The sequence below is a fragment of the Staphylococcus schleiferi genome (assembly GCF_025558325.1).
GTDB lineage: Bacteria > Bacillota > Bacilli > Staphylococcales > Staphylococcaceae > Staphylococcus > Staphylococcus schleiferi.
In genome coordinates this window covers 2,479,872-2,520,325 of sequence record NZ_CP094712.1, presented here as the reverse complement: position 1 = coordinate 2,520,325, position 40,454 = coordinate 2,479,872, and the positions used below count along the sequence as shown (strand labels likewise).

Annotated in this window: 40 protein-coding genes, 6 pseudogenes and 1 other annotated feature; of the genes and pseudogenes, 27 read left to right on the top strand and 19 right to left on the bottom strand. The window is 35.6% G+C overall.

Features of this window, described 5'->3' with window-relative positions:
- Positions 1-536: 536 nt before the first annotated feature.
- The 10 genes and pseudogenes from rpmH to MUA40_RS12000 all read left to right on the top strand — a co-directional run.
- Positions 537-674, top strand: coding sequence for a 50S ribosomal protein L34 (gene rpmH, locus MUA40_RS12045; RefSeq protein WP_000240855.1), 138 nt, complete (start codon positions 537-539; stop codon positions 672-674).
- 83 nt (positions 675-757) lie between these two features.
- Complete coding sequence (gene rnpA, locus MUA40_RS12040) at positions 758-1,105, top strand: ribonuclease P protein component (protein ID WP_016425726.1); 348 nt, start codon at positions 758-760, stop codon at positions 1,103-1,105.
- A 263-nt stretch (positions 1,106-1,368) separates the two neighbouring features.
- Complete coding sequence (gene mnmE / locus MUA40_RS12035; protein WP_262569641.1) at positions 1,369-2,751, top strand: tRNA uridine-5-carboxymethylaminomethyl(34) synthesis GTPase MnmE; 1,383 nt, start codon at positions 1,369-1,371, stop codon at positions 2,749-2,751.
- Positions 2,752-2,769: 18 nt separating this feature from the next.
- The gene (gene mnmG / locus MUA40_RS12030) at positions 2,770-4,644 is read left to right on the top strand and encodes a tRNA uridine-5-carboxymethylaminomethyl(34) synthesis enzyme MnmG (protein ID WP_262569639.1); all 1,875 of its coding nucleotides are present in this window, start codon (positions 2,770-2,772) and stop codon (positions 4,642-4,644) included.
- Entirely contained in the window at positions 4,645-5,364 is a 720-nt protein-coding gene (rsmG, locus tag MUA40_RS12025) for a 16S rRNA (guanine(527)-N(7))-methyltransferase RsmG (RefSeq protein WP_016425723.1), read from the top strand.
- Positions 5,365-5,403: 39 nt separating this feature from the next.
- Complete coding sequence (locus tag MUA40_RS12020; RefSeq protein ID WP_016425722.1) at positions 5,404-6,252, top strand: ParB/RepB/Spo0J family partition protein; 849 nt, start codon at positions 5,404-5,406, stop codon at positions 6,250-6,252.
- Positions 6,253-6,445: 193 nt separating this feature from the next.
- Positions 6,446-6,766, top strand: coding sequence for a hypothetical protein (locus MUA40_RS12015; RefSeq protein WP_016425721.1), 321 nt, complete (start codon positions 6,446-6,448; stop codon positions 6,764-6,766).
- Between the two features lie 581 nt (positions 6,767-7,347).
- The gene (locus MUA40_RS12010) at positions 7,348-7,905 is read left to right on the top strand and encodes a hypothetical protein (RefSeq protein ID WP_126496331.1); all 558 of its coding nucleotides are present in this window, start codon (positions 7,348-7,350) and stop codon (positions 7,903-7,905) included.
- 541 nt (positions 7,906-8,446) lie between these two features.
- Positions 8,447-8,548, top strand: a pseudogene (locus MUA40_RS12005) (protein rep); the annotation flags it as partial.
- A gap of 86 nt (positions 8,549-8,634) precedes the next feature.
- Positions 8,635-8,744: pseudogene (locus MUA40_RS12000) on the top strand (IS6 family transposase); the annotation flags it as partial.
- Between the two features lie 70 nt (positions 8,745-8,814).
- Here MUA40_RS12000 and MUA40_RS11995 read toward each other — a convergent pair.
- On the bottom strand, positions 8,815-9,018 hold the full coding sequence (locus MUA40_RS11995; protein WP_016425719.1) for a hypothetical protein: 204 nt from the start codon (positions 9,016-9,018) through the stop codon (positions 8,815-8,817).
- A 1,016-nt stretch (positions 9,019-10,034) separates the two neighbouring features.
- On the opposite strand from MUA40_RS11995, the gene MUA40_RS11990 reads away from it, so the two are divergent.
- The 3 genes and pseudogenes from MUA40_RS11990 to MUA40_RS11980 form a co-directional block, all read left to right on the top strand.
- On the top strand, positions 10,035-10,661 hold the full coding sequence (locus tag MUA40_RS11990) for a hypothetical protein (RefSeq protein WP_262569638.1): 627 nt from the start codon (positions 10,035-10,037) through the stop codon (positions 10,659-10,661).
- A 410-nt stretch (positions 10,662-11,071) separates the two neighbouring features.
- Positions 11,072-11,320, top strand: a pseudogene (locus tag MUA40_RS11985) (protein rep); the annotation flags it as partial.
- A 58-nt stretch (positions 11,321-11,378) separates the two neighbouring features.
- Positions 11,379-11,687: pseudogene (locus MUA40_RS11980) on the top strand (IS6 family transposase); the annotation flags it as partial.
- A gap of 171 nt (positions 11,688-11,858) precedes the next feature.
- On the opposite strand, the gene mhqD reads toward MUA40_RS11980, so the two are convergent.
- From mhqD to MUA40_RS11955, 5 genes and pseudogenes are all read right to left on the bottom strand, one after another.
- On the bottom strand, positions 11,859-12,446 hold the full coding sequence (gene mhqD / locus MUA40_RS11975; RefSeq protein WP_016425716.1) for a methylhydroquinone degradation carboxylesterase MhqD: 588 nt from the start codon (positions 12,444-12,446) through the stop codon (positions 11,859-11,861).
- Between the two features lie 20 nt (positions 12,447-12,466).
- Positions 12,467-13,081 carry a flavin reductase family protein gene (locus MUA40_RS11970; protein WP_016425715.1) on the bottom strand — a complete coding sequence of 205 codons (615 nt, stop codon included), beginning with the start codon at positions 13,079-13,081 and terminating at the stop codon, positions 12,467-12,469.
- 31 nt (positions 13,082-13,112) lie between these two features.
- Positions 13,113-14,069, bottom strand: a complete 957-nt coding sequence (locus MUA40_RS11965; RefSeq protein ID WP_262569636.1) for a VOC family protein — start codon at positions 14,067-14,069, stop codon at positions 13,113-13,115.
- Positions 14,070-14,147: 78 nt separating this feature from the next.
- On the bottom strand, positions 14,148-14,579 hold the full coding sequence (locus MUA40_RS11960) for a MarR family winged helix-turn-helix transcriptional regulator (RefSeq protein WP_262569635.1): 432 nt from the start codon (positions 14,577-14,579) through the stop codon (positions 14,148-14,150).
- 335 nt (positions 14,580-14,914) lie between these two features.
- A pseudogene (locus MUA40_RS11955) lies at positions 14,915-15,429 on the bottom strand (YceI family protein).
- Between the two features lie 532 nt (positions 15,430-15,961).
- On the opposite strand from MUA40_RS11955, the gene ureE reads away from it, so the two are divergent.
- From ureE to MUA40_RS11935, 4 genes and pseudogenes are all read left to right on the top strand, one after another.
- A complete protein-coding gene (gene ureE / locus MUA40_RS11950) occupies positions 15,962-16,417 on the top strand; it encodes an urease accessory protein UreE (RefSeq protein ID WP_016425710.1) in 456 nt (151 codons plus the stop codon).
- Positions 16,410-17,099, top strand: coding sequence for an urease accessory protein UreF (locus MUA40_RS11945; RefSeq protein WP_016425709.1), 690 nt, complete (start codon positions 16,410-16,412; stop codon positions 17,097-17,099). The genes ureE and MUA40_RS11945 overlap by 8 nt, the downstream gene beginning before the upstream one ends.
- A gap of 11 nt (positions 17,100-17,110) precedes the next feature.
- The gene (ureG, locus tag MUA40_RS11940) at positions 17,111-17,722 is read left to right on the top strand and encodes an urease accessory protein UreG (protein WP_126496324.1); all 612 of its coding nucleotides are present in this window, start codon (positions 17,111-17,113) and stop codon (positions 17,720-17,722) included.
- Positions 17,722-18,555 (top strand): annotated as a pseudogene (locus MUA40_RS11935) (urease accessory protein UreD). The gene ureG and the pseudogene MUA40_RS11935 overlap by 1 nt, the downstream one beginning before the upstream one ends.
- Positions 18,556-18,600: 45 nt before the next feature.
- Here MUA40_RS11935 and MUA40_RS11930 read toward each other — a convergent pair.
- The 6 genes from MUA40_RS11930 to MUA40_RS11905 form a co-directional block, all read right to left on the bottom strand.
- Entirely contained in the window at positions 18,601-18,867 is a 267-nt protein-coding gene (locus MUA40_RS11930; RefSeq protein WP_016425706.1) for a hypothetical protein, read from the bottom strand.
- A gap of 341 nt (positions 18,868-19,208) precedes the next feature.
- The gene (locus MUA40_RS11925) at positions 19,209-19,955 is read right to left on the bottom strand and encodes a cyclase family protein (RefSeq protein WP_016425705.1); all 747 of its coding nucleotides are present in this window, start codon (positions 19,953-19,955) and stop codon (positions 19,209-19,211) included.
- A 26-nt stretch (positions 19,956-19,981) separates the two neighbouring features.
- Positions 19,982-22,237, bottom strand: coding sequence for a 5-methyltetrahydropteroyltriglutamate--homocysteine S-methyltransferase (metE, locus tag MUA40_RS11920; RefSeq protein ID WP_126496447.1), 2,256 nt, complete (start codon positions 22,235-22,237; stop codon positions 19,982-19,984).
- The gene (locus tag MUA40_RS11915; RefSeq protein ID WP_016425703.1) at positions 22,231-24,072 is read right to left on the bottom strand and encodes a bifunctional homocysteine S-methyltransferase/methylenetetrahydrofolate reductase; all 1,842 of its coding nucleotides are present in this window, start codon (positions 24,070-24,072) and stop codon (positions 22,231-22,233) included. Before MUA40_RS11915 ends, metE begins: the two co-directional genes overlap by 7 nt.
- Positions 24,026-25,201 carry a cystathionine beta-lyase MetC gene (gene metC, locus MUA40_RS11910; protein ID WP_262569632.1) on the bottom strand — a complete coding sequence of 392 codons (1,176 nt, stop codon included), beginning with the start codon at positions 25,199-25,201 and terminating at the stop codon, positions 24,026-24,028. The genes MUA40_RS11915 and metC overlap by 47 nt, the downstream gene beginning before the upstream one ends.
- Positions 25,179-26,300 carry a PLP-dependent transferase gene (locus MUA40_RS11905; protein WP_016425701.1) on the bottom strand — a complete coding sequence of 374 codons (1,122 nt, stop codon included), beginning with the start codon at positions 26,298-26,300 and terminating at the stop codon, positions 25,179-25,181. The genes metC and MUA40_RS11905 overlap by 23 nt, the downstream gene beginning before the upstream one ends.
- Before the next feature lie 65 nt (positions 26,301-26,365).
- Positions 26,366-26,683, bottom strand: a binding site (T-box leader).
- Positions 26,684-26,863: 180 nt separating this feature from the next.
- Here MUA40_RS11905 and MUA40_RS11900 point away from each other — a divergent pair.
- The 6 genes from MUA40_RS11900 to MUA40_RS11875 all read left to right on the top strand — a co-directional run bounded on the left by MUA40_RS11900 (position 26,864) and on the right by MUA40_RS11875 (position 31,044).
- Positions 26,864-27,694, top strand: coding sequence for a ParB/RepB/Spo0J family partition protein (locus MUA40_RS11900; RefSeq protein WP_016425700.1), 831 nt, complete (start codon positions 26,864-26,866; stop codon positions 27,692-27,694).
- 67 nt (positions 27,695-27,761) lie between these two features.
- Complete coding sequence (locus tag MUA40_RS11895; RefSeq protein ID WP_016425699.1) at positions 27,762-28,655, top strand: mechanosensitive ion channel family protein; 894 nt, start codon at positions 27,762-27,764, stop codon at positions 28,653-28,655.
- 12 nt (positions 28,656-28,667) lie between these two features.
- Positions 28,668-28,880, top strand: coding sequence for a DUF951 domain-containing protein (locus MUA40_RS11890; protein WP_016425698.1), 213 nt, complete (start codon positions 28,668-28,670; stop codon positions 28,878-28,880).
- Positions 28,880-29,977, top strand: coding sequence for a redox-regulated ATPase YchF (gene ychF / locus MUA40_RS11885; RefSeq protein ID WP_262569629.1), 1,098 nt, complete (start codon positions 28,880-28,882; stop codon positions 29,975-29,977). The genes MUA40_RS11890 and ychF overlap by 1 nt, the downstream gene beginning before the upstream one ends.
- A 409-nt stretch (positions 29,978-30,386) precedes the next feature.
- A complete protein-coding gene (locus MUA40_RS11880) occupies positions 30,387-30,806 on the top strand; it encodes a trypsin-like serine protease (RefSeq protein WP_016425696.1) in 420 nt (139 codons plus the stop codon).
- A complete protein-coding gene (locus MUA40_RS11875; RefSeq protein WP_228446429.1) occupies positions 30,775-31,044 on the top strand; it encodes a trypsin-like serine peptidase in 270 nt (89 codons plus the stop codon). Before MUA40_RS11880 ends, MUA40_RS11875 begins: the two co-directional genes overlap by 32 nt.
- A 371-nt stretch (positions 31,045-31,415) precedes the next feature.
- On the opposite strand, the gene MUA40_RS11870 is transcribed toward MUA40_RS11875, so the two are convergent.
- Positions 31,416-31,694: a hypothetical protein gene (locus MUA40_RS11870; RefSeq protein WP_016425694.1), complete on the bottom strand. Its 279-nt coding sequence runs from the start codon at positions 31,692-31,694 to the stop codon at positions 31,416-31,418.
- 110 nt (positions 31,695-31,804) lie between these two features.
- Positions 31,805-33,073, bottom strand: coding sequence for a B domain-containing protein (locus MUA40_RS11865; protein ID WP_167732736.1), 1,269 nt, complete (start codon positions 33,071-33,073; stop codon positions 31,805-31,807).
- A 344-nt stretch (positions 33,074-33,417) separates the two neighbouring features.
- Here MUA40_RS11865 and rpsF point away from each other — a divergent pair, with 344 nt between their 5' ends.
- Genes rpsF through rpsR form a run of 3 tightly spaced genes read left to right on the top strand, consistent with a single transcriptional unit; the run spans position 33,418 to position 34,531 of the window.
- Positions 33,418-33,714, top strand: coding sequence for a 30S ribosomal protein S6 (gene rpsF, locus MUA40_RS11860; protein ID WP_016425692.1), 297 nt, complete (start codon positions 33,418-33,420; stop codon positions 33,712-33,714).
- 24 nt (positions 33,715-33,738) lie between these two features.
- Positions 33,739-34,239 carry a single-stranded DNA-binding protein gene (ssb, locus tag MUA40_RS11855; protein WP_016425691.1) on the top strand — a complete coding sequence of 167 codons (501 nt, stop codon included), beginning with the start codon at positions 33,739-33,741 and terminating at the stop codon, positions 34,237-34,239.
- Between the two features lie 49 nt (positions 34,240-34,288).
- Positions 34,289-34,531, top strand: a complete 243-nt coding sequence (rpsR, locus tag MUA40_RS11850) for a 30S ribosomal protein S18 (RefSeq protein ID WP_014614919.1) — start codon at positions 34,289-34,291, stop codon at positions 34,529-34,531.
- Between the two features lie 250 nt (positions 34,532-34,781).
- Here rpsR and sph read toward each other — a convergent pair whose 3' ends face one another.
- Complete coding sequence (gene sph / locus MUA40_RS11845; protein WP_262569626.1) at positions 34,782-35,771, bottom strand: sphingomyelin phosphodiesterase; 990 nt, start codon at positions 35,769-35,771, stop codon at positions 34,782-34,784.
- Between the two features lie 367 nt (positions 35,772-36,138).
- On the opposite strand from sph, the gene add reads away from it, so the two are divergent.
- Entirely contained in the window at positions 36,139-37,122 is a 984-nt protein-coding gene (gene add, locus MUA40_RS11840; RefSeq protein ID WP_262569624.1) for an adenosine deaminase, read from the top strand.
- Positions 37,123-37,251: 129 nt separating this feature from the next.
- On the opposite strand, the gene gmpC is transcribed toward add, so the two are convergent.
- The 4 genes from gmpC to MUA40_RS11820 all read right to left on the bottom strand — a co-directional run bounded on the left by gmpC (position 37,252) and on the right by MUA40_RS11820 (position 40,333).
- Positions 37,252-38,091 carry a dipeptide ABC transporter glycylmethionine-binding lipoprotein gene (gene gmpC, locus MUA40_RS11835; RefSeq protein ID WP_016425688.1) on the bottom strand — a complete coding sequence of 280 codons (840 nt, stop codon included), beginning with the start codon at positions 38,089-38,091 and terminating at the stop codon, positions 37,252-37,254.
- A gap of 16 nt (positions 38,092-38,107) precedes the next feature.
- Positions 38,108-38,767, bottom strand: coding sequence for a methionine ABC transporter permease (locus MUA40_RS11830; protein ID WP_167732733.1), 660 nt, complete (start codon positions 38,765-38,767; stop codon positions 38,108-38,110).
- Positions 38,761-39,786, bottom strand: a complete 1,026-nt coding sequence (locus MUA40_RS11825; protein WP_155976576.1) for a methionine ABC transporter ATP-binding protein — start codon at positions 39,784-39,786, stop codon at positions 38,761-38,763. The genes MUA40_RS11830 and MUA40_RS11825 overlap by 7 nt, the downstream gene beginning before the upstream one ends.
- Before the next feature lie 169 nt (positions 39,787-39,955).
- Positions 39,956-40,333, bottom strand: coding sequence for an iron chaperone (locus MUA40_RS11820; RefSeq protein ID WP_016425685.1), 378 nt, complete (start codon positions 40,331-40,333; stop codon positions 39,956-39,958).
- Between the last annotated feature and the right edge of the window lie 121 nt (positions 40,334-40,454).

Below are 40,454 nucleotides of genomic sequence, written 5' to 3'. Positions count from 1 at the left end.
TTTTTAACTCCATCTTCCTAAGTAAAAATTTTGTTATACACAATATCCCCATAATTTAATAAAGATAATCACAGGGTGTTAATAATTATCCACAAGTTAATCACAAACTGTGGATGAACAACATAAAACGTTACATTATTCACAACTCTTTTAAGCTATATACATAATATAAAACCTATGTACTATAAGGGTTTAAACCACTTATCCACATAATTATACTTTTTCACAACCATTACTGTCAAACGGCTGTGAATATGTTGTTATCTTTTTGTGTAACTTGTGAATAATAAATTGTTATCCACAGTTTATTTATTTTGCCCTGTGTATAAGTGGACAACTTTTTTAGGTCTGTTGTATCTAATTATGAAAAAACACACTTGATTTACTGTTGTGATTTTGTTATATTTTAGTAGTTGCTTGAAATGTAGACATTTCATTTTATTTAAGAACATCAATTTGAACACATAAAAATGAAATTAACTTATCTATAATGATGAATATTAGATAATTGAATGATTGAGATGGAGGTGTTTTGCATGGTAAAACGTACTTATCAACCAAATAAACGTAAACATAGTAAAGTTCATGGTTTCAGAAAACGCATGAGCACTAAAAACGGCCGTAAAGTATTGGCACGTCGTCGTCGTAAAGGTCGTAAAGTTTTATCAGCATAAGATCACTGACTCATTCAGTGATCTTTTTTTTGCGAACAAGCCTGTTTGCCTTAGGTATTCAGAAGAAAGACGAGTGATATTTAATGGAAAAAGCATACCGTATTAAAAAAAATGCTGATTTTCAGTCCATCTATCGTAAAGGTAAATCTGTAGCGAATCGCCAGTTTGTTGTTTATACGTATGAACAACAACAAGCCACACACTTTAGGCTCGGTATTAGCGTATCTAAAAAATTGGGTAATGCTGTGACACGCAACCGTATTAAAAGAAGTATTCGAGAATGCTTCAAAGTGCATAAAACAGATTTGTTACCAGTCGATATGATTGTGATTGCACGATTTCCTGCCAAAGAGATGTCTACACAAGAAATTCAGAAAAGTTTAGAGCATGTACTCAAAATTGCAAAGGTCTTTAACAAGCGAATAAAGTAATTTTTAGACTTCGGTTTGTATGACTTCAGACAAACCGAAGTCTAACTTATAATGTGAGAACCCTTGGTATAAAGGCTTTTCTAGTAGGCTAAGTCTTGACGTCATAAGTTGAGGCATCATGCTTTTCTATTTGTGTAAAGGATGCGCAATAGGTTTTACACGTAGGATACAATAAAGAATTGAGAACATGAGATTCGCAATTTTGAATGAAACATTTTACAATATTATAATGGTATATTTTGACAAAAGGAGGTACGTCAATTGTGGAACAATTAGACACGATTACAAGTATATCAACACCAATGGGCGAGGGCGCGATAGGAATTGTACGTTTATCTGGTTTAGATGCGGTTGAAATTGCAGATAAGCTTTATAAAGGAAGAAAACAATTAAAAGATGTACCTACGCATACAATTAACTATGGGCATATCATTGATCCTAAAACGCAAGAAGTAGTTGAAGAAGTGATGGTTTCGGTATTACGAGCACCACGTACATTTACACGTGAAGACATTGTAGAGATTAACTGTCATGGTGGCATTTTGACAATTAATCGTGTGTTAGAATTAACAATGACTTATGGTGCGAGAATGGCAGAGCCTGGTGAATATACAAAGCGTGCCTTCTTAAATGGAAGAATTGACTTATCACAAGCTGAAGCAGTAATGGATTTTATACGTTCTAAAACTGACCGTGCTTCGAAAGTCGCAATGAACCAAATTGAAGGGCGATTAAGTGATTTGATTAAAAAACAACGTCAATCCATTTTGGAAGTTCTAGCTCAAGTAGAGGTTAACATTGATTATCCAGAATATGATGACGTAGAAGAAGCTACTTCAGAGTTACTGTTAGAACGCGCGCAAGAAATCAAAAATGAGATTCAAAAATTATTAGATACAGGTGTTCAAGGTAAAATTATGCGTGAAGGTTTATCAACTGTCATTGTAGGTAAGCCTAATGTGGGTAAATCATCCATGTTAAATAACTTGATTCAAGATAATAAAGCGATTGTGACAGAAGTTGCTGGAACAACGCGCGACGTATTGGAAGAATACGTCAATGTAAGAGGCGTACCGCTCAGACTTGTAGATACAGCAGGTATTCGCGAAACAGAAGATATCGTTGAACGAATAGGGGTAGAGCGTTCTCGTAAAGCATTGAGTGAAGCAGATCTTATTTTATTTGTATTAAATAATAATGAGCCTTTAACAGAAGAAGATCGAAAGCTCTATGAAGTTGTAAAAACGAGCGATGCAATTGTGATTATTAATAAGACAGACTTGACGCCACGATTAGACCGTGACGAAGTGAAAGCGATGGTGGGTTCAATGCCTGTTATTGAAACGTCAATGCTCGAACAACAAGGGATTGATGAGCTTGAAATTCAAATACGCGATCTGTTTTTTGGTGGAGAGGTTCAAAGTCAAGATATGACTTATGTTTCAAACTCACGCCATATTTCATTACTCAAACAGGCGAAGAAGACGATTCAAGATGCGATAGATGCAGCTGAAATGGGGATTCCTATGGATATGATTCAAATCGATTTAACACGGACATGGGAACTTTTAGGTGAAATCATTGGTGAATCTGCAAGTGAAGAATTGATTGATCAATTATTTAGTCAATTCTGTATCGGAAAATAATAAATGGAGGTTAATAAAATGGTGAAATCATTTGATGTTATTGTCGTAGGGGCTGGACATTCTGGTATTGAAGCCGGTCTTGCATCTGCGAGACGTGGTGCGCATACACTCATGTTGACAATTAATTTAGACAATATTGCCTTTATGCCATGTAATCCGTCAGTGGGTGGACCGGCAAAAGGAATTGTTGTACGTGAAATTGACGCTTTAGGTGGCCAAATGGCGAAAACAATTGATAAAACGCATATTCAAATGCGTATGCTTAATACAGGAAAAGGGCCTGCAGTACGTGCGTTACGCGCGCAAGCCGATAAAGTCATGTATCAACAAGAAATGAAACGTGTACTTGAAGATGAAGACAATCTAGAAGTGATGCAAGGCATGGTGGATGAACTTATCATCGAAGAGGGCGTTGTTAAAGGTGTGCGTACTAATATTGGTACTGAATACCGTGCTAAAGCCGTTATTTTAACAACAGGTACTTTCTTACGTGGTGAGATTATTCTTGGTAATTTGAAATATTCTAGTGGTCCAAACCATCAATTACCTTCGATTACGCTTGCAGATCACTTAAGAGAACTTGGCTTTGATGTTGTTCGTTTTAAAACGGGTACACCACCACGTGTGAATGCGAAAACGATAGATTATAGTAAAACTGAAATTCAACCAGGTGATGACGTCGGTCGTGCTTTCAGTTATGAAACAACGGAATATATTTTAGACCAACTTCCTTGTTGGCTTACTTATACAAATGGTGAAACGCACAAAGTCATCGATGACAATCTTCATTTATCTGCAATGTATTCCGGAATGATTAAAGGTACAGGTCCACGTTATTGTCCATCAATTGAAGATAAATTTGTTCGTTTTAATGATAAACCGAGACATCAATTGTTCCTTGAACCTGAAGGCCGTCATACAAATGAAGTATACGTTCAAGGTTTATCAACAAGTATGCCTGAAGCCGTCCAACGTCAAATGCTTGCGACTATTCCTGGTTTAGAAAAGGCAGATATGATGCGCGCAGGTTATGCGATTGAATATGATGCATTAGTACCGACACAACTTTGGCCAACTTTGGAAACTAAAATGATTAAAAACCTCTACACAGCAGGTCAGATTAATGGGACGTCAGGTTATGAAGAAGCGGCTGGTCAAGGTTTAATGGCAGGTATTAATGCAGCAGCCCGCGTATTAGGTCAAGAAGAAACCATTTTACAACGTTCAGATGCTTATATCGGTGTTTTAATTGACGACTTAGTGACAAAAGGTACAAATGAGCCGTATCGATTACTCACTTCTCGTGCAGAGTATCGTTTATTACTACGTCATGATAATGCAGATTTACGTCTTACAGATATTGGCCATCAAATTGGTTTAATCTCAGAAGAGCGTTATGCACGTTTCAATGAAAAGCGTCAGCAAATTAGTGATGAAATGACACGATTGTCTCAAATCCGCATTAGGCCAAGTGAACGCGTACAACAAATCATTGAGCGAGAAGGGGGCTCACGCCTTAAAGATGGAATTCTAGCCAATGAATTGTTACGTCGACCTGAAATGACTTATGCAACAATAATTGAAATTTTAGAAGAGACACATCAATTACCATCAGATGTTGAAGAACAAGTCGAAATTCAAACAAAATATGAAGGTTATATCAATAAATCATTACAACAAGTAGATAAAGTGAAAAGAATGGAACAAAAGAAAATTCCAGAAGATCTCGATTACAGTAAAATCGATAGCTTAGCGACTGAAGCACGTGAAAAATTGGCTCAGGTTAAACCACTTAACATCGCGCAAGCCTCACGTATTTCAGGTGTTAACCCAGCAGATATTTCAATATTGTTAGTCTACTTAGAACAAGGTAAAATTCAAAGGGTGAAATAAATGAGTGTAGAATGGTTAGCAACACAATTAGGTGCACACGGATTGACAGTATCTGATAAACAGAAGCAACAATTTGAAAAATATTATGAAATGCTTGTAGAATGGAATGAGAAAATTAACTTAACGAGTATTACAGAGGAACATGAAGTGTATCTTAAGCATTTTTATGATTCTGTAACACCTAGTTTTTACCATGATTTTAACCAACCGTTAAGTTTGTGTGATGTGGGTGCGGGTGCAGGATTTCCAAGTATTCCTTTAAAAATTATGTTTCCAGAAATTCACGTTACAATTGTTGACTCGTTAAATAAGCGGATTCAATTTTTAAATCAATTGGCAGATGCGTTAGAGCTTGAAGGTGTCCGATTTGTACATGATCGCGCTGAAACGTTTGGGAAGCAGGAAGACTACCGGGCGTCTTTTGACATCGTAACAGCACGTGCTGTTGCGAGAATGTCGGTATTAAGTGAATTGTGTATACCACTCGTGAAAAAGCAAGGTCTCTTTTTAGCTTTAAAATCATCAAAAGGACAAGAAGAACTTGATGAAGCACGCTTTGCTATAGGTGTCTTAGGTGGCAAAATTCGCCAAATCGATACATTTACGCTTCCAGAAGATGCAGGTGAGCGTCAAATTATTACAATTGAAAAGCGGAGTCAAACACCTAAGAAATACCCAAGAAAACCCGGAACACCCAATAAAACACCACTTGTAGAATAACAAAAATGTATTTTGGAATATTAAGGGGAGCGAATAAAAATGAAGAAACCCTTTTCTAAGTTGTTTGGATTAAAAAATAAAGACGACTTACTAGATGCCAGTGAAGCGGAAAATCAAGGTGTCGAATCGATTAAAATTGAGCGAATTGTTCCGAACCGTTATCAACCACGCCAAAAGTTTGATACTGCACGGATTGAAGAATTAGCTGAATCTATAAGCGCTCATGGTTTGTTACAACCTATTGTAGTAAGACCGATTGAAGAAAATATGTACGAAATCATTGCAGGTGAACGTCGTTTTCGTGCGTTACAAATGAATCAAATGACTGAGGCAGAGGTTTTAATCCGTCATTTAGATGATGAAGAAACAGCTGTCGTAGCATTGATAGAAAATATTCAACGTGAAAATTTATCAGCGATTGAAGAAGCAGAGGCTTATAAAAAACTGTTGGCGTTTGAAGGTATTACTCAAGCTGAACTCGCTAAAAGTGTCGGAAAAAGTCAAAGTTTCATTGCGAATAAATTGCGCCTATTGAAATTAACGCCTGTCGTGTTAGAAGCAGTACGGGAACATCGAATTACTGAGCGTCATGCGCGAGCGCTAGTAGGACAAACACCTGAACGACAAGAAGAAATGTTGCATATCATTTTAACAGAGCAATTAAACGTCAAACAAACAGAAGATCGGTTGAAAATGCCTGTTGAAAAAGATATTGAAGGAGAGAAAGTCGTTGCGACCCCTCCTGAATTTATCCAAGATGTTTCAGCCGCACGTGATATTATTGCGGATAGCTTGTTGGAAGTCAGTGCGAATGGTATCAAATACGAACAACGTGAAAAAGAACATGATGATTACGTTGAAATTCAAATTCGTCTTTATCGAAAATAACCATTTTTAATGTATGAAACCATTTTATTTTAAATAGCAAAACCTTTATAGACTGTGTAAGTGATAAATCGTCACTTATGCAGTTTTTTTACGCTTAAGGTTGTATAAAAATTTCGGTCTATAGCGCTATGATTTTTCTTTTAATACTTTATATATTTATACATATCCTCAAAGTAATTAAAGGAGAAATGATATGAAAAACAAGAAACGCATCATAGGCATATTTGCTTTTTTATTAGTAGGTATTTCAATTTATTTGATGACGAGCTTTGACATGCTTAACAGAACAGAAGTTTATTATGGAAAGTTCGTTCAAAACAATCAAACTACCAACCTTTATTCACATGACAATCAATATCAAATGAAGCTGAATAAAAAACGAGATAAACTCCAAGAAGGCAATTGGGTTAAGGTTACATTGACTGATCAAAAAGGCGTCATTGTGGATGTAAAAGCTATAGATAAAACACAAATTCCAAAAAGTGTATTACGAAAAATAGAGAGAAGTCAGTAAGAAAAAGGGAAGGGTGTTTTTTACATAATAATTAAGAATCACGTATCAAAACTAAACTTTGAGAGAAGAAGATCTTGATGTCTTGTTCTCTCAAAGTTTTACGGCGAAAGAGCATTCTAAAATAACAAAATATAGTAACCTCTTAGTTTTTGATTATTACAGAGTCAGTGAAGTTCACAATTTATTAAGCATTAATGAAAAGGTTATGTTGCTTTTCTTTAAGTGATTTGAAATCAAGTATTAGTTCTTTATTACAATGACTTTTACACTTTTAAAAATAGTCCATAAAAAGTGACAATAATTAAATTGAATTTTTAGGTTCTGTTGCAAAGTTAAGTTTATAGTATAATTTAAATGAAAAGGGCTCTTCTGTATGAACTATTTCAGATATAAACAATTCAATAAGGATATTATTACTATAAGCGTTGGCTACTACTTAATTATTATTACCTTTATTAATTTCTTGTAGCACAGAGGCTCGTTGTCAATAAAGCAATTGGAATAAAGCAAAAATATGATATGTTATATATTGGGATGTTTATTAAGGGATTGTTTAAATTCTGAAATAAAGAATTTTTACAATGTATAATATTAATACTTCAAAAATTATAAAAGCTTCTCTTGCATTTGTCATTGCTTCTGGTATTGTATTTAGCCCTATTGGCATTGATAATGATTCTGAAGCTTCTGAAGCAAATTCATCTATGGTTTCTAAAAAATGTGCTGGAACAATTTCGAAAATTAATGATAACGTGGCTAGAATTGATTTGAATAAAGGGATTACATACAATGTTGATGAAAATGGTATAGCTACGATAAAAGATACTCGTTCTGGAAAAACTGAGCAATTACCTGTAACAGCAAAAGACAAAAATGGTGAAAACGCGACTTTAGTTTATTTTGAAGAGGATGGTAAGTTGGGCGTTCAAGTTGTTAAGCAGCAGCAAGAAAGAGGAGCTGCTAAATGTGTAATCGGAACTGTGGGAGGAGCTATTGGTGGTGCGACAACTGGTGGCTTAGGAGGAGCTGCTGTTGGTACTGTTACACTTCCTATTGTTGGAACTGTTAGTGGTGGTGTTGTAGGAGCCATCGGTGGCGGTATTGGCGGTGCTTCTGGCGGATATGTAGCTGGCTGTTAAAAGGTGGGATAACTATGTATGATAGAAAGATCTTCAACTGGCCAATATTTTTTATTGTGATTTTGAGTTATATATTTATGCTATCTTTGTTTTTGTGGGTTTCTAATATAAGTCATTTAAAAGTCTTTTTATTGACTATTCCTTTTCTTTTAATGACTTGCGTTTATATAATACTGTTTATAAAAAATAGATAGCTAGTGTTTGCACGTGTTTATGTATGTCATAAGCACGTGTATTTGTTTGTATTTAAAACGAGTTGAAAACGAGTTTCTTCTTGTCTTGATACTATATAGAAATAACTCGATTTTAATACTATATAGAAATAACTCGATTTTACTTTTCGTCGCTATACCCTTGATAACAAAGGGTTTGCGGGCTGATTTAAGCGTGAAAGAAATTTTTGACATAAAAACCCCCAGTAGTAAGATATAAGTTGACTAGACTAAATCAAATACTGGAGTTTTTTATGCTTTTATATAACCAAACTGTAAGAATGTTGGTGTTTTTCTGTGCATACTAATCATACAAAATATAATTTTGAAAATCAAAATTATGTCCGGTTTGTAATTGGAGGCGTGCCATGAAGAATAGTTATCAAGCACAGCGTGTGATTGAAGAAGTAATTAAAAAAAACAAAAGCGCAATGGTTTTTAGGTTCTGTTGCAAGGTTAAGTTTATAGTATAATTTAAATAAAAAGGGCTCTTCTGTATGAACTATTTCAGATATAAACAATCAAGGGTATTGAATGTATTTATGGACTATATAAAAAGAACTGTAGGTCTCTTCAGATTTACGGATTTTCGCATGCCACAAAATTAGTTATATGTTAGCAAGTTAAGCAAATGCTGACATGATAAAAAAGGAAATTAGATATTTTTTTCTAATTTTACAACAAAACCGCTTAAAAGCTAGCGTTTTTTTATGTCTGGATTATCTGCAAAATAAAAATCATAAAGTTTAAGAAATTCATAGTCAGTATCTGGGATATTATGGTCTTTCATAAGTTTAATAACTTCTTGAATTCGTTGGTCATTAGGGATATTACATAACTCAGAAATTTCTTTTGATGTTTTATCAAGTATAGAAAAAGTGAATACAAAGTTTATCGTCATAAAAACATCTCTTATTTGGCTCACATTTGCGTTTTAAGAAATAAATATGCTTATACAGATATAAATACTATATATTTTTAAAGTTTGCTCTATATACCCCCTTAAAATGCAAAATAAGGTTATTGGATTATCACACGCAAATTTTGGTTTTAGCACGATACCATTTTGGGTATGCAAGTGCGCCCTTGGACAATGAGAAATAAAAAATCTTAATTAAACAGAGTTTAACTAAGATAGTCACGAATTTTAGTGTGTTTAAAAATCCGTATTATTTCAGATGTTTGGAATTAAGGTATTGAATATGGTGTGAATGAAAGTAAAGGATAATAATTACTTATTCAGTGCATGATTAGGTTTTTATTCAAGGTATAGTTACTTACATAATTTAAGCGCGTATTTATGCCGAGAAAATTTATTGATCAATGAGAAGAACCCTTAACTAAACTTGTAGACGAATGTCGGCATAGCGTGAGCTATTAAGCCGACCATTCGACAAGTTTTGGGTTTGTTAAGGGTTCAGAGGCTCAACGTCAATAAAGCAATTGAAATAAAGTATTTATATATAGGGACTAATTGTTTTTTGAAGAAATTCCGTATATGACGAGATAAATAATGGCGATTGTTATAAAACTTATAAGTCCTAAAAATATTGAGAATCCGCTGGTTGAAAAAGGAGTGAAATAATCTGAGGAATGATAAACGTTCATAAAGGTGTGGACACTTCCAAAAGAAATAATAATTCCAATTACTCTATTTACCAGTATAGACACACTTTTTTTAAATTTTTTTTTGAATATGTACAAGCTGATAATTGCAGAAACAACCAAGTAAGGAATATATCCGAGTAGGGAATTATATGCATAGTCAATATAGATTGCTATAAATTCTATTGGTATGAATGGGGTTAATAAATACAAGAGTTTAAATTTCATTTTCATAACGCCTTTCATTAATATTTTATCATTTTATTTTTATGACTATTAACGTAATATTAATATAAAAGAAAGGAGTTTGCTATGAAAAAAGTAATTATTCTTTTTTTAACTTTAATATTTACAACTTCTTTTGTTTTATTGTATTTTTCTGAGTCTACATATGCCAATGAGATTGAAGGTGATAATTATCAAAGTTTACAACAAGATGGTATTTTAGATAATACTGTTAGTGAAGATCAATGGAATCAATTTTTACAAGAAAGCGAATCAGGTAAACAATCTTTAGAGAATGATTCAGAGATAGTTTCTTATTCATCAGGCTTTCGTTTAAAAGCGGGAGATGTATTAATTTCTAATGCAACAAGTTCTAAAGGATTGACTGGACATGCAGCTATTGCTATAAGTAGTAATCAAGTTTTGCATATACATAGTGCGGGACATCATCCAGCTGTACATAGTTTTTCTTGGTTTAAAAAAAGATATTCTGGTAAAGGACAATGGTTGAAAATTTATCGTTCTAAAAATTCTAAGGCTGGACCGAAAGCAGCTGCTTGGGCTAAGAAGAATTATGTTGGAAAAAATATAATTATGGAATCAATACAAAACTATCTTCTAAAAATCCAACTTATTGTTCTAAAATTGTTTATCAAGCTTATAAATATGGGGCTAGTAAAAAATCAATATATGATCCAGGTTCACATATTATAGCGCCGTATGCATTGCCAAATATTTCTTCAAAAAGTTATAAATTAAGAAAGGTCAAGACGTTTTAAGGTTTTTAGAAACGAGTTGAAAACGAGTTTCTTCTTGTCTTGATACTATATTGAAATAACTCGATTTTACTTTTCGTCGCTATACCCTTGATAACAAAGGGTTTGCGGGCTGATTTAAGCGTGAAAGAAATTTTTGACATAAAAAACCCCAGTAGTAAGATATAAGTTGACTAGACTAAATCAAATACTGGAGTTTTTTTATGCTTTTATATCACCAAACTGTAAGAATGTTGGTGTTTTGTTATGCATACTAATCATACAAAATATGTTTTTGAAAATCAAAATAATGAAACCTTAAAAGATATTAGTAAAAATGGGTAAGAACGCCCAAGGAGAGAAAAGAAAATAGATAATGTAAGTTACGCAGATATACTTGAAATCTTAAAAATTAAAAAAGCGCACAACGTTAAACAATGGGGTAATGTCTTAGAATTTAAACCGACAGAAGACGGGTATTTGAAATTATATAAAACATGGTTTTGTAAATCAAAATTATGTCCGGTTTGTAATTGGAGGCGTGCCATGAAGAATAGTTATCAAGCACAGCGTGTGATTGAAGAAGTAATTGAAAAAAACAAAAGCGCGATGCTTTTTTAGGTTCTGTTGCAAAGTTAAGTTTATAGTATAATTTAAATAAAAAGGGCTCTTCTGTATGAACTATTTCAGGTATAAACAATTCGATAAGGATGTTATTACTGTAGCCGTTGACTACTACCTAAGATACTCTTTGAGTTATCGTGATATATCTGAAATATTAAGAGAACGAGGTGTGAACATTCATCATTCAACCGTATATCGTTAGGTTCAAGAATATGCACCTATTTTATATCAAATTTGGAAGAGAAAACATAAAAAAGCGTATTATAAGTGGCGTATTGATGAGACATATATCAAAATTAAAGGACAGTGGTATCATCTGTATCGCGCAATTGATGCAGATGGACATACATTAGGTATTTTTTTCTAACTTTGCAACAGAACCGAAAATTAGCACGGTAAGTGTTAATTTTAACTAGAATTCAAATGAAAAACACCACAAAAATCATTTAAAAAGGTTTTTGTGGTGTTTTACTTGAAAGCTGAAACCCTATGTCCCAGCCCCGTTATAGATATATAGTTTACTTTACTTTCTTTAGAGTGTTGCTTTTGCTGCTTCAACTGTTTCGCGTGTTAATTCATGACTGTTCACCCAAAATTCAGTTACCTCTGCACCACGATCTTTAAAGATTGAGCGAACGTGTTCACTTTCTGAGATAGGGACGATAGGGTCATTTTTACCCATTGAAAGGTAGACTGACTTACCACTTAAATCGATATCTTTTGGTACTTCTAAAGGATAAAGTGGTGCAAATAATAGGCCTTTTTTATATGGCATCGCTTCATTCAACATTAAACTAATCGCAATGTTAGAACCGTTAGAAAAACCAACGAGAATCACTTCATTGAGATCAAATTGATAACGCTGAGCAGCATCTTGTAAGAACTCGTGTAATTCTGTCGTTCTAAATTTTAAGTCTTCTACGTCATATTGACCTTCACCGTGACGTTTGAAGAAACGGTTCATCCCATTTTCTGAAATGTTACCACGTACGCCCAAAGCATTGTATGTTGGATCAAGTAATTCGGCAATTGGGAGTAAATCATGTTCATCGCCACCTGTCCCATGCAGTAGGACAAAAGTTGGTTTTGATAAATCACCTTGTTTAAAAATATGTTCCATATCCATTCACCTCTTTATCATTATCGGGGTCTTTTAATTGTAAAAGTCTCTCCTAGTCGTGCATAATCATCGCCAGCAAGTCGACTTACAGGTTTAAGGTTCTCAACGTCAACATAGCCCTTATCAACGTCGAATAGTTGTTCATCTATTGATACTTTTTGAATTTCTAACAGTAATAAGTCATTTGCGGTTTCAGTTTCTGACTGAATTTCAATATGCTGATAAAGTTTTACTTCAAAACGTATGGCACTTTCATTTAAACTCGGAACTGAAACGTATTCAGAATGAGTCGTTGTAAATTGTGTGATATCTAACTCGCTTTCATTAGCGGGTAATGGCGCAGCGGTTTGATTCGCATCTGAAACATTATTTTCAGTTACCACATGAACGACTGCTTCTTGTGAATTTATAATGTTTCTCGCTGTATCTTTCATGACTCCTTCTTTGCGTGATACAGAAATTGAGAGAATCGCAGGTTCCGAAGATACAATATTAAAGAAACTAAAAGGCGCAACATTAACAAGCCCTTCCTCAGACTGACTTGTGACCAATGCGATAGGGCGTGGTACGACAGAGCCTATTAAAAATTTATACATTTGCTTTTTGGATAGTTCAGAAGCGCGGAACGTGTACATTATTGACCCTCCAGTCTACATGCAGTTAGTTTTATGAGCGTGTTGTATCAAATTCACGAATTTCTGATTCAATATAATCTCTTTGATTTTCTAAGAATGGTGGAAGTGAAAGTGATTCACCAAGTGTTTCATAAGGTTCATCTCCAGCGAATCCTGGTCCGTCTGTTGAAAGTTCAATTAAAACATGACCGATACGTGTGTAAAGTGCTTTAAAATAGAAACGGTCAACGATACCAGAGCTACTTACACCTAATTGGTTATATTTTTCAAACCAAGAATTGAGTGCATCATCGTCTTCAACACGGAAAGAAACGTGGTGAACTTGACCGTAACCGGGTCGACTTTGAACACCTTCATCTTTACGTAGGATAACTTGACCGCCATTACCGCCATTACCTACTTCTAACAGTGTGACGTTTTCTTCTTCAATCATAGGTTTCATATCATAGAGTTCCATCAATGTTTGTTTGAATTCATCGTAGTAGCTTACTGTAATTTCAATTGGGCCTAAACCGTAGATTGCTTTATCTTGTGGGACAGGGCCATTTTTCCAAGGAACACCTGGTTCAACACCTGTATTGTTTTCATCAGAAATCAATTGATATTTTTGACCGTCTTCTTGTTCAAAACGTAAGATTTTTTTATCAAATAGTGTGTCGATGTCGTCGTGTTTTACTCCGAACTCATCGAAGCGTTGTTGATAGTATTCAAGTGCTGCATCATTTGGTACACGGAAAGCAGTACGACTGATAGCGTTTGTGCCTGGTGCACCTTTTGGATTGTTTGGAAAATCAAAGAAAGTCATATCTGTTCCTGCGTGACCTTCATCATCTGCAAAGAATGTGTGGTAAGTGTAAATGTCATCTTGGTTAACTGTTTTTTTAACAAGTCTCATACCGAGTACGTCTGTAAAAAAGTGATAATTGCGTTCTACATCATTTGTCATTGCAGTTACATGGTGAATCCCTTTAAGTAGATATTGTGTCATAAGAAAAACTCCTTGTTTGATTTATAATTATCTCTAATTCGAACTAAATTTGTGTGAAAGAAAAGTACACGAGAACCCTTAGCTGTCGGTTTGTGTACTTAATGTTTTTAAAGTTTGCTGTAAAGTATTTAATTCTTCCGTTGTCAATTCTGAAAAGGCTGCTTCAATTGCTTTTGCATGTTGTGGGAAAATCTGAGCCATAAGCGCTTGCCCTTTATCCGTTAAGGCTGCATAGCTTACACGTCTGTCTTTTTCACATTCTCTTCGTTGCAATAGTCCTTTTTCCTCTAGTTTTTGCACAACATAAGTAGTACTACTACTTGCAATTAAAATGCGTTCTTGGATCCGTTGAATGCTGTGTTCACCCTTGTTATATAAAAGCTCAAGTACAGCAAATTCGGTAATATTTAATCCATAAGATTTCACATCATTGCGTATAATTTTATCCATCATGTCATTTGTACGTTTGAGTCCAATCAGTGTTTTGAGTGCAATATCCGTTCGTTGCAATTGACAACCCCTCCTTTTATTTCGAATTCGAGATAATTATAACTTGTAAATTTGGCAAAGTAAAGAATTAAGTTTAATTTTTATACCCACATCCAACATACAACGACTCAATGTTGATTTGATGCGGTTTATATCTTTACAAGTTATAAAGAGTGATTCCTTTTAAAAGGAGAGTACGCTATATATATTGCCGGTTTTCACATTATAAAACTTTTTAATCGAAACCATTGATGAAACTAATCGATAAAAAACAAATCATCGGCGTGACATACTGCCCTTAAAAACGTCTATATGACATTTCAGTATGTGAGCGCGCGATGATTTGTTGAGATGCATTAAGCTTCGATAGCAAATTCACTATCTAGTTCAAATTGGATATCTTTACCTAACATAACCCCACCAGTTTCTAGTGTTTGGTTAAAGCTAATGCCGTCTTTTTCACGGTTGATTGTACCTTTTACAACAAAACCAGTAACTTGGCCACCAGTCATTGGATTTGCGCTCACACCGTTGTGTGTAAAATCAAACGTTTCTTCATGTGTTTGACCTGCAATTGTAAGTTGACCTGTAATTTGGTTTTCAGTGATTTGAGTAGATTCAAATTTGATTTCTGGATATGTTTCGCTATCAAAGAAATCTTTTGGTTTTAGTGTTGGTCACGATCCGCATTACCTGTATCAACAGAGTCTACTTTAATTGTTGCTACTGCTGATAATGAAGACGCATCTCCTACATCGCCAGTTAATTGAATATCATAGTCTTTAAAAGTACCTCTAATTTTAGAAACCATTAAATGTTTAATTGAAAAACCAAAAGTACTGTGTACAGTATCAAGATTAAATTTTGTCATTACAAATGACCTCCCCTAATTTTCGTTGTAGTTATTTTCTTTTTCTAAGTATAAAAAATATACCATTAATAAAAAGTAATAGCAAGGAGGAAAGTTTGAATCGTATTTTTTAATGTGAAATCTAGCAATAATTGTTTAGCTACGCGTGTGTATATTGTTATCCTATAATAACTTTAGTTTAAAGTGATGATTTCATGATGGATGAGTAACGTCAGACATTTGAAATATGGTAAAGTAAGGATGGGAGAAGAATGAAGAGTTTCTATGATTAAAAGGGATGTAGACTTATGAGAGTGAATTTTTTTCATATTTTACATCATGAAAGCGCGGATAAAAGAATAAATAAAAGACAACGAGACTGGGTGGGGGATGTCTCACACCTTGTGCAATCTTACTCATTTTTGGCGAGCATAATCATGAGTTTTAATAGCTATTGCGCGCAATTATTAGTGTTTTATTATTAATTCTTAATTAAAGTTTTGTTTTTGTACGAAAACAATGAATGTGAAGATAATGTTAGGAGATGAAATTGATGATAGTAGAAGAAATTCAAGGGAACATTGCACAACTTTCTCAAGATGAAAAAAATATACATATTGAGAAGGTTTATTTAGAAAACTCAGACCTTGTGAAACGAATTCAAAGGGTAACTTCAGATCACGGCACTGAAATTGGCATTCGTTTAAGTCAGCCCATTGATCTTCAGTATGGTGATATTTTATATCGTGATGATCAAAATATGATTATTATCGATGTCAATTCAGAAGATATTATAGCAATCCGTCCACGTACGATTAAAGAAATGGGAGAAATTGCGCATCAATTAGGAAATCGCCATTTACCGGCTCAGTTTACGGATGAGAATGAGATGCTTGTGCAATATGATTACCTCGTAGAAGATTTATTGAAAGAACAAGGTATTCCGTATCAACGAGAAGACCGTAAAGTCAATCAGGCCTTTAAACATATAGGACATTCACATGACTAACTTAGCAAAATTGAAGTTGTTCCAATTTTGTGATTCACAATTTCCAACAGGCGCGTTTAGTCATTCTTTTGGGCTAGAGACTTATATTCAACGTCGGGCTATTTATGATGGCGTGACTTTTCGGAAATGGTTGGAAGTATTTTTAACAGAACAACTCACGTATACAGATGGCTTGGCGATGCGTTTGGTTTATGAAGCGATTGAATCGAATGCCCCAGAGGTCATTGAACGGTTCGATCAACTGTTGTTTGTGCAAAATATTCCCCGAGAAACGAGAAATGGAACGAAACAAATGGGGAAACGCATGATTCAGCTTGCGCATACACTTTACGATGATGAATGGTTGGATTGGTACTATGAACGTGCGAATGAATATGCGCTTCATACACATCCAGCTGTTGTTTTCACATTATTGGGTCATCATTTAAAGATACCGATTGAGGAGGTTATTGATTATTATTACTATCAAAATGTTTCCAGTTTAACGCAAAATGCTGTTCGTGCCATTCCACTTGGACAAACAGAAGGGCAGAAAATTATAGCGCAAATGATTCCTTTTATTGCACAGACACGGGAAGCTGTAATGCGACTAGATGAAAAAGATTTTGGTATTACAGCACCGGGTATTGAAATGAATCAGCTTGAGCATGAACATGTGGATGTACGTATATTTATTTCATAGGAGGAATAGAAATGAAACCGATAAAAATTGGTGTAGGGGGTCCTGTAGGGGCCGGTAAAACCCAACTTATTGAAAAAATTGTTAAACGTCTCGCATCAGAGAAAAGCATTGGCGTTATTACAAATGATATTTATACAAAAGAGGACCAAAAAATCCTAGTCAATACAGGTGTACTTCCTGAAGACCGTATTATTGGTGTAGAAACTGGGGGTTGTCCGCATACAGCTATTCGAGAAGATGCTTCTATGAATTTCGCAGCAATCGATGAATTGATGGAAAGACATTCTGATATTGAACTTATATTTATTGAATCAGGTGGCGACAATTTAGCAGCGACTTTTAGTCCGGAACTGGTTGATTTTTCAATTTATATTATTGATGTGGCACAAGGTGAAAAAATCCCACGTAAGGGTGGACAAGGTATGATTAAATCAGACTACTTTGTCATTAATAAAACCGATTTAGCACCCTATGTAGGAGCTTCTTTAGAACGTATGGCTGAAGATACTCAAAAATTCCGTAAAAATCGTCCATTCGCATTTACGAATTTAAAAACGGATGAAGGTTTAGACCAAGTGATGGATTGGATTAAAAAAGATATCTTCTTTGAAGGGCTAGAGTAATGGCCATTTCAAAATGGACGGGTGAACTCGATCTTACCTTTAAACATGATGGGACCCGTACTGTTAATGGGAAGACGTATTATCAGGGTGGTTTGAAAGTATTACGTCCGACGTATTTAAATGGAAGCCCACACCCGACAATGTTTTTAATTAACTTAGGGGGCGGTTTTGTAGACGGAGATCGGTATCGTACTGCGATACACTTTGAGCCTCGTGCACATGCCGTGCTTACAACACAAGGTGCTACGATTGTGTTCAAGACTTTAGAAGATAAGGTGGAACAATATCAAACGTTTCACTTAGAAGATGAAGCATTTATGGAATATATCAGTGATCCGATTATTGGGTATACGCATGCAAGATTTTATCAACATAATCGATTTCATCTGAGTTCCACTGCATCAATGTTTTATACTGATATTTTGACACCGGGCTACGATCAAGAGGGAAAACCATTTAATTACCATTATTTACAATTATTAAATGAGATCTATGTAGATGATTAGTTAGTCGTTTATGACCATTTGAAATTAGACACACAAAAAAATAAAGTGACGGATATTGGTTATATGGAGGGATTTACACACATGGAGGCCTGCTTTTATATGAGTCCGGGTGTAAATCAAAAAGTGGTTGAAGCGGTTCAAGAAGTCGTGCAACCTTTTATGCTTGAAGATTGTCGTGTTGGCGTCACTTTATTGCCTACAAGTGGCCTAACATTTCGTATTTTAGCGCATTCAACAGGGGCGATACAAGAAGTGATCAATGCTGTGCACCAATTTGTCATGACAACTTATCATGAAGAAGATGCGCAATTTTTAAGAAAATATTAAAACATGGTCCAGAAACGATATCATTTCTGGACCATATTTTAGTTTTTATAGTGATACATAATGCTCACTATCAAGTGTCTTTTTAAATGCTTCTAAACGATCTTCACCACTCGTATTTTCAATTTTTGTTGTCTTATCATCTTTTGTTAAACGGTTACCTTCTAAAAGATAATTTGCAAAACCTACATATACATATTCAGGCTTTCCATCTGAAAAATTACCTTTATCGGAGCTTGGGACATAAATACCAAAATAAATAGCTCGAAGATGATTTTGATAAAAATCGTCTTCGAGCTTCCTTTTTATTATCATGCTTCGTATTATATAGGCTCGCTTTCCGAGGAGACAGCCTCAGCCTGTAGTCTTCGGCTCGTCCTGTTCCCTCAGGAGTCTCGCTATAAATACTACGCTTATATATGTAATCATTCACCATTATACTTAAAAAAATAAGGCACTTTCGTATAATTTAATTCATCACAACAAAAACTAAATTAACGAGGTGCCTAAGGAAATTAGTCGCATCTAGTGCGGCTAAACTGATGATAAAAGGAAAAAATCCGAGATTTTTCGTTTTTTACGAAAACCTCGAAGTTTTTCAATTACTGATACACATATCAGCTTCTTTTTAATAGAGATGATAACGTAAGGTCGCTTTATTCATTCGGAACGATAGCAAAACTTCTCACAGGAAAGCCAGGGGCCTTATCTGGCTTAGGACAAATATTATAAATAACAGCACCACGACTAGGAACTTGATCTAAGTGAGCCAACAATTCGATTTGGTAACGGTCTTGCCCAAGGACATATCTTTCACCGACAATATCTCCATTTTTTGCGATATCAATGGATGCATCGGTATCAAATGTTTCATGACCAATGGCAGCGACTTGACGTTCTTCTATTAGGAAGGTTAGCGCATCTAATGACCAACCCGGTAAATGTTGCTGTCCATTTGCATCTTTATTTTCAAAAGAGGTGTGATCCGGCCAACGTTTGGACCAATCACTTCGAAAAGCGACAAATGTATTCGGTTCAATCTTGCCGTGTGTTTCTTCCCATGACGCAATGTGTGCCCGTGTTAAACGGAAATCTGCATCTTTTGCGACAGCTTCTGAGAAATCGAGTACAATGAGTGGTAAAACCAATTCTTGTAATTTTAATTCATGTAAATAACGCTGATCTTCAACAAAATGAATAGGTGCGTCGATGTGTGTGCCATATTGTGTGACAAATGACCATTGTTGAACGAAAAAGCCATCTTGTTCTACTGTAAAGGGTGTTTCAACTTGTGCACCCTCAAATGCGCTAAAATGTGGGGACTTTGCATTGAAAGTATGTGTTAAATCGACCCATTTTGCTTCTTTGAGTGCGTTGAGTTGTTCCCAAAGTGGATATGCCATGCTACCAGACCTCCTTTATTAACTCCTTATGCTGACGTTTGTGGGGATTCAATATGATCTTGACGTAATTTTTTAGCGCTATTAACGAGTACGCTTAATGCTGCTTTTACTTCATCTTCTTTACGTGTTTTGAGACCGCAGTCTGGATTTACCCAGAATAATGAACGATCGATTTCTTTTAATGCGCGGTGAATCGCTGTTGTAATTTCTTCTTCAGTAGGGATACGAGGGCTATGAATGTCGTATACACCTAAACCAATACCTAAATCATAGTTAATATCTTCAAAGTCTTTAATCAAATCACCGTGACTTCTTGATGTTTCAATTGAAATCACATCTGCATCTAAATCATGAATCGCATGGATAATCTGTCCGAATTGCGAATAACACATATGCGTATGAATTTGTGTCTCATCTGCAACGGAAGATGTCGCGAGTTTGAAACTATGGACCGCTTTCTCTAAATAAGCAGCATGGAATTCTTGACGTAAAGGTAAGCCTTCGCGCAATGCAGGTTCATCCACTTGAATGACCTGAATACCGGCTTTTTCTAAAGCTAAAACTTCTTCATTAATTGCGAGTGCAATTTGATCTTGAACCGTTGCACGCGGGATATCTACACGTTCAAATGACCAGTTTAAGATGGTTACTGGACCCGTAAGCATGCCTTTTACAGGTTTGTCTGTTAAACTTTGCGCATAAACCGTTTCTTTAACAGTTAATGGTGCAGTCCATTTTACATCACCGTAAATGATAGGTGGTTTAACGGCACGAGAGCCATAAGATTGAACCCATCCGAAACGTGTAACAAGGAAGCCTTGTAATTTTTCACCAAAGAATTCAACCATGTCATTTCGTTCAAATTCACCATGTACAAAAACGTCTAAACCAATTTCTTCTTGAATTTCAATCCAACGTTTAATCTCATTCTTTAAAAATGTATCGTAAGCTTCATCTGTAATACGTTTATTTTTCCAGTCTGCACGCTGTTTTCGAACTTCAGGTGATTGTGGAAATGATCCGATTGTTGTTGTTGGTAAATCAGGTAAGTTTAAGCGACGTTGTTGTAATACTTTTCGCTCAGAAAAAGCAGAAGCACGTTGAGAACGGACGCTTTCAAAATCATAGTCAAGGTTTTTGAAGTCTTGGCTTTGGAAACGTGTATATTGGGCATGTAATTTATCAAATTGTTCTGTTTGGTTATTGTTAATTGCATTTTTTAAAGCTGCTAATTCTTCTAATTTTTCAGTCGCAAAGCTTAATCCATCGCGTACTGTTTCATCTAATGTCTCGTCATCTAGTGATACAGGAACGAGTAATAGGGAAGAAGATGGGTTAATGTATAAGTCGACGGAATATTGAGATAATTTTTCGATGAGTGCTTTCTTAGCTTCCACATCTGCCGCCCATACATTTCGTCCATCAATGACACCTGCAAATAATGTTTTTGAGGAATCAAGATCGCCATTTTCAATTTGTTGAAGGTTATGCCCGTGATCATGTACGAAATCAAGACCAATCCCTTTTACAGGTAAATCGCTTAAAAACTTAACATTGGCACGTTCGAAATAAGTTTGGATAATGAGCTTTTGTGCCACTTCAGCATCTGCAAATGCTTGATAGGCTTCTTGAGTAATCGCTTCAAGTTCAGTGCTTTTATCAGTGACTAATATAGGTTCATCCACTTGAATCAATTCAGCGCCAGCCTGAACGAGTGATTCAAAAACTTCGATATAAAGAGGTAATAAAGTACGAACTTTATCTTCGAACGATTGATTGCCACCTTTCGAAAGTGCGACGAAAGTAATCGGTCCGACAATAACAGGATGTGCATTAATGTGTAGTGATTTTGCGTAATTAAAGCGTTCAAGTAATGTATTTTTACCTACATTAGGAGTGACATTGTCCCATTCGGGTACGATATAGTGATAGTTCGTGTTAAACCATTTAATTAAAGCACTTGCGACATTCTCTTTGTTTCCACGAGCAATGTCAAAAAGGAGATCGTCATTCACTTCACGGCTTTGAAAACGTTCAGGAATGATATTAAAGAGTAATGATGTATCTAAGATATGATCATAAAGTGAAAAGTCACCGACAGGCACACTATCTAGACCATAATGCTTTTGTAGTAATAAGTTTTCACGATGTAAATTTTGTAATTGGCTATCTAATTCTTCTTTAGTAATTTTTTTATTCCAGTAGCTTTCAATCGCCTTTTTCCATTCACGTTTACGTCCAAGTCTTGGGAATCCTAAGTTTGTTGTTTTAATTGTCATAATATCGCCTCCTGATGGGTTTGTGTAATTGATTTTGAATAAGCTGCAAGTTCTAGTGAATAGTCCACACGTTCAAAAGGTGTGATTAAATAGAGACCATTAAAATATGTGTGAACGGTGTCAATGAGTGACTTGCAAAGTGAAATACTGAGTTGGTAGGTTGCTTCTTTGTCACCTGCTACTGCTTTAAATTGCTCGAGTATCTCTTCTGACATTTTGATACCTGGCACCTCATTATGTAGAAATAAAGCATTATTGTAACTTGTAATCGGCATGACACCTATAAAAATAGGGACATTGAGGTGCTTTGTTGCTTCATAAATTTCAATAATTTTTTCTTTTGAAAATACAGGTTGCGTAATAAAGTAACTCATTCCGCTTTCGATTTTCGTTTCCATTTTGCGTACAGCGGCATTAATGTTTCTTACGTGTGGGTCGAAACCACCAGCGATGTTGAATTGTGTTGTTGTTTTCAGCGCATCACCATCCGTATTGATGCCTTTATTAAATTTGAGTGCGAGTTCGGTCAAACCTTTTGAGTTCACATCGTAAACATTGGTCGCACCAGGCAAATGTCCAATTTTAGAAGGGTCACCCGTAATTGCAAGAATCTCATGAATGCCTAAAAGCGACAATCCGAGTAGATGAGATTGTAAACCAATGAGATTACGATCACGACATGTAATATGAACGAGGGGTTCAATACCAAATCGTTGCTTAATCAAACTTGCAGCCGCAATATTTGAAATACGCACTGTCGCAAGGGAGTTGTCTGCTAAAGTGACCGCATCAATATTCGCTTCATCTAAAGCTTTGACATTGTTGAAAAATTTCGTTGTATCTAAATGTTTAGGCGTATCGAGCTCAACAATGATTGTTGGTTTTTGACGAACCCGATCAGCTAAATTAAGTTGATGCTGATTTTGGGCTAATGTCTCTCTTTTTTTATCAATAGGGATAACCTTTTTATTTTGTATCGGTTTAAGTCCTTTTACGGCAGATTTGATGTGCCGTATATGTTCTGGTGTCGTACCACAACAGCCTCCAATTAGGCGGACACCTTCTTGGATCAGTTGTTGCGCCGTGTCACCAAAATATTGGGCGTTATCACTATATTGAAACGTATGCTGATCCAAATCGAGTAAACTCGCATTCGGGTAACAGGAGAGATACGCTTTGTCCGGTAGTGCAATATGACTAAACGAGTGTTTCATATGGTGTGGCCCATGATGGCAGTTCAATCCGACAACATCTGCGCCGGCAGCAACGATTTGCTGTAACGCGTCATTAATTTCAGTACCATCTCTTAAGTAATTCGTATTGGAAGCTGTGAGTTGGGCAATGATTGGAATATCATAATTTTGACGGGTTTGAGTAATGACTCTAATTAATTCAGTTAAATCATAATAGGTTTCAAACAACAGCCCATCTACACCCGATTCGATAAGTGTATCGACTTGAATTTCCGTATGGTATTGAATGGCTGACAAGGATAATTCACCTTGCTTTACACCTCTAAAACCACCTACAGTACCTAAAATAAAAGTTTCTGGACGGGCAGCCCGTTTCGCAATGGCTACTGCTGCTTGATGAATGGCCTTTACCTTATGTTCAAGTCCAAAAGGTTGCAACTTTTCGAAATTGGCACCATACGTATTCGTTTGAATGACATCTGCACCAGCTTCGATGTAAGAGCGATGAATATGCTCGACCTTTTCAGGGTGCGTCAGATTATATGCTTCTGGACAGGTATCTAAGCCTTCGGAGTATAGAATCGTTCCCATTGCTCCATCAGCCACTAGAACGTTGTTTTGTAGCGCTTTTAACAACCGACTCATCATATCCCTCCTTTAATGCGTAATCTAAATCCGCGATTAATTCTTCTACATTTTCTATACCGACACTTAATCGGAATAAACCGAATGTAATGCCTCGTGCTTCACGAATATCCTCTGGAATGCTCGCATGTGACATGGTGTTCGGGTGAGAAAGAATCGTTTCAACGCCACCTAAACTTAATGACACAAGTGGAATCGTGAGTTTGTCAGCAAATTGTTGTGCATAGGCTTCATCTTTTAAGCGAAAGCTAAGAACGGCACCGCCATTATGGGCTTGTTGCAGATGAACGGTGCTATTTCCTGGGTAATAAACGTACGCAATGGCTGGATGTTGTTCTAAAAAGCGACAGACTTCTTTAGCATTTTTAACGGATTGTTGAAAACGAACATCCAACGTTTTAATATGCTGGGTCAGCGTCCAACTGTCGTATACAGATAAACCACTACCTGTGCCGTTTTGAATTAAATAAAGTGCGTCGGCAATTGTTTTATCATTGGTGATGACGGCACCAGCGATAACATCACTATGTCCACCTAAAAACTTCGTAGCGCTATGAATGACAATGTCAGCACCGAGATCTAAAGGATTCTGTCCGAGAGGCGTCATAAATGTATTGTCTACAGCAACTGTAATGCCATATTCTTTAGCAAGTTGCGCCACTTGTCTAATATCAGTAATTTTAAATAAAGGGTTAGAAGGCGTTTCAACATAAATCAATCGTGTTGAAGGACGAATCGCTTTACGAATTTCATTAATATCTTCGGCATTGACCGTAGTAAATGAAATATTAAAACGAGACAAGATGCTTTCGGTTAATCGAAATGTTCCACCATACACGTCATCAGGTAAAATCACATGATCACCTGCTTGCAATGTTAGGAAAACAGCTGTAATCGCTGCGATACCAGAGTTAAAAGCATATCCAAACTGACCATTTTCTAACTGAGCTAATTTTGTTTCAAGCAGCTCACGATTAGGATTGCCACTTCTGGCGTAATCATATTCGTAAGGGCCACCTAACTCTTGTTGATGATAAGTAGAAGAGTAATAAAGTGGGATATTGGCGCTTTTATATTTGTGGCCTCTGTTCATATCATGGATCAATTCAGTTTGTTTCGTGCGCTTCATAAAGAACACCCTCCTTAGATTTCTCAAGTGCTTGGATTAAATCATTCTCAATATCTTCGTAAGCTTCAATACCAATGGATAAACGTATTAAATGTTGATCAATGCCGCGTTTATCTTTTTCATCATCTGGCATATCGACATGGGTTTGTGTATAAGGAAAAGTGATAAATGTTTCAGTTCCACCTAAACTTTCTGCAAAACGGCAAACTTGGATATGTTGTAACAACGCAGCCACTTGATAATTAGGCGCAAGGCGTAAACTTAACATCCCTGTTCGACCGCTGTACAATACTTCGGCAATCCCTTCCAGCTGTTGACATCGCTCTGCGAGACGTTGCGCATTTTGCTGTGCACGTTCCACACGTAAATGTAATGTCTTCAGTCCACGTTGCAACAAATAACTATCAATAGGTGCTAGGGTAGCGCCAATCATATTATGTAGTTGCGTAAATTGTTCAGCTAGAACAGGGTCTTTAACAGTAACGACACCTGCGAGTACATCGTTATGACCTCCGATATACTTCGTCGCAGAATGTAAGACGATGTCAGCCCCATCCGCTAGTGGTGTGGACAAATAAGGGGTAAGAAAAGTATTGTCGATAATCGTCAATAAACGATGTTGTTGTGCCAACTGGTAATAAGGTGACAAGTCAATCTCAATCATCAATGGATTGGAAATAGGTTCGATAAACAATGCTTTCGTATGCGGTGTGATTGCTGCTTTAACTTCTTCAACATTTTCAAAATTTACATATTTAAAGCGAATGTCATATTGTGTTTCGTAAAATTCAAATAAGCGAAATGTGCCTCCATACAAATCAAATGACACGAGTATTTCGTCGTGAGGTTTAAAAAGATTACAGACGAGTTGAATACTTGCCATCCCACTTGAAGTCGCAAATGAGGCAATGCCACCTTCAATTTTGGCAAAGGCGTCTTCAAAAGCTTGTCGTGTTGGGTTTTTCGTGCGTGTGTAATCATAGCCTGTTGAGTGACCTAGACCAGCGTGTTGATAAGCAGTCGAAAGGTAAATCGGGTTAGCAATCGCGCCGGTGTGATCTGTAGTAAGTGCAATTTGTGCCAATGTGGTCTCTTTCATCGTTGATAACCTCCTCAAACAAAATAAAAAAGCTTTCATCCTAATATCCGAATTTTTAATCGAATAAAAAGGACGAAAGCTAAGTTCGTGGTACCACCTTAATTTGTTAATTTATCGCTAAAGTAACCTCTCACAGTACGCTAAATTGCATTATGCGCGATTTAGATCTATACAGTGAAGGAAGAGTATAGTTAATATTTTCCAGTACGCATAATAACAAAATGTTAATACTGTATCGCTATAACGGGCGAACCCGGTGATACCTCATATTGGCATCAACACTCCAAGGCCATTTTCAAATTTGCTTTCAATGCCTTTTCTCAGCGAAACAAGGCTCTCTGTGATTGCAGTGTAAATTTTACTTTCCTTTTTACAGTGTCTCGAATATTGTACTGTTTCTTTGTAAAAAACACTTTACATCAATCAAAAAAGGATGTCAACATATTTTTCAGAAAATTATGATTAGATAAAATTTTGGCAACTCCTGAAAATAACGTAAAGGCTTGTGTCTCAACTATGCAACCAGTAAAATAGAATGGTAAAAAAATTTGTGGGAGCAGGTGATGCACGTGACCCATCAAAATGAAACATCACAGCGTACTTCGCAACATGTCGAAATGATAGCGATACATGATTTGAGACCGAACCCTTATCAACCCCGTAAGACTTTTGATGCTGAAAAGCTCACTGAACTTGCGCAATCCATTACACAGCACGGTATTCTACAACCAATTATTGTAACCCATGCGGTTCAAGGTTATTACATTGTGGCCGGGGAGAGACGATATCGTGCAAGTCTTGAAGCGGGTTTAACGGAAATACCTGTCGTTATTAAAAAGTTTTCAGATGCAGAAATGCGTGAGCTCGCAATTATTGAAAATTTACAACGTGAAGATTTAAATCCATTAGAAGAGGCTGAGAGTTATCAGCAATTAATGGCAGAATTGCATTTAACACAACAGGAAGTGGCGCAAAGACTAGGAAAATCACGACCATATATCGCGAATATGTTGAGGCTACTTAAATTACCTGTTAAGATTAGAACTTTGATACGTGAAGGTACAATTTCATCTGGACATGGTCGGACACTATTAGCACTTAAAGATGTTAAAAAGATGGAAAAATATGCAAATTTAGCCGTCCGGGAGTCTTGGAGTGTACGCTATTTGGAACAAGTGGTCGCCGAATTGTTAGGAACAAGTAAAAAGCGTGAAGAACCGCAACAGAGAGCCATTAAAAAACCTGCCATGATACGTCAACACGAGCAGCAATTGCAGGAACAATATGGGACTTCAGTTGAGATTGCCATGAAGAAAAATGTTGGTGAGATTACATTTACATTTCATTCAGAAAGTGATTATCGGAGATTGATTCAACAATTGAAGAAAATGTAAAAACCGCGCCTTTGAAATCAATTGTGTCGCCAATAGGGGAAAGTGATTATGGAGAAAGGGAGTCGTTATGAATCAATTTAAAGCAGTTATAGAAAGTATGGTTCAGCCGTTATTAGAGCCTGAAACATACTCGAATTTACTTACAAAATTAATTATTATTGCCATTTATGTCATTGTTGCTTTTGTTGTCGTGCGTATTTTAAATAAAGTCATTGAACAATTCTTTAAAGTCAATAACCGAGCGATGACGAAATCAAATCGTGCTAAAAGATCAAAAACATTGATTACTTTAGTTCAAAATGTTGTCGGTTATCTGGTTTGGTTTATTACTTTAACGACGGTACTCAGTAAATTTGGTATTAGCGTTGAAAGTATTTTAGCCGGAGCGGGTGTTGTCGGTCTCGCTATTGGTTTCGGTGCACAAACACTTGTTAAAGATGTGATTACAGGCTTCTTTATTATTTTTGAAAATCAATTCGATGTGGGTGATTATGTCAGCATTAAAAATAATAGTTCTCCTATTGCAGAGGGGACAGTGAAAGCGATTGGCTTACGTTCTACACGGATACTGTCATATACAGGAGAGCTATCAATTATTCCAAATGGTACGATGAGTGAAGTTACCAACTTTTCAGTCACAAATGGAGTCTCAGTGATTGATATTCCAGTATCGATTAATGAAAAAATTGATGATGTTGAAAAGAAAATGAACATATTCTTAAAATCTATTCCGAAAAAGTATGACATCTTTATTGAGCCACCAGAAGTCTTAGGGGTGGATACTTTTAATAGCTATGAAGTAAGAATTCGTGTCGCTGGAGAGACGCTTCCAGGTGAAAGTTTTTCAGGTTCACGTATTCTTCGACGAGAACTCAAAGAATTTTTACAAGCTGAAGGGATTGAAGCACCAATGCCGACCCTTGTCCAACTCTATAAAGATCAACAAAACGCGGAATCATAGAGGTGAAAATGTGTGTCATCAAATTACGAATTAAATGATATAGTAGAGATGAAGAAGCAACATGCTTGTGGTGCAAATCGGTTTAAGATTATTCGTATGGGCGCAGATATTCGTATCAAATGTGAGCAATGTCATCGAAGCATTATGCTCCCCCGTCAAACTTTTAATAAAAAACTAAAAAAAATACTCGTCAAAGCGAGTTCAAATGAGAAGGAGAATGAATAATGGCCTTAACAGCTGGTATTGTGGGCTTGCCTAACGTCGGGAAGTCAACACTTTTTAATGCAATAACTAAAGCAGGTGCACTTGCTGCAAACTATCCTTTCGCTACGATTGATCCTAACGTGGGTATCGTAGAAGTACCGGATACACGATTAAGTGAATTAGAAAAAATAGTTAATCCTAAGAAAACAGTACCGACGACTTTCGAATTTACAGATATTGCCGGGATTGTAAAAGGCGCGTCAAAAGGGGAAGGTTTAGGTAATAAATTTTTATCTCATATTCGAGAAGTCGATGCGATTTGCCAAGTTGTCCGCGCTTTTGATGATGAAAACGTGACACACGTAGCAGGACGTGTGAATCCTATTGAAGACATTGAAGTTATCAATATGGAATTAGTATTAGCTGACTTAGAATCTGTAGAAAAAAGATTGCCACGTTTAGAAAAAATGGCGAAACAAAAAGATAAAACAGCCGTGAATGAAGTCCGTATTTTAACTCAAATTAAAGAAACGCTTGAAAACGGTAAACCCGTGCGTAGTATTGATTTCAATGAAGAAGATCAAAAATACGTCAACCAAGCACAACTTTTAACGTCTAAATCGATGTTATATATTGCTAACGTAGGTGAAGATGAGGTCAATGACGCTGAAAATGATAAAGTAAAAGCCATTCGTGAGTATGCAGCGAGTGAAGATTCAGAAGTCATTGTCATCAGTGCTAAAATCGAAGAAGAAATTGCGACTTTAGATGATGAAGATAAAGCGATGTTCTTGGAAGAATTAGGTATCGAAGAACCTGGTTTAAATCGTTTAATTCGTAAAACATATGATTTATTAGGACTTGCGACTTATTTTACAGCTGGCGTACAAGAAGTGCGTGCATGGACATTTAAAGAAGGCATGACTGCACCACAATGTGCGGGTATTATTCACACTGACTTTGAGCGTGGCTTTATTCGTGCCGAAGTAACAAGTTATGAGGACTATGTTGCCAGCAACGGTGAACAAGGTGCTAAAGAAGCTGGTAAAATGCGTTTAGAAGGTAAGGACTATATTATGCAGGACGGCGATGTCGTGCACTTCAGATTTAACGTATAAATTTCATTACGAAGCAGTAGATTGAACGTATATAAAATAAAAATCAATGACACAACCTTTCAAGCCTTACGGAATTTGAAGCGTTGTGTCATTTTTATAAGTGATAAGATGCTATTTGTACCTAGAAAGCTTTCATAAGTCTTAACACATTGCGATTTAATATGCCTTACTTTAAAACAGAACATTACATGTTTTTTTATTTTAATATTATCCTTTTTAAAAAATTCTATTCACATCTTTTTTATATATTATTTAATAAAAATTTAATATATAGTTAATTGGTAGTTAATTAATAAACCTATAATAAAAACATATAATAAAGATGTATCTAGATACAAAACAACATTAAATTTAAAGGAGGCTTAAATTGAATAAGAATATCTTGATCAAAGGTTGAGCAACATTTACGATGATAATTTCTTTAGGTCTAGGTAGTACATTTACAGAAGCTTATCAGTCATTCGCAAAGGCAGAGAAAAATGTTGTGGAAATACATGATGCCTCGAAAAGCCCTTACAATGCAGTTGTTGCACTTAAACATGGAACAGGATTTGTAGTAGGTAAGAATGCGATTGTGACAAATAAGCATGTAGTAAATGGTCCTGGTAAAGGTGTGGGAACGAAAGCTGCCTTACACCCTACAGGATTTAATAGCAACGCTGGAAATTATAACGTATTAGAAGTTATTCCGTATCCTGGTCAAGAAGATTTAGCGATTGTTCATGTTAAAGAAAAAGCAGAAGAAAATTGGAAGTTTAATGAAAAAGCAGGCGTATTGAAGCTAGCTGACCATGACAATGTCAATGATAGGTTATCCAAAACCGGATAAACATGCCTATAATTTATTGGAATCATTTGGTAAAGTTGTATCTGTAAAAGGAAATGAGATTGTACTTGACGCTTTTACAGAGCCAGGTAATTCTGGTTCACCAATTGTTAATGGAAAAGGTGAAGCAATAGGTGTTTCTTATGCTAGAGAGATTCAAGATTCACCTCACAGAAAATCATTTGGTGTTTACTTTACACCTCAAATAAAAAAATTCATCCAAGATAATATACAAAAGTAAGCAAATATAAAGAAGATTCATCGCTTTAAATACTTACCCTAGAATTTACGAATTAGACTCAATCGTAAGAGATACTTATAAAATAAGAGAACCTTCCATCTCGTATAAAAAACATTTACCCCTTAACCCATAAAAGTATATAAATATAAAATAATAACGACGATATAAAGAGAATGTCGTTATCGATCAAAACATAAACTGAAAAAAGGATATTCATCGTCCAATTTAAACTGTGTAAGTAGAGTGCACCGGCTCTACTTCGCAGTTTATTTTTTAGGTTGAAACATCGTGCAATCAGATGCATCATTTATTATTTTAAGATTGCCTTTTAAATTAATGATAACAAATTTTGTGACTAAAGAAGTTTATGATTAAGCGGGCGGTATTCCGAAAAATAAATAAAAAAATACGACTGGGAAAACGATAAGAATACTTAAGATTGATAGAATCGTACTAATCATCCACGTTTTTCTATTTTTCTGGTTTAAAAAATATAAAGTGACTGAAAGAACGAATAGTATTAATGAAACTTGAAAATAAATAGAAAGAATATCGCCACCCTCATAATTTAAAAATGGAATAGGGATGAATAAGAATAATACGAGAAGGGTGTTACTTAATATATGAAAGCTATACATTGTTTTTCTCATGACAAAATGCCACCACCTTTAATTAAAGTCATTTAGAGCTTAATAATATGCTACATGAATTGATATTAAATAAAAAGACTCGCTAGGGGGTGCGAGTCTTTTTGTATTGATTATTTGAAGATTGATAAAATACTACTGAAAGCATTTTTAACTTTTTGTGCAGTTTCAACTGTAGTAATTGCTGCTTTAACTGCTTGAGGTTTTTGGTATAAAGTATATAATACTTTTCCTGTGTTGATACCACTTGTTACAAAGTTACTTGTTTTTGCATATGCATTATATAAAGTACCATTGTTTTTATCTATTTTAATTGGTGTGATATATGCATTAGCACCTTTATCATTCAATAAAGCTAAAACAGCAATATCCATTGCATCTTTATATTTAAAGTATAATTTTGAGTAGTATTTTGCATTATTGTATTTTTCTGTAATGCTTTTATATGAATCAGTTACGTATTTTTTAGCGTTATTAAAGCTATCTTTGATGTAAGTGTAACCATTTTCAAACGGACGTTTAAATGAGTTCCAGTAATCTGTCCAAGTTGAAGGTTTAGAAGGTGCTTCAACTTTTGGAACAGCAGGAGCTGAAGGTTGAGATGGTGTTGCTTGGTTTTGAGATTGACCTTGATGTTGAACTTCAGGTTTTTGCACTTGAGGTTGTTGTGCTTCAGGTTTTTGCTCTTCTTTTTTCACTTCAGGCGTTTTGGCTTCAGGTGCTTCTTGCTCTTTTTGTTCTTCTACTTTAGGTGCTTTAGGTTTATCTTGCTCTTTAACTTCAGGCGTTTTGGCTTCAGGTTTATCTTGTTCTTTTTTCTCTTCTACTTTCGGAACTTCAGGTTTTTGTTCTTCTTGTTGAGGTTGTTCTTGCCATTGTTTTTCCCAATCTTTAGGTTCAATTTGTGGCTCAGCTGGTTTTGTTTCAGTTTGGTTTACTGATTCATCAAATACTTTTTGGCTTGCATCTGGATTTTCTTTAATTTGTGAAATGTAACGATCACGTTGTTCGTCAGTGATGTCTTCATTATTTAAAATTTCATAAAAAGCGTTTTGTTGACCTACACGGCGCTCAGGACGTAGGCTGTCTTTAATTGATTCAGAGTAAACATTTTGTGCACTTTCTTTATCTTCGTGCAATTGTTTTAAATATTGATCACGTTGTTCTTCAGTGATACCTTCCATATGTAATACTTGGTAAAATGCTTTTTGTTCTGGAGAAACTTTTGCTGATTCAAAAGTTTGAGTAGCAGCAGGTGCTAATCCAGATTTTGCACTTTCTTGGACTTGCTCGCTCGCGTCAGCTTGTCCGTTTGATACGATTGTTGCGATAGATACTGTAGCAACACCCATTAATAATTTAGCTATGTATTTGTTTTTCATAATTAATCCCTTTCATATTCAGTTTTTTATTTGTTGTAAGCATTTAAAATATAGCACGCTTTTATATTGAGTTAAATTAACTATTTCTTAATTGTTCATAAAAACAAATTAATATATTTTGGTTTTACTAATGAGTGAAAAAAGTAATGCGAAATCTTATCTTTTGATTTTTATGACTTGGAAAGCATTTATGCTCTATAAAGAGAAATATAGAACATCTTCTGATTAATGTTGTAATAAGTAATGTGATGTGGTACAATCTTTGAATGTGAGTAATGAAAATTATTCCTTGCTTATCATTTCATTGATAGGCCGTATAGACCACAAGGAGGTGCAAATATAAAATGAGAACATATGAAATTATGTACATCGTGCGTCCGAACATCGAGGAAGATGCGCGTAAAGCAGTAGTTGAACGTTTTAACGGAATTTTAGCTTCTGAAGGTTCTGAAGTATTAGAAACGAAGGACTGGGGTAAACGTCGTTTAGCTTACGAAATTGAAGACTTTAAAGATGGTTATTACAACATCGTACGTATTAAGTCTGACAACAACGTAGCAACTGACGAATTCCAACGTTTAGCTAAAATCAATGACGATATCATTCGTTACATCGTTGTCCGTGAAGACGAAGATAAGTAATAGAATAATAATGGGGGCGTGAAAATGCTTAACAGAGTCGTATTAGTAGGTCGATTAACTAAAGATCCAGAATACAGAACGACACCCTCAGGCGTAAGTGTAGCGACTTTTACTCTAGCGATTAATCGTACGTTTACGAATGCGCAAGGGGAACGTGAAGCGGACTTCATTAACTGTGTAGTTTTTCGTAAACAAGCAGAAAACGTGAACAACTTTTTGTTCAAAGGAAGTTTAGCTGGCGTTGATGGTCGCTTACAATCACGCAGTTATGAGAACCAAGAAGGCCGACGTGTGTTCGTCACTGAAGTGGTATGTGACAGTGTTCAATTCCTTGAGCCAAAATCACAAAACCAACGTCACTCTAATCAAGGCAATGATTTCCAAAGCTATGGTCAGAGCTTCGGTGGGCAACAACAAGGTCAAAATTCGTCATATCAAAATAACAATCAACCCGCACATAACGATAATCCATTTGCGAATGCGAATGGTCCTATCGATATTAGCGATGATGATTTACCATTTTAATGAATTAGCGAACGTATAGAATCATTTTATAGTAAGGGAGGCACAAATCATGGCAGGTGGACCAAGAAGAGGCGGTCGTCGTCGTAAAAAAGTTTGTTATTTCACAGCAAACGGTATTACACATATCGACTATAAAGATACTGAGTTATTAAAACGTTTTATCTCAGAACGCGGTAAAATTTTACCACGTCGTGTTACAGGTACTTCAGCTAAATATCAACGTATGTTGACTACAGCGATCAAACGTGCACGTCATATGGCATTACTACCATTCGTTAAAGACGAAGCGTAAGCCAATCACAAAAACCCCGTAAGCCTTATTAAAAGGTACGGGGTTTTTTATTTTGACGCTATGCTAAATAGCGGATTCAGTTCATTTCGTATAGAGCCTTAATAACACGGTGCTTGTAAATTATTAATTTTATACTAATAAAATGTAAAAACATCCTCATTTAGCGATATTACAAAGAATGAGGATGTTTTTTGGGAGTTTTCAGTATCAAAGATATTTAATTGTTTTGAATAAAAATGTATTTTAATATTTAACGGCTGTAAGCACTCACAGGATAATGATCTGAAAAGTCATTATAGTAGTAAGTATAAGGAAAAGCGTAAACATGCCAGCTTGGCGCTTTTGCATCGATTGCTTCATTAATAAGTTGGCCTGGTTGTCTATGATCTTTATCTACAAAGATATAATCTAAATATTCAGGTTTGGCATTTGGGAAGTTATATTGAGCGATGTAATTTGTTTCTGGATCCCATGTACTTGTGTGTCCTTTATAAGTCACGTCATTGACATTTAAGTTTTTAAGCATATTTTGAAATTCTCCAGAAGTTGAATTTTTGTTTACATTGAGGTCTCCACCAATATAAACGACTTCATCTTTGGGTATATTTTTATTTTTAACAAACGTACTGATTTCTCGCATTTGTTCCGCGCGGATTTCTCTGTCGTATCCTGCGCCACATCGACTATCTTCTGCTTGTGTATGTGTTCCGATAACGTGGAAATTTTTGCCATCTTTTTCAATTTTTGTATATACAAATCCTTTATTGCTGTCATTATCAAAACCACAACCGCGACGGAAAACGTGCTGTATTCTTTCTTTAATTGGATATTTACTTACGACTGCTACACCACCGTCTTCAAGTACAGTGCTAGAGTAACTGCCTTCTGTACTATCCCAGCCCGATCTAGAGCGGCCTAAAACACCTGTTTGATGTGGGTATTCATTTTTAAGATTATTTAATAGTTGGTTTGATGCGCTATTATCAAATGCTTCGTTTAAGATAACAACGTCATTTCCTTTTATGTAAAAAGATTGAGAGATGAGATCCGCACGAATACTTTGCCCCCAGTTAGGATACAAAGATTTAGGAAGCATATATACGTTGTGTGTGACTAATTTTAATTCATTATTGTCAACTGGTTTTGCTGCATGTGCTGTCGATTGAATAGAGAGGCCTAATAGAAATAAATTGGCTAAAATGACTGATGTGAATTTCTTTGCTAATGGTAATTTCTTCATTTTTATCACTCCTTTGCACATATTATAGCGTTATCAAAAGTAAAAAAGGTTGAACTCATTTTTAAATCTTGTTAAAAAATATTAACTTATAATTATTCGTGGGTAATTTATTTATTAATAATTTATTTGATTTTGTTATACTTATTAAAACAGTAAGTTCTTCGGAGATACGAAATTCAAATAGATATATTAATAGAATTTGCTATGAAAAGACGGTATGTTTTAAAGAATTCTGAATTTCAATTTATGAAAATTTGAATGAGATTGTCAGATATGACGTTTTGTCATGTACAAAATATATGTGTATTGACAATAAAGAGAATGTGCGTAAAATAAAATATTAAAAAGATGTCGAAGTGAGGTATGTATGAAAGCTGTTTTGAAGAAGATACCCAAATTAGAATTACATTGCCATTTAGATGGTTCTGTTAGTATAGAATATTTAAAATCACAGAGTGAAAGTCAACAAGTAGGGATAGATATTGAAAAAGTTACCGTTGAGCAAGATTGCCAAAGTTTAGCAGAATATTTACAGTCATTTGATGAGATATTGAAGGTCATGCAAACACAAGAGAGTCTTATTGAAGCGGTTATCGATGTTGCACGACAAGCAAATGAAGATGGTGTGAAATATATTGAGATTCGCTTCGCACCAGCTTTCCACCAAGATTTCGGTTTGAAAACGATTGAAATTTTAGATATGGTTTGTGAAGGTGCACAGCAAGCTGAAGCTCAATTTGATTTGGATGTACGTTTGCTCGTATGTGGGATGAAGCATCATTCAATGGCAACCAACCAAGCGATTTTTGATCATTTAGGTGCGAATGCATCGATTACAAAGTATATAGTAGGTGTAGATTTAGCAGGAGATGAAGCAAGTTCACCAACGGAAGCGCATGAAGCATTAATTCAATATGCGAAAAGTAAAAATTTAAATATTACCTTACACGCCGGGGAGTGTGGTTGTGTAAAAAATGTGTATGATGTGATTCAATATGGTGCACGTCGAATCGGTCATGGTGTGGCGATTTTTCAAGATGAACAGGCTCTGTCTTGGGTAAAAGAACACGATGTCCTATTAGAGTTTTGTCCAAATAGCAATTTACAAACAAAGGCCATAGATACATTAGCGACTTTAGATTTGCCGAAGCTGATGGAACAAGAGGTGGCCTTCTTGATTAATACGGATAATCGAACGGTGACACAGACAACGTTAATGGATGAATATGAATTGTTGTTGAAACATCGTCTACTTAATATGGCCGATATACAAAAAATCAATTATGATGCAATTGATTACAGCTTTGCTTGTCAGGAAACGAAAGATAAGTTAAAATGCTACTTTGAATAAAAGTAAATCCTATAAAAAAGACGAGATTGGGATAGTATTCCCAGACTCGTCTTTAATTGTTTATCATAAGTGAACTTAACTCAATCGCTTTCTAAAAATGAGTATTTAAAAGACTTCAAACATCATTTTTTATTTTAAGCTGTCTTCGATCTCTTTCATTTCTTTTTCTTTAAGGTCGACAACAACTTCACCATCTTTTGTATCCTCTTTTAAAGCAGATTTTGCTTCTTTAGAATGATAAAGTTCTGCAATTTTCTTATACGTTTTATTATCTTTATCTTTAGAGTTAACAGCAATGATATTGATATATGGTTTAACTGCATCTGATTTCGCATCTTCTAAGTAAATCGGATCTTTCTTTGCATCTAATCCTGCTTTTGTTGCAACCCCATTATTAATGACTGAAATATCGACATCAGAAAGGGCACGTGCTGTTTGTTGCGCATCTACGGCTTTAATATCTAAGTTTTTAGGGTTAGATTGAATATCTTTGATTGAACTAGATAAGCCAAAATCTTTTTTCAGTTTAAGTAAGCCTGCTTTTTCAAGAAGTTTGAGTGCGCGTGCTTGGTTAGAAACGTCATTCGGAATCACGACTTTGGCACCGTCTTTCACGTCTTTAATGTCTTTCACTTTTTTTGAATAGACCCCAAGAGGTGCTAAAACAGAAGTACGAATTGGTGTAATATGAGTCCCTTTATTCGCTTTTTTAAATTCATTCAGAAATGCAAAATGTTGGAATGCGTTCATATCAATATCCCCATCGTTGAGCGCAGTGTTTGGAACGTTGTAATCTGAAAATTGTTTGATTTCCAAATCAATATTGTCTTTTTTCGCCAATTCTTTTACTTTTTCCCATGCTTTTGTATCATTTGAAGCAACCCCAATTGTCACTTTTTTTGTATCACTTTTCCCACAGGCGCTAAGTACCAGTACAGCAAGAACTAAGAGTGTCAGTAATTTTTTCATCTCATAAAACCTCCGATTAATGTCGACGTACTTTTTTCGCAAGTACGTTGCCGACAGATTGTATTAATTGAACAATAATGACTAAAACCACGACTGTAATCACAATGACAAGTGTGTCAAAGAGTTGGTAACCATAGACAAGGGCCATATCCCCGATACCGCCACCACCGACCGCGCCGGCCATAGCAGTTGCCCCTATCAGACCAATAATGGCCGTAGTAATAGATAAGATAAGTGATCCCAGTGCTTCAGGTAAAAGAAAGTATCGAATGATTTGCATTGGCGAAGCCCCCATCGCGTGTGCAGCTTCAATGATACCCGCATCTACCTCTAGCAGTGAATTCTCAACCAATCTTGCAATATAAGGTGCGACATAGACAGTTAAAGGAACAATAGCAGCCGTTGTCCCAATCGATGTGCCAACAATTAATTTTGTAAAAGGAATAATCGCAATTAACAAAATGATAAACGGAATAGATCGCAATATATTAATAATTGGATTTAAAATATGATGAATGATGGCGTTAGGCCATATTCCATTTTGTCTCGTCACAACGAGTAGAATGCCTAGCGGTATCCCAATAATGGCGCCGAGAACAAGGGCAAACGTGACCATATATAATGTTTGATACAGCGCTTCGAGTAACTGAGATGTTTCGATTGATGAACCTAACATGATGGTAATCCCTCCTCGTATTGAATGTGATGTGTTTCAAAGTATGAACGAACATCGCTTTGTTGAGCAGGATTTCCTGTTACTTGAAGCCAGAGATATCCTACAGTTTCATCTTGTATGTTAGCTGTAATCGCATGAATGACATTCACTTTCACATTGATTTCTTGAATGAGATCGTTGAGAATCGTATGTTTAATTTGCGAAGGTTCAATAAACAGTTTGTATACCGTGTCATCTTCATGGAGTTGAATATCTTTAATCACAGAAGGGGAAGGTAACGTATTGATGACCGTCGATACAAAACGTTGTGCTGTAGATGTCTGTGGCTGACTGAAAACACTTTTAACGGTGTCGAGTTCAATGACTTGCCCGTTTTCCATAACTGCAACACGATGACATATTTTTTGGATAACACTCATTTCGTGTGTAATGACCAAAATCGTTACACCAAAAGTTTCGTTCGTTTTCTTCAATAAATCGAGTATTGAGTCAGTTGTGGCTGGGTCTAAAGCACTTGTGGCTTCATCACAAAGCAAAATTTTAGGACGCGTAATTAAAGCGCGGGCAATGGCAACCCGTTGCTTTTGTCCACCAGAAAGTTCTGTCGGAAACTGATTCGCTTTACCAGCTAAATCTACAAATCGCAACATCTCTTCCACACGTACTTTAATCTCTTCCATAGGCACTTTACTTAAAATTAAAGGCATCGCCACATTTTTAAAAACCGTTTTTGAGTTGAGTAAATTGAAGTGCTGGAATATCATTCCGATATCTTTTTTAACCGTGCGCAATTGGGCGGCTGAATATGTATTTAAATGATGACCGTCAACTAGAATATCTCCCGACGTTTGTTTTTCTAACTGATTAACAAGACGGACGAGGGTACTCTTACCGGCACCACTGTACCCAATAACACCAAAAATATCCCCTTTATTAATTTTAAAGTTAACATCTTTAAGTGCTTGCACAGTCGTACTTTTCTTTTTAAATGTTTTATTGACATTTTTAAATTCGATCATGGCAACCTTCCTTAATTCCGATTTAAATAATAAGTAATGTCTGTATTTTATGTGATGTGCAAAAAATAGTCAACACAATATTTAGTATTTTCTGAAAAACTATAAAAAAAGACTTAAATTGACCTCGCTTACGCAAAGTTTGATTTAAGTCTTTAAAGTGAGACGCATTTTAGCGACGCCAAAAAGAAGTACTATCTTTTTTGTCTTTAATATTGAAATCAATGATACGATAAATCAAATCATAGTTGACTTCGTCCGTCCATTTGATTTTCATAAACATTTTTGTCATTTGATAGCCAGCAGCTTTAATGTCATCTGCAAAAGTATCTAAAGTATATTTCTCAGGTGAAATTGCAAAATGAGGTTTAGCTTTACTAAAGCCCAAGATGAAAGAACCATTGTCCTTATACAATAACATGGGTTGATTCCATTTTATCTCCATAGTAAGTTCAGGGTAGTTTTCTAAAATTGTTTGTAACACTTTTTTAAGTTTCTCTCGGTGTGCCTCTTTGTCGATGGTTTCTAAAAAATCATCTAAAGTTTCCATTTGCATTCCCCCATTAAATATTTAAGATGATGAGTATATGACTTACACTCGTATTGTAACATGTCGTATAGAAAAGAAACTTAATTTATACTTTTATGTTTATGTACAGAAATGTTGTGCA

What these genes read in the sequence shown, in the direction of transcription:
- ssb (WP_016425691.1), top strand. Translation starts at nt 33,739, where the DNA reads ATGCTTAACAGAGTCGTATTAGTAGGTCGATTAACTAAAGATCCAGAA.
- MUA40_RS11970 (WP_016425715.1), bottom strand. Translation starts at nt 13,081, where the DNA reads ATGTACACGTTCCGCGCTTCTGAACTATCCAAAAAGCAAATGTATAAA.
- MUA40_RS11915 (WP_016425703.1), bottom strand. Translation starts at nt 24,072, where the DNA reads ATGAGTCGGTTGTTAAAAGCGCTACAAAACAACGTTCTAGTGGCTGAT.
- MUA40_RS11930 (WP_016425706.1), bottom strand. Translation starts at nt 18,867, where the DNA reads ATGATAATAAAAAGGAAGCTCGAAGACGATTTTTATCAAAATCATCTT.
- MUA40_RS12020 (WP_016425722.1), top strand. Translation starts at nt 5,404, where the DNA reads ATGAAGAAACCCTTTTCTAAGTTGTTTGGATTAAAAAATAAAGACGAC.
- rpsR (WP_014614919.1), top strand. Translation starts at nt 34,289, where the DNA reads ATGGCAGGTGGACCAAGAAGAGGCGGTCGTCGTCGTAAAAAAGTTTGT.
- rnpA (WP_016425726.1), top strand. Translation starts at nt 758, where the DNA reads ATGGAAAAAGCATACCGTATTAAAAAAAATGCTGATTTTCAGTCCATC.
- MUA40_RS11880 (WP_016425696.1), top strand. Translation starts at nt 30,387, where the DNA reads ATGATAATTTCTTTAGGTCTAGGTAGTACATTTACAGAAGCTTATCAG.
- MUA40_RS11820 (WP_016425685.1), bottom strand. Translation starts at nt 40,333, where the DNA reads ATGGAAACTTTAGATGATTTTTTAGAAACCATCGACAAAGAGGCACAC.
- ureE (WP_016425710.1), top strand. Translation starts at nt 15,962, where the DNA reads ATGATAGTAGAAGAAATTCAAGGGAACATTGCACAACTTTCTCAAGAT.
- MUA40_RS11905 (WP_016425701.1), bottom strand. Translation starts at nt 26,300, where the DNA reads ATGAAAGAGACCACATTGGCACAAATTGCACTTACTACAGATCACACC.
- MUA40_RS12015 (WP_016425721.1), top strand. Translation starts at nt 6,446, where the DNA reads ATGAAAAACAAGAAACGCATCATAGGCATATTTGCTTTTTTATTAGTA.
- MUA40_RS11900 (WP_016425700.1), top strand. Translation starts at nt 26,864, where the DNA reads ATGCACGTGACCCATCAAAATGAAACATCACAGCGTACTTCGCAACAT.
- mnmG (WP_262569639.1), top strand. Translation starts at nt 2,770, where the DNA reads ATGGTGAAATCATTTGATGTTATTGTCGTAGGGGCTGGACATTCTGGT.
- MUA40_RS11875 (WP_228446429.1), top strand. Translation starts at nt 30,775, where the DNA reads ATGTCAATGATAGGTTATCCAAAACCGGATAAACATGCCTATAATTTA.
- MUA40_RS11870 (WP_016425694.1), bottom strand. Translation starts at nt 31,694, where the DNA reads ATGAGAAAAACAATGTATAGCTTTCATATATTAAGTAACACCCTTCTC.
- MUA40_RS11990 (WP_262569638.1), top strand. Translation starts at nt 10,035, where the DNA reads ATGAAAAAAGTAATTATTCTTTTTTTAACTTTAATATTTACAACTTCT.
- rpmH (WP_000240855.1), top strand. Translation starts at nt 537, where the DNA reads ATGGTAAAACGTACTTATCAACCAAATAAACGTAAACATAGTAAAGTT.
- MUA40_RS11995 (WP_016425719.1), bottom strand. Translation starts at nt 9,018, where the DNA reads ATGACGATAAACTTTGTATTCACTTTTTCTATACTTGATAAAACATCA.
- sph (WP_262569626.1), bottom strand. Translation starts at nt 35,771, where the DNA reads ATGAAGAAATTACCATTAGCAAAGAAATTCACATCAGTCATTTTAGCC.
- MUA40_RS11825 (WP_155976576.1), bottom strand. Translation starts at nt 39,786, where the DNA reads ATGATCGAATTTAAAAATGTCAATAAAACATTTAAAAAGAAAAGTACG.
- add (WP_262569624.1), top strand. Translation starts at nt 36,139, where the DNA reads ATGAAAGCTGTTTTGAAGAAGATACCCAAATTAGAATTACATTGCCAT.
- MUA40_RS11830 (WP_167732733.1), bottom strand. Translation starts at nt 38,767, where the DNA reads ATGTTAGGTTCATCAATCGAAACATCTCAGTTACTCGAAGCGCTGTAT.
- gmpC (WP_016425688.1), bottom strand. Translation starts at nt 38,091, where the DNA reads ATGAAAAAATTACTGACACTCTTAGTTCTTGCTGTACTGGTACTTAGC.
- rpsF (WP_016425692.1), top strand. Translation starts at nt 33,418, where the DNA reads ATGAGAACATATGAAATTATGTACATCGTGCGTCCGAACATCGAGGAA.
- mhqD (WP_016425716.1), bottom strand. Translation starts at nt 12,446, where the DNA reads ATGGAACATATTTTTAAACAAGGTGATTTATCAAAACCAACTTTTGTC.
- MUA40_RS11965 (WP_262569636.1), bottom strand. Translation starts at nt 14,069, where the DNA reads ATGACACAATATCTACTTAAAGGGATTCACCATGTAACTGCAATGACA.
- ychF (WP_262569629.1), top strand. Translation starts at nt 28,880, where the DNA reads ATGGCCTTAACAGCTGGTATTGTGGGCTTGCCTAACGTCGGGAAGTCA.
- metC (WP_262569632.1), bottom strand. Translation starts at nt 25,201, where the DNA reads ATGAAGCGCACGAAACAAACTGAATTGATCCATGATATGAACAGAGGC.
- MUA40_RS12010 (WP_126496331.1), top strand. Translation starts at nt 7,348, where the DNA reads ATGTATAATATTAATACTTCAAAAATTATAAAAGCTTCTCTTGCATTT.
- MUA40_RS11925 (WP_016425705.1), bottom strand. Translation starts at nt 19,955, where the DNA reads ATGGCATATCCACTTTGGGAACAACTCAACGCACTCAAAGAAGCAAAA.
- MUA40_RS11945 (WP_016425709.1), top strand. Translation starts at nt 16,410, where the DNA reads ATGACTAACTTAGCAAAATTGAAGTTGTTCCAATTTTGTGATTCACAA.
- MUA40_RS11895 (WP_016425699.1), top strand. Translation starts at nt 27,762, where the DNA reads ATGAATCAATTTAAAGCAGTTATAGAAAGTATGGTTCAGCCGTTATTA.
- MUA40_RS11865 (WP_167732736.1), bottom strand. Translation starts at nt 33,073, where the DNA reads ATGAAAAACAAATACATAGCTAAATTATTAATGGGTGTTGCTACAGTA.
- rsmG (WP_016425723.1), top strand. Translation starts at nt 4,645, where the DNA reads ATGAGTGTAGAATGGTTAGCAACACAATTAGGTGCACACGGATTGACA.
- ureG (WP_126496324.1), top strand. Translation starts at nt 17,111, where the DNA reads ATGAAACCGATAAAAATTGGTGTAGGGGGTCCTGTAGGGGCCGGTAAA.